This window comes from Pseudomonas sp. B21-059 (assembly GCF_026016285.1).
GTDB lineage: Bacteria > Pseudomonadota > Gammaproteobacteria > Pseudomonadales > Pseudomonadaceae > Aquipseudomonas > Aquipseudomonas danubii.
Genome location: NZ_CP087201.1, coordinates 4639386 through 4682500 on the forward strand (window position 1 = coordinate 4639386; position 43115 = coordinate 4682500).

The following is a 43115-nucleotide window of genomic DNA, read 5'->3' on the forward strand; positions in this document are numbered from 1 at the left end:
GGCTCCACGCTACTGCGGGAACTGCGCAAGCCGTCGGCGGTGCTGCCGCAAGTGGACCCGGCCTGGGTCGGCCGCGAAGTGCTGTATAGCGACGGCCAGCTGAGCCTGGTCGAAGGCTGAACCGCGCGCCCCGGGCTCAGGCCTGCTCGGTGCTGGCAAAACGTTCGCGGTAGGCCTGGGGCGTCACCCCCAGGGCTCGCAGCAGGCTGCGGCGCAGGGTCTCTTCACTGCCAAAACCGCATTGGGCGGCGATGCGCTTGATCGGCAGGCCGGTATCGGCCAGCAGGCGCCGGGCGGTTTCCACGCGGATCAGTTCGATGGCTCGGGCCGGGGTCTGGCCGGTGTCGGCGCGGTAGTGACGGACGAAGCTGCGCTCGCTCATGCCCGCCTGCTGGGCCAGGATCGGCAAGGTCAGTTCGCGACTGAGATTCTCGGCAATCCAGGCGTGCAGCCCATCGAAACGCCCGCCCTTGTTTTGCAGCGACAGGGTCACGCTGAACTGCGACTGGCCGCCCGGGCGCTTGAGAAACACCACCAGTTGCCGGGCCACATCCAGCGCCGCCTCGCGCCCCAGGTCGGCCTCCACCAGGGCCAGGGCCAGGTCGATACCGGCGGTGACTCCGGCCGAGGTCCATACCGGGCCATCGTTGATGAAGATCGGATTGGGCTCCACCCGCAGCTGCGGGTATTGCTCGGCCAGTTGATCGCAGCGGGTCCAGTGGGTCACCACCCGGCGCCCGTCCAGCCAGCCACTGGCGGCCAGCAAAAAAGCGCCAGTGCAGACCGAGGCCACCCGCCGCGAGACCGTTGCGCGCTGCGCGACCCAGGCCACCAACTGCGGGTCCCGAGCCGCCTCATAGACGCCCCAACCGCCGGCAATGATCAAGGTATCGCAGGCCACCTCCGGCGCCGGCAGGGCCTCGGCCAGCAGCGCCAGCCCCGATGAACTCAGGGTTGCCCCGCCCGGGTTGGCAATGACCCGAGGGTTGTAGGGCAAGGGCAAGCCCAGGCCACGGGCCCGGTCATTGGCCGAGGCAAACACCTGCAACGGGCCGGTGACATCCAGCAACTGAGCATTGGCAAAGGCCAGGACAAACACGTTTTTCGCGGAGCTGGACATGATTGGCGTAAATCGAGGGCAGGTTGGCGTATGCGCCAAATCCTAGAACGCTAGAGTCAAGCCGTCCACCCCACCCACACAAGGAACAGGCCATGACAGTGCAGATAGGTTTTCTGTTGTTTCCAGAGGTTCAACAACTGGACCTGACCGGTCCCCACGACGTGCTGGCCTCGCTGCCCGACGTACAACTGCACCTGCTCTGGAAGGAAACCGGGCCGGTGATCGCCAGCTCTGGCATGGTGCTGCAGGCCACCACGAACTTTGCCGACTGCCCGCCCCTGGATGTGCTCTGCATTCCCGGGGGCGCCGGTGTCGGGCCCTTGATGGAAGATCCCCAGACCCTGGCGTTCATCCGTCGGCAAGCGGCCCGGGCGCGGTATGTGACGTCGGTGTGCACCGGCTCCCTGGTGCTTGGCGCCGCCGGCCTGCTTCAGGGCAAGCGCGCCACCACCCACTGGGCCTACCACGAACTGCTGGCGCCCCTGGGGGCGATCCCGGTGCGCGAGCGGGTGGTGCGTGACGGCAACCTGCTGACCGGCGGCGGCATCACCGCCGGCATCGACTTCGCCCTGACCCTGGCCGCCGAACTGTTCGACGCCGCCACTGCGCAGCGGGTGCAACTGCAACTGGAGTACGCCCCGGCGCCGCCGTTCGAGGCCGGCAGCCCGGACACCGCCCCGGCCAGCGTGGTGCAAGAGGCCCGCAGCCGGGCAGCGGATTCCCTGCACAAGCGCCGGGAGATCACCCTGCGGGCGGCTGCCCGACTGCAAACCGGCTGAGCCGCGCAACGCCTCCTCCCTTCAGGCGCGGCGTACCTGCCCATGGCGATCATTGCTCAGCAACTGAGCAATGGCGCCGTCACCATAAGTGCGTTCGACTTTGGAAATCACCACCTGATAACCGGCGTACCAGCGCCGGTACTGGCGCTTGGCTTCCAGGTGCCTGGGGTGACGGGCGAAGGCCTGGATCGAAGCCTCATCCTCCCAGTAGTAACTGGCATTGATCAGCGCCTGATCCGCGCTGGTCCAGGATTGGGCGCCGACAAAGCCCGGCAAGCTGATGGCAATTTCGTCGATCAGCGCGCTGAGGCGGTGGAACTCCTCGTCGCGCTGGCCCGGCTTATAGATAAAGGCGGCGATGTACATGCTTGAACTCCGTTGAGGTGATAAGTCAGACCGGCCGGGCCAACAGTGCCAGGCGCAAGGCCAGCGCCAGCAACACCGCCGCCAGCAGCCAGGATTGCAGCCGGGCAAAACGTGCCGTCGTGCCGGAAAAGCTCCGTGCCAGGAGCGCGCCGAAGATCCCCAGGCTGGTGTGAAAGATTCCGCTGACCAGGGTCAGCAACAGTCCCAGGACAACCAGCTGCAAGGCGATGCTGCCGTGATCCGGCCTGACGAATTGCGGCAGGAACACCATGAAGAACAACAACGCCTTGGGGTTCAGCAGACTGTTGTACAGGGCCCGGACAAACACCGTGGACAGCGGCACCCGGACGGCATCGACGAGGTTCAAGGCGCCGTTACCCGCCAGGGCTTTCCAGGCCAGCCACAGCAGGTAGGCGACCCCGGCATAGCGGAGCAGGTCGAACGCCGGCGGCCAGCTGGCCACCACGGCGGTGACGCCTGTGGCCGTGAGCAGGGTCAGGCCGATATCCGCTGCACCGATCCCCAACCCCGATGCCACCCCACCGCGCCAGCCATAGGCTGCGCCGTGGCTGATGACAAAGGCCATGTTGGGTCCCGGCGACAGTAGCAACAGCAACACGGCGCCCAGGAAGATCGACAGAGTGGAAAGGTCCGGCATGTGCGCGCTCCTGCGCAAAAGCCGCTAGATTAGGCGCCCAATCTGATACAAACAAAAAAGTGTTCTAGATACACAAGGTGGCCAAGCATGCGCCGTACCCGCTACAAAACCATCGTCGATCACTTCGCCCAGCGCATCCGCGGCGGCCAGCTCTGCCCGGGCACCCAACTGCCCACGGTGCGGACGCTGATGGCCAGCGAACAGGTGGCCCTGGCCACGGCGCTGCGGGTCTATCACGAGCTGGAAGCCATCGGCCTGGTGGTCGGCGAGCCCGGGCGCGGCACCTTTGTCCGCGACACCAGCCTGCCCCGGGGCATGGGCCTGGAACAGCACCCCGCCGGCGCCGCCTCGGTGGACTTGTCGTTCAACTACCCGTCCCTGCCCGGCCAGGCGGAAAGCCTGCGCGAGGGCCTGCGGGCGATTGCCGCCTCCGGCGACCTGGATGCCCTGCTGCATTCCGCGCCCCAGGGCGGCCGCCCCCATGAACGCCAGACCGCGGCGCGGCACCTGCGCAACCGCGAGATCCGCGTCGCCGCCGAGCAGGTGCTGATCGTCAACGGCGCCCAGCAGGGGCTGGCGGTGAGCCTGCTGGCGCTGCTCCAGCCCGGGGACATCCTGGCGGTGGACGCCCTGACCTACCCGGGCCTCAAGGCGCTGGCCCAGGTCCAGCGCCTGGACCTGGAATCACTGCCGCAACACAACGGCCAGATGGACCTCGACGCCCTGCAGGCCCTGTGCCGCCGGCGCCCGGTGCGGGCGCTGTACTGCATGCCGACCCTGCACAACCCGCTGGGCACGGTGATGCCCCTGGCCGAACGTCGACGCCTGGCGCAACTGGCCCGCGAGCATGACCTGCTGCTGATCGAGGACGGCGCCTACGCCTTCCTCGCCGAACCGGCTCCGCCGCCGCTGCAGACCCTGGCCCCGGAGCGCACGCTGTACATTTCCGGGCTGTCGAAAAGTGTCGCTTCGGGATTGCGCCTGGGGTTTATCGTCGCGCCGCCGGAGATGATCCCGGCCCTGGAGCGGGCCATTCGCGTGTCTACCTGGAGCACCCCGTCGCTGACCGTGACCCTGGGCTGTCGCTGGATCGAGTCGGGGCTGGTGGACAGCCTGGAAGAGCAGAAGCGCAACGATGCCCGCAGCCGCCAGCAGCTGGCCAGGCGGGTACTCAAGGACTGCGATGTTCAGGCCTGGCCATCGTCGTATTTTCTCTGGCTGACATTGCCTGAAGGCTTGCGAGCCGAGGCCGTGGTGTCGGCCCTGGAGCATCAGGGGGTGACGGTGACTTCGGCAGAACCCTTCGCCACCACCGCTCACGTGCCCCAGGCTTTGCGGATAGCCCTGGGCTCCATTGGCCTGCCGCTGCTGGAACAGGCCCTGGTAAAAGTCCGCAACGAAGTTACCCGCTGAGCGTGAGCGCTCCGGGTTGCGGCCAGCACATCACCCGCCGAACTCAACCACTGTTCGTAGGAGCCGGCTTGCCGGCGAAAGCGACCTGAACAGCCCCTTCGCCGGCAAGCCGGCTACAGGGTTTATCGAGGACTGCGGTACTGGAAAATGCAGACGAAAAAAAACCCGCCGAAGCGGGTTTTTTCCAAGACCATCATGACTTCCTGTCTGCAGCATCCGTGCTAATGGTCGATCTTCCTTGATCCTGAGCGCTTCCTGCGCTGCAGTTGTGGGAAAGAAGATTAAACACAAAGCCCGGTGCGCAGAAGGCGCATTGAATTACAGCGCGTGTAGGAAATTCGCTATAGCTCACTTACGCAAACCCCTAGCTCAACACGCCAGTGCCTGAATGGCCAAAGCCGCGACTTTGAGCTGGTGGCGGGCTCCGGCCTGGTGGTCGTCCTGGAGGAACCAGGCGGCGGACAGGCCACTGAATGCCAGCACCCATTGCACCAGGCGTCGAGGATCGAGCTGCGCCGCCGCGGCGATCACCTGCACCTGCCGGGCAAAGCGCAGTGGATCGGTGGCGCTGGGCAAGTCCGGATTGCAGATCAGGTTGGCAAAGTCGAAGGTGCGCTCGCCGTATACGCGTTTTGGGTCAATCACCCGCCAGCCGCGCTCGCCGAAGTCCAGCACATTGTCGTGGTGCACATCGCCGTGCAGTACCACGAGGTCCCGAGGCGCGGCCAACAGTTGCTCGGCCATGGCCAGGCTATTGAGCAACAAGCCACCCTGCTGTTGCGCTGCCTCGCGCAGATCCTTGAACCAATGATCCAGGGGCAGCAACGCCGGCCAGGGTTGCGCACGTGGCGCATGCAGGCGCGCCAGCGTGGCGCAGACAATGTGGCTGACGGCATCGTGCTCGCCCGCCAGGGCCATGCGCATCAATGAACGCGAGCCCTGCGCGCGCTCCATCAACAGCGCCTCATCCTCCTGGGCATAAACCTGCGCCGCGCCCTCCCCGGCCCACCAGGCCATCAGGCGGTTACCGCCCTGCTCGTCCTCATCCAGGGCGAGTTTCAGCATCGCTGGCGCGCCGTCTTCCAGGCGTACGGGCAGCAAACGGCTGCCCGGGGTGACGATGGGGTCGCCATCGGGCAGCAGACGCCAACGTTCGAGATAGGTTGCGAACAAAAGAACAGCTCCAAGCGGTAAGCGGCAAGTTTCAAACACCACGACTCGATCCGCAACGTGCCGCTTGCCGCAAACGACTTCAGCGCAGCTGCAAGTAATTTTCTATGTTGCTCATCTGCTCGTCCCAACCACGGCTGTTCATGCGAAAAGCCTTGAGCCGGCGCTCGCTGGGAATGCCGTCGAAGCCCGATTCGACCACCCGCAGCAAGGTGCCGCCGCCATGGGGTTCCAGTTCGAACTGCACCAGGGTGGTGGGCTCCGCCGAGTAGTCATGGGCCGGGTCAACGGGGTAGGGATGCCAGCGAAAGGAAAACAGCTCTTCGGGCAGCATCTGCTCCACCTGCACATCCCAGGTCAGGTGTTCATAACCTGGGTAAGTGACCGCCCCCCGGGTGCGTTGGCCGGGAGCGAAATGCTGGCCCTGCAGGGCCACGCCGAACCAACGACCGAAGGTCTCGGCTTCACTCAGTGCCGCCCATACCTGCGCCGGGCTGGCATGCAGCAGGATCTTGCGTTCGATGCGATCTGAAGAGTTCATGGATCACCTCCAGTGATGAGCACTAGCTCTGTACGGAAACTACCTGATCTTCGTTCGGCGGGTTTTCGTACAGACCTTAGACCTCTGTGAGTCCAGCGCAACCTTTATCTGGCCGAAGGCGCGACTGATCGTCCCCCACGAAAAATGCTACTGTCGCCAGCGCAACTGCACCTCTCTTCGCAAAGGATCTGCCATGCCCCTCTCCCTAATCGACCGCTACCGCGGCAGCCTGCTGGGCCTGGCCTGTGGCGACGCCGTCGGCACCAGCGTCGAATTCAAGCCCCGTGGCAGCTTCACGCCAGTCACCGATCTGCTGGGCGGCGGCCCCTTCAACCTCAAGCCCGGACAGTGGACCGACGACACCTCCATGGCCCTGTGCCTGGGGGAAAGCCTGTTGCGCAAGGACGGCTTCGACCCGGCCGACCAGATGGGCCGCTACCTCAATTGGTGGCAATGGGGCTATTTGAGCGCCACCGGCGAGTGCTTCGATATCGGCATGACCGTGCGCCAGGCCCTGAGCGACTTCCAGGAACACGGCCAGCCCTTCGCCGGCGCAACCGACCCGCAAACCGCCGGCAATGGTTCGTTGATGCGCCTGGCGCCCGTGGTGCTGTTTCACTACCCCGACCTGGCCCGGGTCCGTGAATTTGCCGGCGCCAGTTCCCGCACCACCCACGGCGCCGCCGAAGCCGTCGAATGCTGCCAGTTGTTCGCCGGGCTGATCGCCAAGGCCCTGGGTGGCGCCAGCAAGGTGGAACTGCAACAGCTCGATGATCAGGCTTTCAGCCAACCCAAGGTCACAGCCCTGGCACAGGGCGGCTACCTGGAGAAAAGCCGCGAGCAGATTCGCGGCAGCGGCTACTGCGTCGACTCCCTGGAGGCCGCGCTGTGGTGCTTCCAGCACACGGACAGCTACGCCGCAGCGGTGCTCGCCGCCACTAACCTGGGGGACGACGCCGACACCACTGCCGCCATCGTCGGTCAGCTAGCCGGAGCCTTTTATGGGGTCCAGGGGATACCGCCGCACTGGCTGGCCCGGCTGCACATGGGCGATGAAATCCAGGCCATGGCCGACGACCTGCTACAAGCCTCGCAACGCCACGCATCTGCCCGACCACTCAACGGCAGCTGCCTGTGCCAGGGCGTGCAATATCAGGTGCAGCGCCTGGACATGCCCATCGGCCACTGCCATTGCCAGACCTGCCGCAAAGCCCATGCCGCGGCCTTTGCCTCCACCGCCGGAGTCATGCGCGAACACTTTCGCTGGACCCGGGGCCAGGAGCTGCTGAGGGCATTCGAGTCCTCGCCGGGCAAGCTGCGGCACTTCTGCTCGGTCTGCGGCTCTCACTTGCTGGCGGAGCGGCCGGGCCAGCCCCACGTGATCCTGCGGGTGGCGACCCTGGACGATGATCCGGGGCAGACGCCACAGGTGCATATCTGGACCTCCCACGATGTGCCCTGGCTGGCCGACGAAGCGCTGGAGCGCTGGCCCGAGTGGCAACCCAGCCGCGGCTAGACTGTTTTTTCTCATTGACCGATTGCGAGACTTTCCATGCGTCCGATCCTGCTTCTGGCCCTTGCGCCGCTGCTGCTGGCTCCATTGGCCCAGGCCTATGACTGCAACAGCAGCACCCAGACCGATATGACCCTGTGCGCCAACGCCCTGAACAAGGCCGCGGACAAGGAGCTGAATACCCTTTACCAACAGATCAACCAGCGCCTGAAAGACCAGCCACACAGCAAAAAGCTGCTGGTCAGCGCCCAACGCGCCTGGCTGGCGTTCCGCGATGCCGAGTGCCGTTTTTCCACCTCGGGGGTGGAAGGTGGCAGCCTGTATCCGGTGGCCTACAGCAACTGCATCACGGCCTTGACCAAGACTCGGGTGGAAAGCTTCAAGCAATACCTGAAGTGCGAGGAAGGGGATTTGAGCTGCCCGGTGCCTAGGCAGTAGGTGCGGGCTTACCCGCAAAGCATCGGTGAGGACGCCCCACAGCGTGCGGGCCTGTTCGCCGGCCAGCCGGCTCCTACCACAGGAGCCGGCGGCGGGAGGCGCAGTCAGCGGATGAAGATCTGCGCGGTGGTGATCGCCATGTCGCCCCCGGGCAAGGTGATCTTGCCGATCTGCTGCATGCTCTGCACATCGAAGATCGCTACGTCGTTGAAGGTCCCCGACAGGTAGATCTTGGTCCCCGCCCGGTTGAACGAGATGCAGTAGTAGGAGTGTTCCAGGGTTGCGGCCTGGAGCAGCTTCTTCTGCTTGATGTCGTACTTGGCCAGGCGGTTGAGCACGCCGAACATCAGGTTCGGGTCCTTGGGCGAACGCATGCCGCTGAAGTAGATTTCGGTCAGGGGGCCGAAGTCGGTGGTCTCGGTCTTGCCGGTCGCAAGGTCGACGCTGAACAGTCCGTACAGCGGCTCGGCGGTGGCCGGGTCCTGCTGCTTGTCCTTGAACTTCGCGGCGGTGTAGAGCAGCGAGAAGTCATGCCGGTAGGTTTGCTGGTTCCACACGTAGAGCACGTCCGGAGCGCTGTAGTTGGGACGTTGCCAATGGCGGCTGGGGATCAGCACCTCGAACTTGCCGGTCTTGACGTCAACCTTGTACATGTCCGGCCCGGCCACATACAGGGTGCCGTCATCGCCGCTCTGCATGATGGTCAGCTGGCGCGGCGCGGGGAAGCTGCGCACCGGCTTGGCATTGAGCCCAGCGTCGGTGGCGTAGACATCCAGCCGCGGTTCCTTGACCTCGTAGCGATCATTGAGCAGCAAGGTCGGGTTGGCCACGGTGTACAGCTCCTTGCCGTCGTGACTGACGGTGAAGGCGAACATCGAGCGCGCCTTCTCCCCCAGGTGCTGGGTGATGCTGGCGTGGAACACCTGCTTGCAGCTGTCGAGCTCGACGCCGTAGACATCCGCGTAGTGGTTGTTCAACACGTAGGCGATCTTGCGGTCCGGCGACAGTTGCACGGTGCCGGGGCCGAAGGCGTCGGGCATCTTGCAGGTCTTGTACAGGCTGTCGCTGGCCAGATCGATGACGTGCAGGTTGTTCGGGTAATTGGTGGTCACCATGTACTCGTGACCGCTGTTGAGGGCCAGGCCTTCATCGGCCAGAACGCTGAACGAGCAGGCGCCGAGAACCGCGAGTGCGACCAGGCCGCAGGCTTTGATGCTGTGCATGCTGGAATCCTTCTTCTTGTTCATCACTTGTCTTTGGGGAAGACAGTGCCGAGGTTGCGCCAGTTGTCGTTGGAAGCCTGGGCGTCCTTGTTCCAGTCGGGGTAGGTGCTCATCATGTCGGGCACCTGGGCCGGCCACCAGCACGGGTCGGAGCAGCCATAGAGGTCGGCCTCCATCGGCTGGCACAACGACGAGACGCCACCAAAGGCGTCGATTTCCCAGCCTGGGTCGGTGGTGGAAGCGCAACCGGCCACGGAGTTCATCGCCAGCACGTCTTCGATCCGGTCCTGGGCCGCAGCCTCGGTCAGTTTCTGAGCTTTGTTATTGATTGGCTTGAGATGTTTCATGTCAGTGGGCCTTGCGCGGAGTGATGTAACTGCTGATGAACGCAGGGTTGTGCGCCATGATCCGGCTGTAGACTTCGATGCCGAAATCCACCCAGTCACGCATCAGTTCGCAATAGTGATACGTCGGGTGCGCCGGGTCGCCGTAGCGGGCGTAGCTCTCGTGGTAGCAGCCACCGGAACACAGGTTGCGGATGCGGCAGCTGTCGCAACCGGTGTGGGTCCGGTCCAGGCGCTGGGACAGAAAGTCGTTGAGTTGCACCTGCTTGACCCCGCCGTCATGCACGTTGCCGAAGGTCGGCAAGGATGAGCCGGTGAAGCGGTGGCACAGGTTCAGTTCGCCCTTGTGGTCCACCGCCAGCATCTTCAGCCCGGCACCGCAAGGCAGCGCCTTCTTGTGGCCTTCATGGATGTCGGTGATCAGCTGGTGCAGGTTGGAGAAACCGATATTGCGGTGCTCCAGGGCCGCCTCCAGGTAACGCCGCCCCAGGCGCTTCATGCTGGCGAAGACCTCGATCAACTCCTCGCTGCTGAGGTTGAAGCTGCTGATGTCGCCCGAGGTCACCGGGGCGAATCCCACCTCGGCAAACCCCAGCTCGTTGAACAAGTGGTCCCAGATGGTCTCAAGGTCGGTGACCCCGGTGGTCAGGGTCACCCGCGCCCCCACCGGGCGGCTGTTGTAGCGTTCCAGGAGCATCTGCGCCTTGCGCCGCACCACGTCATAGGTGCCCTGCCCGCCCACGGTGATGCGGTTGCGATCGTGCACGGTCTTGGGCCCGTCGATGCTCACCGACAGCCCGAAACGGTGGGCGTTGAGGTAGTCCACCACCTCTTCGGTGAGCAAGGTGGCGTTAGTGGTCATGACGAACTCGACGAACTTGCCGGCCGCGCGAAAACGCTGTTCGCAGTAGTCCACCATGGCCTCGATCAGCGGCCGGTTGCTCAGGGGCTCGCCGCCGAAGAACACCACGGTGTAGCGCTCTTCGTCCGGGGATTCCTGAAGCAGCATATCCACCGAGGCGATGGCCGTGTCCAGGCCCATCTTCTTGCCCGCCGAGGGCTTGTCCAGGTCTTCCTTGTAGCAGTAGGTGCAGCTCAGGTTGCAGCCAGTGTTGACGTTGAGCACCACGGTATTGATCGCCGTGCGCTCGACCCGCTTGACGCCGATTTCCGGGGTCAGGGGCGAGCCGTCGCTGACCAGCTCCAGGGCGATCAGCTCACGCAGGGTGTCGCTGATATCCAAGCCGTCGTAAGCGCCAGCCAGCTGTTGGATCAAGTCTTCCGGGGTACAGCCGGGCCCGCGCAGGGCATCGATGATGCTGCAGGTCAAGGCATCGCTGGCGAACAGCGAACTGCTGGGGATATGGAACAGCATGCGGTCGGCGTCCACCTGCACTTCATGCAGGTTGCGCTCCACCAGATTCAGAATTGCGCCCATTACAACCTCCTGTGCAAGCCCCGCTTTCGGGGCCTGCGGTCATTGCCTGAAAGTGTCTGTCGGTAGCGTTCGACGGCCCTCAGGGAATGGGTGGATTGTTCCAGCGTTGCACGGTGACGATCAGTTGGCCCTCGCCGGTCAGGGCCTTGCCGGCGTCATCCACGGCGGCGATCACCTTGAGGTTGCCGGCGTTGTTGGTGGACATCTTGCGCTGCGGGTTGGGTCCCGCATCGCCGGGGATGAACACCCCGCTGTCGGCCTGCATGCTGCCGGCGTACTTGACGTCTTCGTCCTTGGCCGCCTGCTCGTCGAAGGCCTCGACCTTCCATTGCGCCGGCATCACGCCGATGCGATAGGCCTTGCCGTCGGCGCCCTGGCCCCAGGCCTCGGCATCGAAACGCCCCTGGACCTTGGGCGTCGAACCGCCGCCGTCACCCACTCGCGCCACGGCGAACGCCGGCACCACCTTGACCTCGGCGATGCGGTTGTACACCGCCAGCGTGGCGCCCTTGAGGCTGCCGACACTGACTTCGCGCAGCCCCGGCTGGGCGCTGGCTGCCGCCTTGAGCTTGAGGCGAATGCGCTCCGGGCTCTGCTCCAGCACCTGCACCACCTCGACGCCCTTGCCGAAGCTCGGAGTGCCCGCAAGGCCGGCGCCCACCAGGGTCACTTCGGCCTCCTCGCCAGCCTTCAGGTAACCCGGCTGCACCGCCAGCAGCCGGCTGCTGCCCTGCTTGGCGGCGATGAAGTCCAGGCCGCGCTCGTCGTGCTCGGCCTCGAACATCCGCCCTTGCAGGGTGTTGCCCTGGGCCGCCAACACCTGGCGCATGACCACGCCGTCGACCGTGACGTTGCCGCGCCACTCATAACCGCTGTAGAGGATCGCGCTGCCCTGGCCATTGAACGGGCTGCCATCGGCGTACTGGCCCTTGACGCTGACCTTGAACTGATCGCCTGCCCCGGCACTGACGCTCATCACCCCGGCCAGTTCGCCCTTGCCCGGCAGGTGGCCGCTGAAGCTCCAGTCGCCGGCCAGTGCCGCCGCTTGCGGGCGGGCCTGTTGCCAGGCCTTCCAGGCCGGGTTGTCGAGGGGGTAACGCTGGGCCAGCAAGGGCACCATTTCCTTGAGGGCGGTGGGCAACCACTCGCGGTCCCGGGACAGGGCCTGGTACTCCAGGGACGGCCACTGGCCGAGGTGGAAGTTCACCAGGCGCTCCCATTCCTGGGCCGGACGCCGTTGCAGGGCGATGCGCGCGCCAGAGTGACAACGAGCGCACATCTGGGTGGTCTGCTCGTCGAAATGCTCGACAGTGTTCAAGCGCCGCTCCAGGGCGTAGCGCACGCCGTCGGTCTCGCTGGGGGCCAGGCCCTGGGTATCGGCGAGGTACTTGACCAGGGTGCGGCGGTCGTCATCGCTGATTTGCAGACCGTGCATGACCTGCATGCGGGCAATGCTCATCAGCCAGCCTTCCGGGGTCTTGCGCTGATGGCTGATACGGCTCAGGGCGCCCCCGGCCTCGGGGGTGTGGCAGCCCTGGCAGGTTTCCTTGAGGATGCTCTGCGCATCCCGGGCGGCGAAACTCGAAGGGGCATGCAAGGCGCTACAGGTGGCAATGGCCAGCAGGCTGGCGCTCAGCCTCAGGCGGAGTTTTCTCTTCATCAGGGTCGAACCTCCCACGGTGCTTTCTTATTTTTAGCGAGTCGTTTTTTTGGTTTCTGCCATGTCCGGCGATACCGGCCATGGAGGCAAGAGAAACGTCTGAAGCTATGCAATACACGGAGCGTGCCAGCTTACAAACCAGCGCCCGATCAATGACTTAGACAGATGCCCGGGGCGCCATCGGGCTGCTGGGTGTTACTCGACGTACAATTTCGCGACAAACGTCTCAGTCTGAGACAGGGTTTAGCGCTGTACCTGTGGTTTTCTTTGCAATTGGATCTTGCATTTATCCGGCGCCACCGCAGAATCTCCCGCGCTTTGCCCGCCCCGTGTTTCGGGGCGCTCTGCACTACCCCTCATTTACAAGGAACCTGAAGTTCATGGATAGAAGCGCCTGTGCCCGTCTCGGCTCGCTGATCCTCTCGTTGTCTGCTCTGACCCTGGTCGGATGCAAGGAAGACTCCAGTCCCAAAACCACCACCCTCGCGCCGGCCCCGGCTCCGGCGGCCATGGTCATGCCGATCTGCGCCAATGGCGAATGCGCCGTACTGGACCAGAACGGTGCGGTACTGGTCAGCGCCGACAATGACTACGACGCCGTGGTCGCCATGCCCCTGGAAAAGAGCTTCCTGTTCGCCAAGGACGGCACCTGGAACCTGGCCAGCGCCGATGGCAAGCAAATCATCAAGGCAGACTTTACCGATGACCTGCGTCTGCTGACCCCCGGCCTCTTCGGCTTCGGCCAGGACGGCAAGCTGGGGATCATCGACCAGGCCGGCCAGCAGATTCAGCCACCGCGCTTCGACGATCTGTACGTGGGCGGCAACGACGATTTCATCGTCTACGAGATCGGTGGCAAGCGCGGCATTCTCAGCGCCACCGGCCAGGTGATCACCGAAGCCGTGTTCGACAGCAGCATGGTCCGCGACGATTTCGCCAAGCGCGGCTGGTGGATGATCGCCGAGCGTGGCAGCGACAAGTGGGCGCTGAACCTCAAGACCGGCGAGCAGAAAAAGATCGACTTCGACAGCATCGACTACTTTGCCAACCAGCATCTGGTGGTCAGCACCGAACAGGGCAAGGCCCTGGCCGATGCCAAGGCCCAGTTGATCAGCGCCGCCACCTACAACTGGATGGGCGAGCCGGGTGACGGCCTGGTGGCCTTCCGCGAACAATACGACAGCCCCTGCGGCTACATGGACTTCCAGGGCAAGACCGTGATCCAGGCCCAGTTCGGCACCTGCCAGGTGTTCGGCAAACAGGGCGCGCTGGTCACCGCCAAGAACGCCGACGGCAGCTCCGGCAAGGCCGGGCTCATCGACCGCCAGGGCCAGTGGAAGGTACAACCGGTCTATGACTCGGCAGACCCAGCCGGCTTCAGCCCCCTGGGGATGTTCAAGCAGGTATCGGGGCTGAACCAGGTCGCGGTGCTGCAGAACGTGTTCAGCGCCACCTTCGGCATCTTCGATGTGGACAAGGGCGTCGAGCTGTTCAAGCCCACCTACGCCCAGATCGGTGCGATCAACGCCGACCTGTTCGTCTTCAGCACCGCCAACAGCCCGACCAAGCAGGCCACCCTGTTCGGCCAGGCCACCCAAGTGCGCACCGTGGGCCTGATGGACGCCAGCGGCAAGGTGCTGGTGGAGCCGGGCCAGTACGTCGACATCCACCTGGATGCCAGCGGCCACTACCTGCTGGCCACCGACGACACCTCGCCCCTGGCCACCTCGGCCCTGTATGACCTCAAGGGCAAGCGCCTGATCGCCAGCAAGTGGCAGGAACTGGTGGTGGACCAAGCCCGCGGCGCGATCTTCGGCTATGCCGTGGAAGGCCTGGGCGACGACCAGACCCGCAGCCTCAAGGCCCTGTATCGCCTGGACGGCACCCCGAGCTTCCAGGTCAGCCAGGTGGAATGCGGCGCCGAGCAGGTGCGTGACGGCCAGGACAAGGTGCTGTGGCCGGCCAACCCGCAGGAGCACTGCCCGCAACCGGACGAAGAAGAAGACCAGGGCGAAGGCGACAACGCTCAGGGCTGAGGCCACCGGTCACGGTTGGGATCAAGCCTGCTAGGATGCGGGCTTGATCGATTCAGCCAACCGGCCCGGATGGGGCCCGACAGGAACTGTCCCATGCTCAACGCTCTGCTTTTCGACCTCGATGGCACCCTGACCGACACCGACGCCCTGCACCTGCTGGCCCTGCAACAGTTGTTGCAGGAGGAGGACGGCCGGGTGTTCACCGAGCAAGAGTTCGCCGCCCACGTCAGTGGCCAGGCCAACGCCAACATGTGCCGCTACCTGTTCCCCGAGCGCAGCGTGGCGGAACATGAAGCCTTCGCCGAACGCAAGGAAGTGCGTTTTCGTCAATTGTCCCCCCAACTCAAACCCATGCCCGGCCTGCTGCGCCTGCTGGACTTTGCCGCCGAGCACGGCATTGGCGTGTGTGTGGTGACCAACGCCCCGCGGGCCAACGCCGAGCACATGCTCAAGGTGCTGGGCCTTGAGGAGCGTTTCCAGACGGTCCTGGTGGCCGAGGAACTGCCCCGGGCCAAGCCCGATCCCCTGCCCTACCTCAGCGGCCTGGAATGCCTGCAAGCCAGGGCCGAGCATTCCCTGGCCTTCGAGGACTCGGTGCCCGGGCTGACCGCAGCGGTCAAGGCCGGCATCTGCACCTTCGGCCTGACCACCAGTCAGCAACCACAGACCCTGCTGGATGCCGGCGCCCATCGGGTGATCCAGGACTTCGACGACCCGCAACTGTGGGCCGAGATTCATCGCCGCCTCAACCTGGCCTGAAGGACGCGCCGCCACGCAGCCGAGCGCCCATAAAGGCACTGAGCATGGATCAGGTCTTGAAAGGAATGTCGCTGGAGCGTGCAGCGGGACGGTTGGCGCAGGCCAATCAGAGCGGAAACAACAGGTGAGGAGCGATAGCTGGGAAGCAAACAGGTGGGAAACAGCAGGTGGGAAACGAGAAGCAGGAAAAAGCAGGAAGGAAAAAGTGCTCGCCCATCACTTCGGCAGTGGCACCTAAGCCGAAGTACCCCCTTTGGCTGGGCGAGCAGGGAGGAATATACGCAGGTGCTGGGGACGGTCCTATCGGACAGATCCTAAAACGCCGTGCGATCTGGACAAATGACTTTAGGCTTTTTCCTCAGCACGACCTTTTTTTCACAGGACTTTCACCTCGCCTCCCTTAGATTGATGGCTACTCCTGAACGAATCCCATTTGGCCCGCCTCTATAGCGGGCTTTTTTTTGTCCGGGCATCCAGCGGCCGGCACAACAGGGTGCCGACCGCGGGCCCGAGTCGCTCAGCGAGTCACGGGCTCCAGGACGGATTCCGAGGCTGGGGTGAACCTCAGCACTCGTTCCGGATAAAACCGCGCCGCGGCATTGATCACCGCCTGCACCGAAGCGGTGACGGTGTTGGCATGGCACCCGGCGCCAAAGCGGGAACCGGCAACCCCTGGCCACGCCGCTTCAACAATGGCCAGCGCCTGGGCATCGGCCCCTGCTGCCAGGTTGCGCTCTTCAAAACTGTCGATGCGTAGCGGCAAGCCCAGGGCGGCCGAGGTCGCGGCGACAGGTCCGTTGCCCACTCCACGCAAGCACAGCGCCGGGTTTCCGGGGATGGCGATCCGCAACTCGATGCCCTGCCCCTCGGGGGCCTCGAACAATCGGTGACCGAGATACTGCAGGCCGGCCGTTGCCTCTGTGCAAGCCAGATAGGTGCGCTGGAACACCTCCCATAAAGCGTCACTGCTCAACTCGGCATCACTGGCATCGGCCAGCTTCTGCACGATGGCGCTGAATTCGATCTGCATGCGCCGAGGCATGACGATGCCGTGGTCGCGCTGCAGCAGGAAGGCGATTCCACCTTTGCCGGACTGGCTGTTGACGCGCACGATGCTGTCGTAGGTCCGCCCCAGGTCCTGCGGATCGATGGGCAGGTAGGGCACCTCCCAGAAACCGTCGGCCGCCTGGGCGGCAAAGCCCTTGGCGATGGCGTCCTGGTGCGAGCCGGAAAAGGCGGTGAACACCAGATCGCCGACATAGGGATGGCGCGGGTGGATCGGCAGCGCCGTGCACGCCTCGGCGACCCGGGCCACCGCAGCGATATCGGAAAAATCCAGCCCGGGGCTGATGCCCTGGGTATAGAGATTCAGGGCCAGGGTCACCAGATCCAGGTTGCCACTGCGCTCGCCATTGCCGAACAGGCAACCCTCGACCCGCTGGGCCCCGGCCAGCAGCGCCTGCTCGGCGCAGGCCACGCCGGTGCCCCGATCGTTGTGCGGGTGCACCGACAACGTCACCTGATCACGGCGCTCCAGGCGCTTGTGCATCCATTCGATCTGGTCGGCAAAGACGTTGGCGGTCGCCACCTCGACGGTGGTCGGCAAGTTGATGATGATCGGGCGCCCGGGGCCGGCGTCCCAGGTGCGGATCGCGGTGTTGCACATGCGCAGCGACACCTCAAGCTCCGCCATGCAGAACGTTTCAGGGGAGTACTGCAACACCCATTCGGTTTCCGGCTGCTGGTCGGTCAACTCGCGCAACAGCCTTACATGGCGCTCCACCAGGGCCTCGACCTCGTCCACCGAAAGCCCGAACACCACCCGCCGCCAAACGGGGGCGATGGCGTTGTACAGGTGGACGATGACCCGGCGCGCGCCCTGCACACTGCGTACGGTTTCGCGGATCAGGTCCTCGCGCAGTTGGGTCATCACCATGGGCGTGACGTCGGCGGGAATCCGTTGCTGTTCCACAAGCTCACGAACCACCTCGAAATCGGTACGCGAAGCGGCGGGGAATCCCACTTCGATTTCCTTGAAGCCCAGGCGCACCAGCTCCTCGAACAGGCGCAACTTGCGCTCGCGGTTCATCGGCTCGAACAGCGCCTGGTTGCCATCGCGCAGGTCGGTGGACAGCCAGATCGGAGCCTGGGTGATGGTGCGTGACGGCCACTGGCGCGAGTCCAGGTCCACAGGGGCAAGGGCACGATATTTGGTATGGGGATGGGTGAGCATACTGACCTCGAAAGAAACATGGAGAAAGAACCATGGAGAAGGCGATGGATCTCCCCCGCTTTCAGCATGGAAAGCGCTTCGAGGCCGGAGTCTGGGGGAGATCAGCCTGGGTGCCAGCTTCCTGGCAGCACCGGCAGACCCCGGCCGTAAGGCAGGGGTAGGGCTAGTAGCAGGGTCAGCAAGCGGGGATTCATGGGCGGTGGCAACCGTCTGGAAGAAAGGAATGACTGGCAGTCTAGGGGGCTGTCACCTGAATGTACTGCGCTAAACAGCCTTTTATTGTCGCGAAATGGACATTTGAATTTATGATGGTCGCCCCATGATCCCTTCCGCTCCGGAGGCGCTGCGCTGCATGTCCGATCTGCTGGTTGTCTCGTCCATCGATAGCCTGGCGCTGCCGGTCACCAGCATCGCCGTGGATTACCCCAACGGCCATGCAATACCGGCCCACAGTCACCCTCGCTCACAACTGGCCTATGCCATCGAAGGCGTGCTGGTGATCGACACCGAATCCGGACGCTGGGTGGTACCGCCCAGTCGCGGGGTGTGGCTGCAGGCGGGCGTCGAACACCGGGTGCGGATGCGCGGCGCAGTGCGCATGCGCAGCCTGTTCATCAACGCTGATGCCATAGATGGCCTGCCCGAGCATGACTGCGTGATCGAGGTCTCGCCTTTGTTGCGCGAGCTGATCCTGGCCGCCGCCCAGGTCGGCACCCAGTATGCGCCGGACAGCCGCGACGGCCGCCTGATGCGCCTGATCCTCGATGAGATGCGCTCGCTGCCGGTGCTGCCGTTCAGCCTGCCCTGGCCCCATGAGCCGCGCATGCTGCGGGTGTGCCAGGCGCTGGCGGACGACCCGGCGGACAATCGCACCGCCGAGCAATGGAGCGACTGCCTGGCCATGAGCGCCAAGACCTTCCATCGCCAGTTCCAGCGCCACACCGGCATCACCTTTGGCCGCTGGCGCCAGCAGGCGCGCCTGCTGATGTCCCTGGAATGCCTGGCCGAGGGCATGCCGGTGGTGCAAGTGGCGCTGCAACACGGCTACGACAGCCAGAGCGCCTTCGCCGCCGCCTTCAAGCGCCAGTTCGGCACACCGCCGTCGGAGTTCTACCGCTGAAGGCTCAGGCCCGGCGCAGCAACAGGCCGGCCGCCACGCACAACAGCATGGCCAGCCCCGCCAGCAGGAAGGCATCGCTGTAGGCCAGCAGCAAGGCGTCGCGGTGCAGCACCTTGTCCATCAGGCCCAGGGCTTGCTGACGCAACGGCGCCAGCGCCGCCGAGTGCAGGGCCCTGGCGGACTCCACCGGCGCCTGGGCCAGCAGCCGCACCAGCTCCAGCAAACGCTCCTGGGTGGCCTGGGCAAACAGGTTGATGGATTCGCCAATGCGCTGGGCATGGAGCTTCTCGCGCTCCACCACGATCTGGCTGGACAGCGCGATACCAATCGCCCCACCCACGTTGCGCACCATGGAGAACAGCCCGGAGGCCGAGCCCACCTGGTCCTTTTCCAGCCCCTGGATCGCCATCACCCCCAGCGCCACCACCACCAGCGACTGGCCGATACCGCGCACCACCAGCGACGGCACGATGACGTTGACCGAGGCATCGGGGTTGAGGTGGATGTTCATCAGGCAGCCGATGCCAGTGATGGCGAAGCCGGCAATGATGATGGTGCGGGCGCTGGTCCAGCGCATCAGGCGCGGGGTGGCGAACGACATGACGAACTGGATCAGGCCATAGGGAATCATCATCAAACCGATCTGCCGGGCGTTGTAGCCGTGGATCTGGGCAAAGTAGTTGGGCACCAGGAACACCACGCCGAACACCACCGCACCGAAGGTGAATTGCATCAGGCTGGCGATGCCGAAGTTGTAGCGGCCCAAGAGGCGCAGGTTGATCAGCGGCTGCTCGCGGCGCAGTTCGATGGCCACGAAAGCCAGCAGGCCGACCGTGGCCAGGACCGCGCAGTTGAGGATGAAGCCCGAGGCGAACCAGTCATGGCGGCCGCCCTCCTCCAGCATGATCTGCAACGCCGAGAGGCCCACGGCCATGCTGGCGATCCCGCCCCAGTCGCCGTGGCGCAACGTTGCCAGGACCATGGGCTGGGGCCGCACCGACCAGCCGATGGCCGCCAGCAGCAACAGCCCCGGCGGCACTTGCAGGTAGAAGATCCAGCGCCACGAATAGGCATCGGTGAGCCAGCCGCCCAGGGACGGCCCCGCCGCCTGGGCCACGTTGTTGGCCACGGCGAACAGGGCCATGCCCATGGGGTGCCGGGCCGCCGGCAGCTCGGTGACGATCAGCTGGAACGACAAGGGAATCAGCACCCCGCCAAAGGCCCCTTGCAGCACCCGGGCGAAGATCAGGCTGTGGATATTCGGTGCCAGGGAGCAGGCAATCGAGAACAGCACGAAACCGGCGGTGCCCACCATCAGCACCCGGCGCATGGAAAACACCGAGACCAGCCAGCCGGTCATGGGAATGATGATGATCTCCGCCACCAGGTAGGCGGTGGTGATCCACGAGCCCTCCTCGAAGGTGGCGCCCAGGGAACCGCGTACGTCCGGCAATGAAGCGTTGGTCACGTGCACGTTCATCCCGGCCATGAAGCAGCCCACCACGCTGCCCAGCACCGCCACCCAGGTGCGCAGGGAAATCGCCTGCGCGCCAGCCTCGCCCGCGGTGTCCTGTACCGCCTGGGCACTAGTCATGACGGGTATCCACGCTCACCACCACCGACATTCCGGGGCGCAGTTCCGCCTGTCGCGCCTGCCCCGGATCAAGACGAATGCGCACCGGCATGCGCTGCACGATCTTGGTGAAGTTGCCGGTGGCGTTGTCCGCCGGCAGCAGGGCGAATTCGGCGCCGGAGGCCGGGGCAAAACTCTCCACCCGGCCCAGCAGCACGTGGCCGCCCAAGGCATCGACCTCGACCCGCGCCGGCTGCCCAGGGCGCATGCCGTCAACCTGGGTTTCCTTGTAGTTGGCCACCACATAGGCGTCCTCAGGCACCACCGCCAAGAGCGGCGCGCCGACTTCGACGTACTGCCCCAGACGCAGGCGGCGCTGGCCGGCGATACCGTCCACCGGGCTGCGGATCAAGGTGCGCGCCAGATCGATACGGGCCAGCTGCCGCAGGGCACTGACCCGGGCCACGCCCGCTTCGAGCTTGTCCAGTTGCGCCCGGGCGCTTTGCTGCTCGGTATCGAGCACCTGCACCTGCTGGCGCCGCGCCGCCAGCGTAGCCCGGGCCGCACCCAGCGCGGCATCGGCCTGACGCGCCAAGGCCGCAGCGTTTTCCAGTTGCTGCACGCTGCTGACCTGCTGGCTGGCCAGGTGCTGCTGGCGCCGCCCTTCCTGGCCGGCCCGTTGCGCCTCGGCCTCGGCAGCGCCGACCCGGGCCTGGGCCTCGGCGATCAGGCTCTGTTGCTGTTGCTGACGGGCCTTGAGATTGGCCAGCCGCGCCTGCCCGGCACGCTGTTCGGCCAGGGCCTCGCGCAGCGCCGCCTCGGCCTGTTCGACCCGGGCCCGATAGTCGCTGTCATCGATCCGTGCCAGCAGGTCGCCGGCCTTGAGCGGCTGGTTGTCCTGGACCTCGACCGTCGCCAGGTAACCGGCAACCCGGGGCGCAATGGTGACGATGTCCGCCCGCAGGTAAGCGTCGTCGGTCTCCACCAGGAAACGCCCGCTGAACCACCAGTTCAGGCACCAGGCCAGGATCAGCAACAACACCAGCACCAACCCGGCATAACCGAGCAAGCGACGGCGGGTGACGGCTTGCGCCGGGGAAGCGGAAACAGGGTTCTGGGTCATGGCACAGGCTCGTCGGAAGTTCGCAGGAAAAGGTTGGCCGCCGCCCGGTTCGGCGGCGGCAAGACAATAGGCGGCGCGCTGCGCCAGCCACCACCCAGGGCCTTGAACACCAGCACCTGGGTATCGATCACCGCCGCATCGGCCTGCGCCGCCGCGGCCCGGGTGCGCATGGCGCTGCGCTGGGCGTCGAGGTAATCCAGGGCGCTGGAAGCACCGGCCGCGCGGGCCAGCCCGGCCAGGTGCAAGGCCTGATGGTCGCGCTCGGCCGCCAGGTGCAGGGCCTCCTGGCGCTGCAACGCGGCCTGGTAGTCGCTCAAGGCTTGCTGCTGTTCCTTCAAGGCCGCCAGGATGCTGCGATCAAAATCCGCCAGTGCCGCGCTTTCCCGGGCGTCGGCCTGGGCGATGCGCGCGCGGGCGGCATTGAGGTTGGGCAAGCTCCAGGACAGCAGCGGCCCCAATTGCCAGACCGAAGCGTCGCGCTCGTCGAAACCCGAGGGCTGGTGCGCCGACGTGTAGACCCCAGCCCCCAGGCTGACCCGCGGATAGAGGTCGGCCCGGGCCACGCCGATGCGCGCCGTGGCCGCTGCCAGCCGGCGCTCGGCCTGGCTCACATCGGGACGCCGGCGCAGCATGGCCAGGGCATCGCTTTGGGGCATGGGCGAACCCAGGCGCGGGGCCTGGTGACAAGCCTTGGCCGCCGCCGGCGCGTCGCCCGGGGGACGCCCCAGCAGTACCGCAAGCTCAGCCAGGGCCCGCTGCCGCCCGGCCTGCAACGGCGGAAGGCTGGCCTGCACCTGGCCCACCAGGCCCTCGGCGCGCACCACATCCAGGGTTACTGCGGCGCCGGCCTGATACAGCTGGGCGCTCAGGGCCCGGCCCTGCTCCACCAGCGCCAGGGACTCGCCGGCCACCTGCAGGCGCTGGCCGTAGCTGCAAGCCTGCAACCAGGCGCGGGTGGTTTCCGCGGCCACCACCACCCGCAGGCCATCTTCGGCGGCCCGCGCCGCCTCGGCATCGGCCCGGGTAGCATCCGCCAGACCGTGCAAACGGCCGAACAGGTCAGCCTCCCACTGCACATCCAGGCCAACCCCATAGCGGCTGCCGGTGCGAATCCGCTCGCTGTCCTGCAAGGCGGCTTCCAGCTGGTCATCCGCAGTACTGCCGTAGCCGGCCCGGGCCGTCACCTGGGTGGCGGGCTGACGCAGGGTATCGGTCTCGCGCAGCAGCGCCCGGGCCTGCAGCAGGTTGGCCGCAGCCATCCGCAGATCGCGGTTCTGGCTCAGGGCCTCCTGCACCGCGGCGTTCAGATCCGGGTCACGGTAGAGCTGCCACCACTGGTCGAGCCCCTGCTCGGCGTGCATCTCCAGACCGCTCACAGGCAGGGGCACGGTGCTGCCGGGCGGCTGGTCCGGCCCCAGGGTGCAGCCGGCCAACAGGGCGCACAGGGCCCATGCAGGCCTTGGGTAAATGGGCATGGGAAGTACTCGCGGATTCAAAGCGGCTACTGTAGAAACCCTCACTGGCGACCGTCTAACGAGAACCTCCTTTCAATTATCGCGAAATGGTCAACTTTCATTCTGAGCCGCTTCGCTCCAGGCTTGCGGTAATGGGCCCAGACCGACGAACCGGTGCGTCTCTTGAATCTCACCGGGCTGTCGCAGTTTGCGAAAAGCCACCGCCGCGCCAGCCTCGGCAGCGCGCCCAAGCCCCCGCAATCCCGAGGCCACGCCGCCACGACGGAACTGGCATAGCCATTGCGAAAGCCCCTGCCTCACCTACAACAAGAGGCTTCGCCATGGCTATTGCCCCACTGCTCGCCGCTACCACGGCGTTTATCCAGCGCGCCCCGCGCATGTTGATCGGCGCCCACTGGGTCGAGGCCGCCGATGGCCAGACCATGCCCCTGCGCAACCCCGCCACCGGCGAACAGCTGTGCCTGGTGCCCCGGGCCACGGTGGACGATGTCGATCGCGCAGTGCTGGCAGCGCGCCAGGCTTTCGACGACTCGCCCTGGACCCGCACCCGTCCCCGGGAGCGGCAGAACCTGCTGTGGAAACTCGCCGACCTGATGCAGCGCGACGCCGAACTGCTGGCCCAACTGGAATGCCTGAACAACGGCAAGAGCGCGGCTGTGGCCCAGGCCATGGACGTGCAATTGTCCATCGACTTCTTGCGCTACATGGCCGGCTGGGCGACCAAGATCGAAGGCGCCAGCGTCGAGGTCTCGCTGCCGCTGATGCCCGACGATCAGTTCCACAGTTTCATCCGCCGCGAAGCGCTGGGCGTGGTCGGTGCCATCGTCGCCTGGAACTTCCCCTTGCTGCTGGCCTGCTGGAAACTCGGCCCGGCCCTGGCCACCGGTTGCACCCTGGTGCTCAAGCCGGCGGATGAAACCCCGCTCAGTGCGTTGAAACTGGCAGAACTGGTACAGGAAGCCGGCTACCCCGACGGCGTGTTCAACGTGGTCACCGGCACCGGCATCACCGCCGGCAGCGCCCTGACCCACAACCCTCTGGTGGACAAACTGACCTTCACCGGCTCCACCGCCGTGGGTAAGGAAATCGGCAAGATCGCCATGGACTCCATGACCCGGGTCACCCTGGAGCTGGGGGGCAAATCGCCGACCATCGTCATGGCCGACGCCGACCTGGGCAGTGCCGCCGCCGGGGCCGCCAGCGCGATCTTCTTCAACCAAGGCCAGGTCTGTTGCGCTGGTTCGCGGCTGTATGTGCAGCGCAAGCACTTCGACAACGTGGTGGCCGACATTGCCGGCATCGCCAATGCCATGAAGCTGGGCAACGGCCTGGACGCCAGCGTCGAGATGGGCCCGCTGATTTCCGCGCGCCAGCAGGAGCGGGTCTACCGCTACATCGAGATGGGCCGGGACAGCGGCGCCACCATTGCCTGTGGCGGCGAGCAGTTCGGCCCGGGGTATTTCGTCAAGCCGACGGTGATCGTCGATGTCGACCAGAAGCACTCGCTGGTCCAGGAAGAAATCTTCGGCCCGGTGCTGGTGGCGATTCCCTTCGACGACGAGGCCGACGCCCTGCGCATGGCCAACGACAGCCCCTATGGCCTGGGCGCAAGCATCTGGTCCAACGATCTGGCAGCGGTGCACCGGATGATTCCGAAGATCAAGTCCGGCTCGGTGTGGGTCAACTGCCACAGCGCCCTGGACCCGGCACTGCCGTTTGGCGGCTACAAGATGTCCGGGCTCGGCCGGGAAATGGGCCACGCGGCCATCGAGCATTACACCGAACTGAAATCGGTGCTGATCAAGCTCTGATCCACGGCCAGCACAGCCTCCCCCCTCCGGACGTTCAGCGTCCTCGCCAGGGGCGCCAGATTTTTTTCGACGCCCCCCGGCCTTCACTCAAAGCGCTGCTACGCTCAGCCCGGGCCCGCTCGACAGCTGGTACAAGGAGCCCGGCCCCTCTTCCTGCACCCCTCATACCACCGCACCGCCGAGGAACGCATCATGGGATCGAATGGAAATGATCACGACCACATCCAGTGTGGATGCCACAACCCGATCTGGGAGGCCTTGAAGCACAGCCTGAACCCCACCGGCCATCTGACGGGCCAGCTTGCCAACGCCCATGGCCCGGGTCTTGAGACGGGTGGCGAATCCATCGTCTTCACCCATGGCCACATCTATCCGCTACGCAACGGCAACATGGACGAGCGGGTCGAGGCACTGGGCATCCACGCCGGCGATGTGGTCGCCTCAGGCACCCTGGCCGACGTCGAATCCCGCCTGCGAGCCCTGGGCATCGCCTACAGGGTCCAGTCGCTGGAAGGCAGGACCCTGCTTCCGGGCCTGGTGGAGCCCCACGCGCACATCGTGCAGAGCTGCGCCATGGAAGACTGGATACCGGTGGGCGCGTTCGATCAAGAGCGACAACGCCTGCGAGAAACCTATGATTGGAACTGGTTGGTCGAGACCCTGCGCAGTGCCCCGGTCAAAGACCCTTCGTCATGGATTCTCGGGCGCATGGTCGATCCGGCCTTGATGCCGTTCAAGAAGGTGGAAGGTGGCCTGAACCAACTCATAACCCTGGGCTGTGGCTTCGATGAAGAGATCGGTAACCTGGACAGCATCGACGCCGAACGCCCGATCCTGCTGATCAGTGCGTCGATGCACACCGCCTACATGAACAGTGCGGCGAGCGAAGCGGTCTTTCGCAAGACCGGCGTCAAAGCCAACAAAGGCCTGTTGCAGGAGCGTGAAATCCTCCACGCCATTCGCTCCATTCCGGTCCAGCAGCAGTTGCAGATGCTGAAGATCTTCAAACACCTCGAAGACTACTTCAACACCGCCACGCAACGCGGAATTACCCTGCTGTACGACGCCATGATGGACCCCATCTCAAGACTGGTGCTGGACGCCTACTTCCTGACTCATCCCAGGAATCTGCGGATCGGTTACGCCGCCGCCTGCGACGGCTCCGCCAAAAGCCTGCAAAGCCTGCCACCCTATCGACCCGCCACCCGCGAAGAAGCCAAACGCATCTACCAGGGCTCGGTGAAGCTGGTATCAGACGGCTCCAACCAGGGCCTGACCGGCTACCAGAGCGTGGACTATTGCTGTGAAACCACCCCCCGCCGGGGCAATTTCAATGTCTGCGACGAGCAGCAGCCAGACCCGCAAACCCTCCCCGTGGCCTACCAGACCCTGGTCAGCAAAGCGGTCGAGACCGGCTGGCCCCTGATGATTCATGCCAACGGCGACCGAGCCATCGACTTCACCCTGCAAGCCTACGCAGGGGCCTTCAAGGACGGCAACGGCCTGGAAAAGCGCCATCGCATCGAACACTGCTCGCTGCTGAACGCGGACAGTCTTGAGCGCATGAACCAGCTGGGGCTGTCACCGAGCTTCCTGATCGGGCATGTCGGTTACTGGGGCTACTCCTTCCAACAGGCGATTTTCGAGCAGCGGGCCGAGACCATGCTCGACCTGTGCAAATCGGCCCTCAAGCACAATCTGCGCATTTCCCTGCACAGCGACTGCACGGTCACCCCACTGGGCCCGCTGCGCTCCATGGAGCAGGCCGTGACCCGCAAGATGGAGGGCATCCGTAGCGCACAATCGCCGTATCCGGTCCTGCAGAACCCTGAAGACTACCCGGTGCTCAACGCTGGCGAATGCCTGACTCGCCAAGAGGCGCTGAAAGCCATCACCTACGATGCCGCCTGGCAATGCCACGCCGAGCGCTGGATGGGGTCCTTGCAGGACCACAACTTCGCCGACCTGGTGATTCTCGAACAGGACCCGCTCGACGAAAACATCCCGGCTACCGGCATCAGGGACATCCAGGTCTACCAGACCTGGAAAGGCGGCCAGCGGGTGTACCAGCGCTAACTGAACCTACCCTCAGGGCAGTGAACCTGAGCCCGCTCGCTTGTGCACGGCGGGTTCAGGGTCGATAGCCCTGGGCCAGCAACCAGCCCCGCACCACCCGCCCCTGCTCCGGGCTCAGCTCCGCCAGGGCCTGGCTCGGGGGCTGGTGCTGCAAGCGGCGCAACAACGGCGCCAGCTCCACGCCCTGCACATGCCAGATACCCAGGGGCTGGTCCGGGGTGATCACCACTTCGGCCTCATCCACCAGGCCATCGCGCAGTACCGGGGCGTGCTCGATACGCAAGGCTGCAAAGTCCACGGCCGCGTGTGCCGGCTGCTGGTCCGGCCAGTGCCGGCGGGCCTGCCAGAACGGTTGCTCGGGCCAGCGCTGCTCGTCGGCGTAGAAATCCCGGCCGATGCGGGCAAACCGCAGGAACAGCTGCTCCACCCGTTGTTGATGAAAGCGCCCGGCCAGGGCTCTGCGCTCCGGACGCTGCAACAGGGTATTGATCACCGCCGGCGCCTGCAGCGCCGAGGACAGGGACTGGAAGATGCCATTGCCAGACAGCGGGTCCACCGCCATGGCCGCATCCCCGACCCGCAGCCAGTGAGCGCCGCACACCTGGGGGCAGAGAATCGCCGTGCTGCTACGGGCGTGCAGCTGCAGATCCTGTTCGGCACCCCCGGCAAAAAAATCCGCGGCCAGGGCTGACGCCTGACGGCGCTGACGGCAGTACTCCAGCAACTGCGCCTTGCCCGGCAGTGCGGCGCTGGCCACATCCAGGGTCAGTTGCCAGTAGCACTGGCCGTCGCTGCGCCGGGCCATCCAGGCCCAGCCGTCCTCCAGGCTGTGCACGGCACTGGCGGCAGTGCCAGACGGCCCTTGCCAGCGGTTGAGCAAGCTGAGGGTTTCCGGGCCACGCCGGCCATTCCCGACGCCCTGCTGCAGTGCCTTGTCCAATGCAGGCGCCTGACGCCCGCGGGCTTCGACCAGGAACTCGCCGAGCTGCTCCTCGTGCCCCTGCACCTGCACCCGGTGCCCGAGCGCCGTGGACTGCACACCCAGCACGCGGCCGTGGATCAGCGTCACCCCGGCCTGATGCAGGGCATCGCGCAGGCCACGGTCGAAGGTCGGGCGATCCAGCAGGTATTCGATGTTCTGCGCATGCTGCGCGCCGTTCCACGCCACTTGCCGCTGGGAAGGGTGCAGGGCCTGGGCCAGTGCCGACTCCAGACCGGCGCCGCGCAAGGCTTCCAGCACCCGCAGCGAGACCCCCTCCAGCGCCGGAAAACGCCGCCAGTCGCTGATCAGGGTCACCGGGTAACCGAGGCGCCGCAGCCCCAGGGCCACCGCCGCGCCGGCCGGCCCCGCCCCCAGGATCAGGATCGATTGCATGGCACGCTCCGGCGCTCGGGCCCCTGGTAGGCGGCCTGCTCCTGCAGCCACTGGCGCACCTGCAGATTGCTCGCGCCGGGCTGGGTATTGAGGTAGGCGGCGATATGCCCGCTCAAGGCAGCACAGCCCAGGCTGGCGCCGGACGGCCCCGGGCGGCCGGCGCGCACGCAGGCGGCGAAATCGGCCTGGGCCGTGTTCAGCCAGGACCACTGCTGCGCACTGCAACGCGCATCGCCGGTGACCCGCAACACGCCGGGATAGCGGGCCGGGAATACCGGCTCGCCCTGGGCCGGGCTGGACGCACAGAGCAGCACGCCGCGTGCCACGGCCTCGGCGCAGGCGGCGCGCAGTGAATCGCGATCCTGGCGCAGCCCGAGACTGAGGTTGATCAGGCGCACATCCTGCTCCAGCAGCCAATACAGGGCGGCACTGACTTGCGCGGCGCTGGTCACCCCGCGCTGATCGAACACCTGGGCCAGATACAGCTGGGCATCGGGCGCGCGCTGCTCGATGGCCTCGATGATCGCGCTGCCATGGCCAAGGGTATCCTGCTGCAACTCGCCCTCGCCCATGCCTTGCGCCAGCAGAAAGAAACGCCGGCCGGCCGCCACCCGTTGATGGGGGGCATGGCCGCTGTCGATCACGCCGATGCGCAGCTCAGGCTTCATGGGCCACCGCCACGCTGTGCAATACCCCGTCCAGCAACTCGAAGCGCAGGTCAGCGTCGGCCAGGGTCGAAGGCCGGTGGCTGATCAGGATGCGCGTGCGCCCGGCGAACAGGCGGTCGATGGCTTCGATCACCTCGCGCTCGGTGGCTTCGTCCACCGCCGAAGTGGCTTCGTCCAGTACCAGGATCATCGGGTCCTGGAGCAATGCACGGGCGATGGCGATGCGTTGTTTCTGCCCGCCGGACAGCTGCTGGCCACGCTCGCCCAGGGGGCTGTCCAGGCCCTCGGGCAGGGACTCGATCAGCCCCTGCAATTGCGCCAGCCGCGCCACTTCGGCCACGGCTTCGCGGCTGGCAGCGGGCACGCTGTAGGCCAGGTTGTCCGCCAGGCTGCCGCGAAACAGCACGATGTCCTGGCTGACCACCGCCACTTGGCGGCGCAGTTGCGCCAGGTCCAGTTGACGCAGGTCGATGCCCCCCAGCAGCACCTGCCCGGACTGGGGGTCATGGTGACGCTGCAAGAGGTCGATCAAGGTGCTTTTCCCGGCCCCCGAAGTGCCGCTCAGGGCCACCTTGAGGCCATAGGGAATCCGCGCTTCGATGCCCTTGAGGGTCGAGCCGCGCCCCGGATGACTGAAGTGCACATCCTTGAAGTGCAGCTCGCCATTGTCCGGCACCGGCAACGGCGCGGTGGGGGCGCTGATGCCCGGCTCCTCACCGCGCAGTTCCATGACCCGGCCCAGGCTCACGGTCATGCGCTGGATCGCCACATACAGTCCCAGCAGGCTCTGCACCGGTCCCACCGCCATGCCCAGGTAGGTGGAGAAGGCAATCAGCGCCCCCAGTTGCCAGGTGCCCTGCACCACCCAGTAACCGCCAATCAGGAAGGCGCAGGCCCGGGACAATGAGGTCAGGGTGCCGGGCACCGCCTGGGTGAAGAACTCGGTGACCTGCAGCTTGAGCAACTGGTTCATGTAGCCCTGGCCGAGGCGGTCCAGGCGCTGAGCCTCTCGTTGCTGCTGGCCGGCGCTCTGGATGAATTTCATCACTGGCAGGGTTTCCACCATGAACGAGGACATGTCCGCGGAACGCTCACGCAACTGGCGTACATCGCGCTCCACCTTGCGCCGCATCCAGCGCAGCCAGAGCACGTCCAGGGGAATCAACACCAGGGCCAGCAGCGAGAGTTGCCAGGACAGGGTCAGGAGCATCGCCAGGGCGACGACAAGACCGATCACGCTGGACACTGCGGAAAACAATGAGTCGACGGCAAAGCGCTGGATCTCCGCCACATCGCCGTCCAGGCGCGACATCAGGTCGCCGATTCGCCGCTGCCCGTAGAAGTTCGGCGACAACCGTTGCAGATGGCGATAGAGGTCGTCGCGCAGGGCGAACAGGATGCGTCCGGACAGGCGCGTATGCAGGTAGCGATTGACCCCGGACAGCAGCGTGCCCAGCAGACCGGCAAGGATCATCAAGCCGGCGATCAGCACCAGTTTGGAGAAGTCCCGGGCCAGCAGGCCGTCGTCGATCAGCAGCTTGGTCAGCCAGGGTTGCACCAGCACCAGCAACGAGGCGCACACCGACAGCCCCAGCAGGCCGCCGATGGCCAGCCGATGGGGCCGCACGAAACTGTAGAGCCAGCCCAGGGCGGCACTCAGGGCCTGGGGGTCGCGGCTGTCCACCAGCCGGGTGATCAGGCGCCGCATCAGGCGCGCAACTGCTTGAGCTTGCGGTACAGGGTCGCGCGGCTGATGCCCAGGGCGTCCGCAGCCGCCGAGACATTGCCCTGATGGTTGTCCAGGGCACTGCGGATCAGCTCCAGCTCGTTCTCGCGGATGCTCCCGGTCTGCGGCCGCTCGCTGGCCTGCAGATCGTCGAGCATGCTGTCGGGCAGATGTTCCAGGCCGATGTGGCACTCGCCTTCTTCGCGCAGGGCCAGGGCGGTGCGCAGGACCATCTCCAGCTGGCGGATATTGCCCGGCCAGTGGTAGTCCGTCAGCAGCCGGCGCAGTTCGTCGCTGAGGCTCACGTCGGCGCCGCCGAGCCTGGCCAGCAGGCTGTCCACCAGCGGCTGCAGGTCTTCGCGTTCACGCAGGGCCGGCAGCAGCACGCTGATGCCGTTGACCCGGTAGAACAGGTCTTCGCGAAAGGCCTGCTCTTGCACCTGCTGCTTGAGGTCGCGGTGGGTGGCACAGATCAGGGCAATGTCGATGTCCTGCTCCTCACCGGCTCCCAGGGGCGCTACCTTGCGGTCTTGCAGCACTCGCAGCAGGCGGGCTTGCAGGGCCAGGGGCATGTCGCCGATCTCATCGAGGAACAAGGTGCCACCGTGGGCCTGTTGCAGGCGTCCGATCATGCCGCCGCGGCGCGAGCCGGTGAAGGCGCCTTCGCGGTAACCGAACAGCTCCGACTCGATCAGGCCTTCGGGAATCGCCGCGCAGTTGACCGCGACAAAGGGTTTCTCGGCACGACTGCCCGCACGATGCAGGGCCCGGGCCAGGACTTCCTTGCCGGTGCCGGTTTCTCCCAGCAACAGCACTGGCAAGCCGTTGGCCAAGCCCTGGCGGGCCATGCGCAGGGTGCGGGCGTAGCGGCTGTTGCCCCCGGCCAGGGCTTCCAGGTCCTGAGGCATGGGCGTGGCTTTCGGTGTGCTGCGGGGCGTGCGGTGCAGGTTCAGAGACGGTTGAGGCGCCCGCAGGGCCTTGTAGAACAGCTCGCCCTTGGCGGTCTGCAGGCTGCCCACGGCGCCTTGCTGCAGGCGGGCCAGCAGTTGCAGGCCGTCGAGCCCGAGGAACTCTTCGCAACGCCGCCCCACCAGGGCCGCGCGCGGTGTGTTGAGCAACTGGCAGGCCTGGCTGCTGACCGCAAGAATCTGCCCGCCCAGGCTCAGGGCCAGCAGGCCTTGCCAGGGCGATTCGAGGTATTGCCGACGACTGTGGAAGGCCAGGACGATCTGCTCCGGGTAGGACGCGTGGAACACTCGCGCCTCGATCTGGCTGACCGCCATGGACAACAGCGCGGTGCTGTCCTGAACGCGGCCCAGGGGGCCTTCGCGGGTCAGGTCAAGAACGCCGAGGATCTCGCCCTGGGGGCATTGGATGGGCACCGATGTGCAGGAGAAATGGCTGAGGCGATCCAGGTAGTGTTCGCCGCAATCGATCAGGGTCGGCCGGGCTTCCACCAGGGCCGTGCCCAGGGCGTTGGTGCCACGGGTGGCCTCGCTCCAGCAGGCGCCGAGGGTGATGTCCTGCACGCCGCTGTCCTTGAGCCGGTCGGCCCGGCCTTCGATGGCCAGGATGGTGGCGTCGGCGTTAGCGAGTATGATCAGGCCATCCTGGCCCTGATGCTGGGTCAGGTAGTCGATGGCCGGGGTTGCCGCGTCCAGCAACAGACGATTGCTGGCCAGCAGCACCTCGAGGCTGGCGCTGGATTCCAGGGTCAGTTGATGCTGACTGCCAAAGTGCACGCCATGGCTGAGGCTGCGCCGCCATGAGGCATCGATTTCCGCACGCAAGACCCCATCGGGGATCTCGCCTTCCAGGTGCAGCCGCTCCCGGGCCAGCCGGGCTTCGTGTTGCTGCTCACCCTTTGTTGTTTTTATAAGAGTCATCAAGCGCTCCGAATCGGTCCGCCCGCTGTACCCGCTCCACTCCCTTGGATTGCGCGAGGCACGCAAGCCGTGGTCAATGTCTACACCGGGTTCAGAGGGCAGTAAAGGGGCTTTGTCCGGATCATCGGGCAGCCCTGCATTGCTTACCCTGTCATTCGAGATCAAGCAAAACCTGCGCCAGTGGAACGGGCGCCCGAGCATGTTGACGTTAACGTAAAGCAAATGGCAAGTACCCCACGCCTCCTCCCAGCCCCTGCTGCAGGAGCTGGCTTGCCAGCGAAAAGGGCATTGAGCGGAACACCGCCCGGCTGGTCCTAAAGGGCCCAGGCGGCGCTGTCGGCAAAGAAGGCGCGGGCGTTGTCTTCCAGGCTGTCCAGGTGGTAACCCCCTTCCTGGACAATCAGGCACGGCAGGCCAAGGCTGCGGATGCGCTGGCCAAGGATGGCGAAGCCGTCTCGGGTCACCGCGACCTTGCTTTGCGGATCGAGCTCGTAGATGTCGAAGCCCAGGGACAGCACCAGCACCTCGGCGCCGAATGCCTTCACCGCAGCCAGGGCCTGTTCCAGGCGGGCGAGGAAATCCGCTTCGCTGGCGCCATGCGCCATCGGCAGGTTGAGGTTATAGCCCTCCCCCGCGCCACTGCCACGCTCCTCGGTGAAGCCGGCCACCCCCGGGTAGAAGTTGGTCGGGTCGCCATGCACCGAGACATACAGGACGTCGGCACGTTCGTAGAAGATTTCCTGAATGCCCTGGCCGTGGTGCATGTCGGTATCGAGCACAGCCACCCGGGCAAACCGCTCCCGCAGTACCTGGGCGGCAATCGCCGCGTTGTTCAGGTAGCAGAAACCGCCAGCGGCTTCGGCCCGGGCATGGTGCCCCGGCGGGCGGCACAGAGCGTAGGCGGCCGGCTCGCCATCCAGCAGGGCACGGGCCCCGGCAATGGCACTCTGGGCCGACCAGTAGGCCGAGCGCCAGGTCTGCTCGCCCACCGGGCAACTGCCGTCCGCCAGGTAACGTGCTGCCTGGGCAAGGATGCCGCGCAGGGCATTGGGCTCGCGAACGAAGATGTTGGACATGACTTCATCGCCCCAATCCTCGGGGATTTCCTTCCAGCGTCGATGGGCCTCTTCAAGGAATGCCAGGTACGGCGCGCCGTGCACTGCCAGCAGCGGTTGCAGGCCGGCGTCCTCGGGTTGCCTGACCTCGAAGCCCAGGGAGTGCGCGGCCTGCACCAGGCGCCGGGCACGCTCGGGAACTTCCTGGGGCGTGCGCATCTGGCCGCGGGAATAGTAGCTGCGGGGATGGTGAAGCAATTGTTCAGGGTGGAAAAAACTGCGCATCAAGGTCTCCTCAGGCCACCCGGCCGGCACGGGCCAGCACGGCGTTAAGCAATACATCGGCGCCCTGGCACACGTCCTCGGGCAACACATCTTCGGCTTCGTTATGACTCAAGCCTCCGACACAGGGAATGAACACCATGGCGGTGGGGCAATAGCGCGCCAGCAGGATGGCATCGTGGCCCGCGCCGCTGACGATGGACTGCTGAGGATAGCCAAGCCCATCCACCGCCTGCTGCACCGCCGCCACGCACTCGGCATCAAAGGGCGTGGCCGGGCTGAGCCAATGGCGGTCGATGCGGACCTTGAGCCCGCGCTCCCGAGCAATGCGCTCCAGGCGTTCCTCAACCTGCTGCTCCATGGCGGCGATCTGTTGATCATGGTGGTGGCGCAGGTCGACGGTGAAGGTCAGCCGCCCGGGAATGGTATTGCGCGATGACTTGGCAACGCTCAGCTCACCGACAGTGGTCAGGCCTTGCGGGGCAAAATCCGCTGCCACCTGCTCCACGGCGAGGATCATCTGCGCGGCGCCATACAGGGCATCCTTGCGCAGTGGCATCGGCGTAGTGCCAGCGTGGGCGGCCATGCCTTCAACCTGAACGTCGAGCCAGCGGATCGCCTGACCGCCACTGACCACGCCGATGCTCTTGGCGTTGTCTTCAAGGATCGGGCCCTGTTCGATATGGGCTTCGAAATAGGCATCCACTGCCCCGCCCAAAGGCCGATTGCCGGCGTAACCGGTGCGTTGCAGGGCCTCGGCGACGCTGATGCCATCGGCGTCGCGCACCGCCAGGGCGGCGTCCAGGGACATGATCCCGGTGAACACCGCCGAGCCGAACATCGCCGGGGTGAAACGCGCGCCTTCCTCGTTGGTCCACACCACCACCTCCAGAGGCTTGCGAGTCTGGACTCCGAGATCATTGAGCGTGCGCAGCACTTCCAAGCCGGCCAGCACGCCGTAGACACCGTCGAAACGCCCGCCCTCGGGCTGGGTGTCGAGGTGGCTGCCCATCATCACTGGGGCTGCGTGCGGGTCACTGCCGGGACGCCGGGCAAACAGGTTGCCGATGGGGTCGACGCTCAGGGTCATGCCAGCTTCTGTACACCAGTGGGCGAAGAGTTCGCGTCCGGCCCGGTCCTCATCGCTCAGGGCCAGACGGCAGCTACCGCCGCGAGCGGTGGCGCCGATTTCGGCCATGGCCATCAGGCTCGCCCAGAGGCGTTGGCCATTGATTTTCAACATCGATCGTGTCTCCGGACAATCAAGCGTGGGACGCCATTTCCAGGCGATGGGCGTGGGCGTGACGGCGCGACAGGGCCAGCACGCAGATCAGCGATACTGCAGCGATCAGGCTGTAGAACAGCGCCATCGGCCACCATTGGCCGATGAACCTGTGGGCCAGCCAGGTGCCGATCAGCGGGGTCAGGCCACCGGCCAGGGCACCGCAGACTTGATAGGCCAGGGAGATCGCGGTGTAGCGCACCCGCGTCTCGAACATGCCGCTGACGTAACCGGCGATCACCGCGTAGAAGGAGGCCATGCACACCACTGCCAGGGCGATGCCGAGGATCATCAGCGGCGCTTGGCCTGAACTCACCAACACGAACATCGGATAGGGCGAGGCCATGGCCAGTACTGACACCAGGCATAAAAAGCGCGTGGCGCCGATTTTCTCGGCGGTCCAGGCCGCCAGGGGCTGGATGCAGAACTGGATGATCGCCACCACGAACAGGCATTCGAGAATCAGCGAACGGGGAATCTCCAGTTGCTGGGTGGTGTAGGCAATCATGAAGGTGTTGGTGAAATACACCCCGGCGATCCCCAGGGTATTGGCGCCGATGCACAGCAGCAGCGGAAGCCAGGCCGTGCGCAGCACTTGCATCACAGGTGCCTGTTCCTTGCGCAGCGATTTGGCCGCCTGCTCGCGGCTGGCGAGAAACTCCGGCGACTCGTTGACCCCCAGGCGAATCGCCAGGCCTACCAGCAGCAACAACGCGCTGGCGAGGAACGGCAGGCGCCAGCCCCAGCTCATCAACGCGTCCTCGGGCAGGCGGGTCACGGCGCTGAAGGCCAGTAGCGAGAGAATCAAACCCGCCGGGCTGCCCAATTGGGCGAAGGAGGCGAAGAAGTTGCGCCGGCCCTTGGGCGCATGTTCGCCGGCCATCAGCACCGCTCCGCCCCACTCGCCTCCCACGGCAATGCCCTGGACGATGCGCAGCAGGATCAGCAGCACCGGGGCCAGGGCGCCGATCTGTGCATAAGTCGGCAACAGGCCGATGCACACGGTGACCACGCCCATCATCAGCAAGGTGATGACCAGGGATTTCTTGCGGCCGATACGGTCGCCGATATGGCCGAAGATGATGCCCCCCAGGGGCCGGGCGAAGAAGCCCACAGCGAAGGTCCCGAACGCGGCCATGGTGCTGAACAGTTTGTCGTCGGAGGGGAAGAACAAGGCACCGAACACCAGCGCCGCAGCGGTGGCGTAGATGTAGAAGTCGTACCACTCGATCATGGTGCCGATAAAGGCGGCGGCCGCGGCCCGGCGTGGCTGCGGCGAAGCGGAAGGCTTCATGGTTGGCTCCTTTGGTTATTTTTGTGGCAGGAGAAAGGGTCAAGCGCAGGGGCTTCTGTGGGCGCCTGTCTGGGAGGGATTTATCCGTTTCGCCAGATAATTAGTCAATTTTCTATTGGTTATCTCGATTATTATCCTGGCTTATTATTCGCCTAGATCCCGATCCAGAGCCCTGCCATGTCCGACCGCGATGCCCGACGCCTGCTCAATGACCGCCTCGACTGGAACCTGCTGCGCACCTTCCGGGTGATCGGCCAGGAACTGAGCATCAGTCGCGCAGCGGCGCGCCTGCACCTGACCCAACCGGCAGTGAGCCAAGCCCTCAAGCGCCTGGAAGAACAGCTGGGACGGCAGTTGATCGCCCGACGCGGGCCGCGTTTTGCCCTGACCGAAGTGGGCGAACAGATCTTTGCCCTGGCCGGGGAAATCTACGGCCAGATGTCCCAGGTCAGCAGCGTGCTGGAGCAGCCCGCCGACGAGGTGATCGGCAAGGTGCGGCTGTTGATCATCAGCCGGATCTTCAATGAGCGTTTCGATGACTTTCTGGCCGACTTCCATCGCCAGCATCCGCGCGTCGACCTGGAGGTCGAGGTGATGCGCAGTTCGGATATCGTCAGTGCCCTGCAGGAGAAGACCGCGACCCTGGGCCTGAGCCTTAATCGGCGGCCACAGCCACGCCTGGAACAACGGCTGTTCCTGCGGCAGCGCTACGCATTTTTTTGCGGCAAGCATCATCCATTGTTCGGGCGCCAGGACGTGGCCGAGGGCGACCTGCAGCGGGAGAATTTCGTCAGTTTCACCAGCGACCAGATCGGCGGCATGCTCTCGCCACTGACCATCTTCCGTGACCAGCAAGGCTTCAGCGGGCGCATCGTCGCCTCCTCGCCAAGCCTGGAGGAAGTACGGCGCCTGGTGATTGCCGGGTTTGGCATCGGCTGCCTGCCAGAGCATGTGGTGGCCGCCGATGTCGACGCCGGGCTGCTGTGGCGCCTGCCGCCCCACGACGGCATCGCCGATGTCGACATCCATCTGCTGTGGAACCGTGAACAACGCATGAGCCGTGCCGAGGTGCTGTTCCTGGAGCTGCTGCAGGAACGCCTCACCGCTCAGTGACGCAAGGGACGCTCGGGCGGACTCACAAGATGCCGGGCAGCCCGGTGTTGCAACGACTCAGACGTGGGGATCGCCAGGGGCCTTGGCGGGTGTAGCGTATTGCGGCTTGAGGTGGCCGTTCTGGTCCAGCAGCCAGGCGTCCATGATCTGTCGCACCACGGGCCCTGCGACCCGGCCGCCGGCCTCACCGTTCTCGATCATGACCGCGATCACGATCTGTGGGTGCTCGGCGGGGGCAAAGCCGACGAACAGGGCGTTGTCGCGGTTGCGCTCGCGGGTCTTGAGGCGGTCATAGCGTTCGCCCTGCTTGATCGCCACCACCTGGGCGGTGCCGCTCTTGCCGGCGATACGGTACTGCGCACCGGCGGCGGCAGCGCGGGCGATGCCCCGCGGGTCGTGCATCACCATCTGCATACCGTGGCTGACCTGATCCCAGTCATGGGGATTTTTCAGCAGGATGTTGGGCATCGGGTGCTCATCCACCGGAGCTACGCCATCGATGGTCTTGGCCAGGTGCGGGCGGTTCCACACGCCCTTGTTGGCGATCAGCGCTGTGGCCTGTGCCAATTGCAGCGGCGTGACCTGCATGTAGCCCTGACCAATGCCGAGGATCACGGTTTCCCCCGGGAACCAGGGCTGGCGGCGGGTGGCGCGCTTCCAGGCTTGGGATGGCATCAATCCTGGGGATTCCTCGAACATGTCCAGGGAGACTTTCTCACCCAGGCCGAACATCGCCATGTAGTCGTGCAGGCGGTCGATGCCGAGCTTGTGGGCCAGATCGTAGAAGTAGGTGTCGTTGGAGCGCATGATCGCTGCGTCCATATCCACCCAACCATCGCCGCTGTGGTTCCAGTTGCGGTATTTGTGATCGAAGTCCGGCAATTGGTAGTAACCGGGATCGAAGACTCGGGTCGAGGCGGTCACCACGCCGGTGTCGAGGCCGGCAATCGCCACCTCCGGCTTGATGGTGGAGCCCGGTGCGTAGAGGCCGCGCAGCACCCGGTTGAACAGCGGGCGATCGATGGAGTCGTGCAGTGCCGCGTATTCCTTGAAGCTGATGCCGGTGACGAACAGGTTGGGATCAAAGCTTGGCTTGCTGACCATGGCCAATACTTCGCCCGTGGCAGGGTCGAGGGCCACCACTGAGCCGCGACGGTCCCCCAGGGCCTCTTCGGCAGCTTCCTGGAGCTTGATATCCAGGCTCAGGACGATGTTCTTCCCGGGGATAGGATCTGTGTGTTTGAGCACGCGCATGACCCGCCCCTGGGCGTTGGTCTCGACCTCTTCATAGCCGACGTGACCGTGCAACTCGGACTCGTAGAATTTCTCGACGCCCGTCTTGCCAATGGATTGGGTGCCACGGTATTCCACCGAGTCCAGGGTCTTGGTTTCTTTCTCGTTGATCCGCCCAACGTAGCCAATGGAGTGGGCAAAGTGGGCGCCCATGGGGTAATGGCGGACGAACTGGGCTTGCACATCCAGTCCTGGCAGGCGGTACTCGTTGACCGCAAGGACGGCGATTTGCTCTTCGGTGAGCTCGTAGAACAGGGTCACGGGGACGAAGGGGTGGCGGGCCTGCTTCATTTCCTTGTCGAACAGGGTTCGATCCTCTGGCGGCAGGTGCAGCAGGTCGATCACCGTGTCCAACTCGCCTTTGAGATCGGTGGTGCGTTCGCGGGTGATGGTCAGGTTGAAGCTGGGGCGGTTGTCCGCCAGGACCACGCCATTGCGGTCATAGATCAGCCCTCGGGTCGGGGTGATCGGCAGCACGTGGACACGGTTGTTTTCCGAGACGGTGGAGTGATAGTCGAACTCCACCACCTGGAGGAAGTACATACGCCCTACCAAGGCGCAAGTAATGGCCACCACCAACATAGCGCAGGCGAGCAGGCGCTTGTTGACCAGGCGGTTCTCTTTTTCGTGGTCCTTGATCGGAATCGCTTCGGGCATTGCTACAACTTCTCGTTGAATAGAGGTCGACGCTGATCCGTGCGGGTGAACTCAAGTCCTTAAAAAGAGCTGCACCATAGCAAAAACCACTCACTGTTTTTGAGGGGATTTCCATCACGAGTGATCAATGGTGCTGACCCTCACTGCGGTTGTGGGGCTATGCGTGGGCAATGTCCTTTCTGGTCGCTGTAGGACTTGGCTTTTTCTCCGCGCAAAAACAAAACCCCAATTGCTTTCGCAATTGGGGTTTCGGAATTTAATCTTGACGATGACCTACTCTCACATGGGGAAACCCCACACTACCATCGGCGATGCATCGTTTCACTTCTGAGTTCGGGATGGGATCAGGTGGTTCCAACGCTCTATGGTCGTCAAGAAATTCGGTAGCCAGTCCGTTGCTGATGCAACGTGCCAGCGAATGGGTATGTAATAGATTTGTGTGTTGTGCAAACTTTCGGTTTGTAGCGTCTTCACACACCGCAATCGTCTCTTCGAGTTACGCAAATTGCTTGGGTGTTATATGGTCAAGCCTCACGGGCAATTAGTATTGGTTAGCTCAACGCCTCACAGCGCTTACACACCCAACCTATCAACGTCGTAGTCTTCGACGGCCCTTTAGGGGATTCAAGATCCCAGTGAGATCTCATCTTGAGGCAAGTTTCCCGCTTAGATGCTTTCAGCGGTTATCTTTTCCGAACATAGCTACCCGGCAATGCCACTGGCGTGACAACCGGAACACCAGAGGTTCGTCCACTCCGGTCCTCTCGTACTAGGAGCAGCCCCTCTCAAATCTCAAACGTCCACGGCAGATAGGGACCGAACTGTCTCACGACGTTCTAAACCCAGCTCGCGTACCACTTTAAATGGCGAACAGCCATACCCTTGGGACCGGCTTCAGCCCCAGGATGTGATGAGCCGACATCGAGGTGCCAAACACCGCCGTCGATATGAACTCTTGGGCGGTATCAGCCTGTTATCCCCGGAGTACCTTTTATCCGTTGAGCGATGGCCCTTCCATACAGAACCACCGGATCACTAAGACCTACTTTCGTACCTGCTCGACGTGTCTGTCTCGCAGTCAAGCGCGCTTTTGCCTTTATACTCTACGACCGATTTCCGACCGGTCTGAGCGCACCTTCGTACTCCTCCGTTACTCTTTAGGAGGAGACCGCCCCAGTCAAACTACCCACCATACACTGTCCTCGATCCGGATAACGGACCTGAGTTAGAACCTCAAAGTTGCCAGGGTGGTATTTCAAGGATGGCTCCACGCAAACTGGCGTTCACGCTTCAAAGCCTCCCACCTATCCTACACAAGCAAATTCAAAGTCCAGTGCAAAGCTATAGTAAAGGTTCACGGGGTCTTTCCGTCTAGCCGCGGATACACTGCATCTTCACAGCGATTTCAATTTCACTGAGTCTCGGGTGGAGACAGCGCCGCCATCGTTACGCCATTCGTGCAGGTCGGAACTTACCCGACAAGGAATTTCGCTACCTTAGGACCGTTATAGTTACGGCCGCCGTTTACCGGGGCTTCGATCAAGAGCTTCGCGTTAGCTAACCCCATCAATTAACCTTCCGGCACCGGGCAGGCGTCACACCCTATACGTCCACTTTCGTGTTTGCAGAGTGCTGTGTTTTTAATAAACAGTCGCAGCGGCCTGGTATCTTCGACCGGCATGAGCTTACGGAGCAAGTCCTTCACCCTCACCGGCGCACCTTCTCCCGAAGTTACGGTGCCATTTTGCCTAGTTCCTTCACCCGAGTTCTCTCAAGCGCCTTGGTATTCTCTACCCAACCACCTGTGTCGGTTTGGGGTACGGTTCCTAGTTATCTGAAGCTTAGAAGCTTTTCTTGGAAGCATGGCATCAACCACTTCGTCACCTAAAAGGTAACTCGTCATCAGCTCTCGGCCTTAGAACCCCGGATTTACCTAAGATTCCAGCCTACCACCTTAAACTTGGACAACCAACGCCAAGCTGGCCTAGCCTTCTCCGTCCCTCCATCGCAATAACTAGAAGTACAGGAATATTAACCTGTTTTCCATCGACTACGCTTTTCAGCCTCGCCTTAGGGACCGACTAACCCTGCGTCGATTAACGTTGCGCAGGAAACCTTGGTCTTTCGGCGTGGGTGTTTTTCACACCCATTGTCGTTACTCATGTCAGCATTCGCACTTCTGATACCTCCAGCAAGCTTCTCAACTCACCTTCACAGGCTTACAGAACGCTCCTCTACCGCATCACTTACGTGATACCCGTAGCTTCGGTGTATGGTTTGAGCCCCGTTACATCTTCCGCGCAGGCCGACTCGACTAGTGAGCTATTACGCTTTCTTTAAAGGGTGGCTGCTTCTAAGCCAACCTCCTAGCTGTCTAAGCCTTCCCACATCGTTTCCCACTTAACCATAACTTTGGGACCTTAGCTGACGGTCTGGGTTGTTTCCCTTTTCACGACGGACGTTAGCACCCGCCGTGTGTCTCCCATGCTCGGCACTTGTAGGTATTCGGAGTTTGCATCGGTTTGGTAAGTCGGGATGACCCCCTAGCCGAAACAGTGCTCTACCCCCTACAGTGATACATGAGGCGCTACCTAAATAGCTTTCGAGGAGAACCAGCTATCTCCGAGCTTGATTAGCCTTTCACTCCGATCCACAGGTCATCCGCTAACTTTTCAACGGTAGTCGGTTCGGTCCTCCAGTCAGTGTTACCTAACCTTCAACCTGCCCATGGATAGATCGCCCGGTTTCGGGTCTATTCCCAGCGACTAGACGCCCTATTAAGACTCGCTTTCGCTACGCCTCCCCTATTCGGTTAAGCTCGCCACTGAAAATAAGTCGCTGACCCATTATACAAAAGGTACGCAGTCACAGAACAAAGTCTGCTCCCACTGCTTGTACGCATACGGTTTCAGGATCTATTTCACTCCCCTCTCCGGGGTTCTTTTCGCCTTTCCCTCACGGTACTAGTTCACTATCGGTCAGTCAGTAGTATTTAGCCTTGGAGGATGGTCCCCCCATATTCAGACAAGGTTTCTCGTGCCCCGTCCTACTCGATTTCATGACTAAGAGATTTTCGCGTACAGGGCTATCACCCACTATGGCCGCACTTTCCAGAGCGTTCCGCTAATCTCAAAGCCACTTAAGGGCTAGTCCCCGTTCGCTCGCCACTACTAAGGGAATCTCGGTTGATTTCTTTTCCTCAGGGTACTTAGATGTTTCAGTTCCCCTGGTTCGCCTCTTGCACCTATGTATTCAGTACAAGATAACCATCTTATGATGGCTGGGTTCCCCCATTCAGAGATCTCCGGATCAAAGTCTGTTTGCCGACTCCCCGAAGCTTATCGCAGGCTACCACGTCTTTCATCGCCTCTGACTGCCAAGGCATCCACCGTATGCGCTTCTTCACTTGACCATATAACCCCAAGCAATCTGGTTATACTATGAAGACGACATTCGCCGAAAATTTGCAATTTAACTCACAAATTTTACCTTAGCCTGATCCGTTACCAGTGAAAGTAACGTTCAGTCTATCTTTCTATCACATACCCAAATTTTTAAAGAACGATCTAATCAAAAGACTAGAAATCAACATTCAAGCAGAATGCTCATTTCTAA

At 64.1% G+C, this 43115-nt stretch carries 32 protein-coding genes, 2 rRNA genes and 1 pseudogene (1 of these 35 only partly in view); 12 read left to right on the forward strand and 23 right to left on the reverse strand.

Annotated elements, in window-relative coordinates:
• Nucleotides 1-120: the 3' end of an alpha/beta fold hydrolase gene (locus LOY69_RS20295; protein ID WP_265073503.1), read on the forward strand. Its footprint begins 2319 nt before the window's first position; only the last 120 of its 2439 coding nucleotides appear in the window; its start codon lies beyond the left edge, outside the window; the stop codon is at nt 118-120.
• Between the two features lie 16 nt (nt 121-136).
• On the opposite strand, the gene LOY69_RS20300 is transcribed toward LOY69_RS20295, so the two are convergent.
• Nucleotides 137-1120, reverse strand: coding sequence for a GlxA family transcriptional regulator (locus tag LOY69_RS20300; RefSeq protein ID WP_253085629.1), 984 nt, complete (start codon nt 1118-1120; stop codon nt 137-139).
• Between the two features lie 92 nt (nt 1121-1212).
• On the opposite strand from LOY69_RS20300, the gene inhA reads away from it, so the two are divergent.
• Nucleotides 1213-1899 (forward strand): isonitrile hydratase, encoded by a 687-nt coding sequence (gene inhA / locus LOY69_RS20305; protein ID WP_265073504.1) that lies wholly within the window; start codon nt 1213-1215, stop codon nt 1897-1899.
• A 21-nt stretch (nt 1900-1920) separates the two neighbouring features.
• Here inhA and LOY69_RS20310 read toward each other — a convergent pair whose 3' ends face one another.
• Both LOY69_RS20310 and LOY69_RS20315 read right to left on the reverse strand, forming a co-directional pair.
• Entirely contained in the window at nt 1921-2265 is a 345-nt protein-coding gene (locus LOY69_RS20310; RefSeq protein WP_102861775.1) for an antibiotic biosynthesis monooxygenase family protein, read from the reverse strand.
• Nucleotides 2266-2290: 25 nt separating this feature from the next.
• A complete protein-coding gene (locus tag LOY69_RS20315; protein WP_170003222.1) occupies nt 2291-2923 on the reverse strand; it encodes a LysE family translocator in 633 nt (210 codons plus the stop codon).
• An 87-nt stretch (nt 2924-3010) separates the two neighbouring features.
• Between LOY69_RS20315 and LOY69_RS20320 the strand changes: the two genes are divergently transcribed.
• Complete coding sequence (locus tag LOY69_RS20320; protein WP_265073505.1) at nt 3011-4336, forward strand: PLP-dependent aminotransferase family protein; 1326 nt, start codon at nt 3011-3013, stop codon at nt 4334-4336.
• 369 nt (nt 4337-4705) lie between these two features.
• Here LOY69_RS20320 and LOY69_RS20325 read toward each other — a convergent pair whose 3' ends face one another.
• On the reverse strand, nt 4706-5509 hold the full coding sequence (locus LOY69_RS20325; protein ID WP_265073506.1) for an aminoglycoside phosphotransferase family protein: 804 nt from the start codon (nt 5507-5509) through the stop codon (nt 4706-4708).
• Between the two features lie 79 nt (nt 5510-5588).
• The gene (locus LOY69_RS20330) at nt 5589-6047 is read right to left on the reverse strand and encodes an SRPBCC family protein (RefSeq protein WP_102880120.1); all 459 of its coding nucleotides are present in this window, start codon (nt 6045-6047) and stop codon (nt 5589-5591) included.
• 193 nt (nt 6048-6240) lie between these two features.
• Here LOY69_RS20330 and LOY69_RS20335 point away from each other — a divergent pair.
• From LOY69_RS20335 to LOY69_RS20345, 3 genes and pseudogenes are all read left to right on the forward strand, one after another.
• Nucleotides 6241-7143 (forward strand): annotated as a pseudogene (locus LOY69_RS20335) (ADP-ribosylglycohydrolase family protein); the annotation flags it as partial.
• Nucleotides 7144-7203: 60 nt separating this feature from the next.
• Entirely contained in the window at nt 7204-7563 is a 360-nt protein-coding gene (locus tag LOY69_RS20340; protein WP_253085647.1) for a GFA family protein, read from the forward strand.
• Nucleotides 7564-7599: 36 nt separating this feature from the next.
• Nucleotides 7600-7998 carry a lysozyme inhibitor LprI family protein gene (locus LOY69_RS20345; protein ID WP_102880118.1) on the forward strand — a complete coding sequence of 133 codons (399 nt, stop codon included), beginning with the start codon at nt 7600-7602 and terminating at the stop codon, nt 7996-7998.
• Between the two features lie 104 nt (nt 7999-8102).
• Here LOY69_RS20345 and peaD read toward each other — a convergent pair whose 3' ends face one another.
• From peaD to peaA, 4 genes are all read right to left on the reverse strand, one after another.
• On the reverse strand, nt 8103-9221 hold the full coding sequence (peaD, locus tag LOY69_RS20350; RefSeq protein ID WP_265073507.1) for a quinohemoprotein amine dehydrogenase subunit beta: 1119 nt from the start codon (nt 9219-9221) through the stop codon (nt 8103-8105).
• A gap of 23 nt (nt 9222-9244) precedes the next feature.
• On the reverse strand, nt 9245-9568 hold the full coding sequence (gene qhpC / locus LOY69_RS20355) for a quinohemoprotein amine dehydrogenase subunit gamma (protein WP_102861784.1): 324 nt from the start codon (nt 9566-9568) through the stop codon (nt 9245-9247).
• A 1-nt stretch (nt 9569) separates the two neighbouring features.
• The gene (gene peaB / locus LOY69_RS20360) at nt 9570-11003 is read right to left on the reverse strand and encodes a quinohemoprotein amine dehydrogenase maturation protein (protein ID WP_265073508.1); all 1434 of its coding nucleotides are present in this window, start codon (nt 11001-11003) and stop codon (nt 9570-9572) included.
• A 79-nt stretch (nt 11004-11082) separates the two neighbouring features.
• Nucleotides 11083-12663: a quinohemoprotein amine dehydrogenase subunit alpha gene (gene peaA / locus LOY69_RS20365; protein ID WP_265073509.1), complete on the reverse strand. Its 1581-nt coding sequence runs from the start codon at nt 12661-12663 to the stop codon at nt 11083-11085.
• A 380-nt stretch (nt 12664-13043) separates the two neighbouring features.
• Here peaA and LOY69_RS20370 point away from each other — a divergent pair, with 380 nt between their 5' ends.
• Both LOY69_RS20370 and LOY69_RS20375 read left to right on the forward strand, forming a co-directional pair.
• Complete coding sequence (locus LOY69_RS20370) at nt 13044-14699, forward strand: WG repeat-containing protein (RefSeq protein WP_102880115.1); 1656 nt, start codon at nt 13044-13046, stop codon at nt 14697-14699.
• A gap of 93 nt (nt 14700-14792) precedes the next feature.
• Entirely contained in the window at nt 14793-15458 is a 666-nt protein-coding gene (locus LOY69_RS20375; protein WP_265073510.1) for an HAD family hydrolase, read from the forward strand.
• Nucleotides 15459-15975: 517 nt separating this feature from the next.
• On the opposite strand, the gene LOY69_RS20380 is transcribed toward LOY69_RS20375, so the two are convergent.
• Entirely contained in the window at nt 15976-17691 is a 1716-nt protein-coding gene (locus LOY69_RS20380) for a 2-isopropylmalate synthase (RefSeq protein ID WP_265073511.1), read from the reverse strand.
• Nucleotides 17692-18043: 352 nt separating this feature from the next.
• Here LOY69_RS20380 and LOY69_RS20385 point away from each other — a divergent pair, with 352 nt between their 5' ends.
• Complete coding sequence (locus LOY69_RS20385; protein ID WP_102861806.1) at nt 18044-18811, forward strand: AraC family transcriptional regulator; 768 nt, start codon at nt 18044-18046, stop codon at nt 18809-18811.
• A gap of 4 nt (nt 18812-18815) precedes the next feature.
• Here LOY69_RS20385 and LOY69_RS20390 read toward each other — a convergent pair whose 3' ends face one another.
• The 3 genes from LOY69_RS20390 to LOY69_RS20400 are packed head-to-tail and all read right to left on the reverse strand — an operon-like array spanning nt 18816 to nt 22982.
• Nucleotides 18816-20405, reverse strand: a complete 1590-nt coding sequence (locus tag LOY69_RS20390; RefSeq protein ID WP_265073512.1) for a DHA2 family efflux MFS transporter permease subunit — start codon at nt 20403-20405, stop codon at nt 18816-18818.
• Complete coding sequence (locus LOY69_RS20395; protein ID WP_265073513.1) at nt 20398-21507, reverse strand: HlyD family secretion protein; 1110 nt, start codon at nt 21505-21507, stop codon at nt 20398-20400. The genes LOY69_RS20390 and LOY69_RS20395 overlap by 8 nt, the downstream gene beginning before the upstream one ends.
• On the reverse strand, nt 21504-22982 hold the full coding sequence (locus tag LOY69_RS20400; RefSeq protein WP_265073514.1) for an efflux transporter outer membrane subunit: 1479 nt from the start codon (nt 22980-22982) through the stop codon (nt 21504-21506). Before LOY69_RS20400 ends, LOY69_RS20395 begins: the two co-directional genes overlap by 4 nt.
• A 320-nt stretch (nt 22983-23302) precedes the next feature.
• Between LOY69_RS20400 and LOY69_RS20405 the strand changes: the two genes are divergently transcribed.
• Both LOY69_RS20405 and LOY69_RS20410 read left to right on the forward strand, forming a co-directional pair.
• The gene (locus LOY69_RS20405) at nt 23303-24793 is read left to right on the forward strand and encodes an aldehyde dehydrogenase family protein (protein WP_265073515.1); all 1491 of its coding nucleotides are present in this window, start codon (nt 23303-23305) and stop codon (nt 24791-24793) included.
• A gap of 192 nt (nt 24794-24985) precedes the next feature.
• Entirely contained in the window at nt 24986-26869 is a 1884-nt protein-coding gene (locus LOY69_RS20410; RefSeq protein ID WP_265073516.1) for an amidohydrolase, read from the forward strand.
• 55 nt (nt 26870-26924) lie between these two features.
• Here the strand turns inward: LOY69_RS20410 and LOY69_RS20415 are convergent, their stop codons facing one another.
• The 7 genes from LOY69_RS20415 to LOY69_RS20445 form a co-directional block, all read right to left on the reverse strand.
• A complete protein-coding gene (locus LOY69_RS20415) occupies nt 26925-28244 on the reverse strand; it encodes an NAD(P)/FAD-dependent oxidoreductase (RefSeq protein ID WP_265073517.1) in 1320 nt (439 codons plus the stop codon).
• On the reverse strand, nt 28229-28912 hold the full coding sequence (locus LOY69_RS20420) for a S8 family serine peptidase (protein WP_265073518.1): 684 nt from the start codon (nt 28910-28912) through the stop codon (nt 28229-28231). Before LOY69_RS20420 ends, LOY69_RS20415 begins: the two co-directional genes overlap by 16 nt.
• Nucleotides 28902-30620, reverse strand: a complete 1719-nt coding sequence (locus LOY69_RS20425) for an ABC transporter ATP-binding protein (RefSeq protein WP_265073519.1) — start codon at nt 30618-30620, stop codon at nt 28902-28904. The genes LOY69_RS20420 and LOY69_RS20425 overlap by 11 nt, the downstream gene beginning before the upstream one ends.
• Nucleotides 30620-32524 carry a sigma-54-dependent Fis family transcriptional regulator gene (locus tag LOY69_RS20430; RefSeq protein ID WP_265073520.1) on the reverse strand — a complete coding sequence of 635 codons (1905 nt, stop codon included), beginning with the start codon at nt 32522-32524 and terminating at the stop codon, nt 30620-30622. The genes LOY69_RS20425 and LOY69_RS20430 overlap by 1 nt, the downstream gene beginning before the upstream one ends.
• A 314-nt stretch (nt 32525-32838) precedes the next feature.
• Entirely contained in the window at nt 32839-33864 is a 1026-nt protein-coding gene (locus LOY69_RS20435; RefSeq protein ID WP_265073521.1) for a histone deacetylase family protein, read from the reverse strand.
• Between the two features lie 10 nt (nt 33865-33874).
• Nucleotides 33875-35104: a Zn-dependent hydrolase gene (locus tag LOY69_RS20440; RefSeq protein WP_265073522.1), complete on the reverse strand. Its 1230-nt coding sequence runs from the start codon at nt 35102-35104 to the stop codon at nt 33875-33877.
• Between the two features lie 19 nt (nt 35105-35123).
• Nucleotides 35124-36437, reverse strand: a complete 1314-nt coding sequence (locus tag LOY69_RS20445) for an MFS transporter (RefSeq protein WP_265073523.1) — start codon at nt 36435-36437, stop codon at nt 35124-35126.
• Between the two features lie 177 nt (nt 36438-36614).
• Between LOY69_RS20445 and LOY69_RS20450 the strand changes: the two genes are divergently transcribed.
• The gene (locus tag LOY69_RS20450; RefSeq protein WP_102880101.1) at nt 36615-37550 is read left to right on the forward strand and encodes a LysR family transcriptional regulator; all 936 of its coding nucleotides are present in this window, start codon (nt 36615-36617) and stop codon (nt 37548-37550) included.
• A 57-nt stretch (nt 37551-37607) separates the two neighbouring features.
• On the opposite strand, the gene mrdA is transcribed toward LOY69_RS20450, so the two are convergent.
• From mrdA to LOY69_RS20465, 3 genes are all read right to left on the reverse strand, one after another.
• Nucleotides 37608-39500 carry a penicillin-binding protein 2 gene (gene mrdA / locus LOY69_RS20455; protein WP_265073524.1) on the reverse strand — a complete coding sequence of 631 codons (1893 nt, stop codon included), beginning with the start codon at nt 39498-39500 and terminating at the stop codon, nt 37608-37610.
• A 260-nt stretch (nt 39501-39760) separates the two neighbouring features.
• Nucleotides 39761-39876 (reverse strand): 5S ribosomal RNA (gene rrf, locus LOY69_RS20460).
• Between the two features lie 144 nt (nt 39877-40020).
• Nucleotides 40021-42912, reverse strand: a 23S ribosomal RNA gene (locus tag LOY69_RS20465).
• Nucleotides 42913-43115: the final 203 nt, after the last annotated feature.

Coding starts and splice junctions, on each gene's coding strand:
- LOY69_RS20390 (WP_265073512.1), bottom strand. CDS start 20,405: ATGACTAGTGCCCAGGCGGTACAGGACACCGCGGGCGAGGCTGGCGCG.
- LOY69_RS20415 (WP_265073517.1), bottom strand. CDS start 28,244: ATGCAATCGATCCTGATCCTGGGGGCGGGGCCGGCCGGCGCGGCGGTG.
- LOY69_RS20445 (WP_265073523.1), bottom strand. CDS start 36,437: ATGAAGCCTTCCGCTTCGCCGCAGCCACGCCGGGCCGCGGCCGCCGCC.
- LOY69_RS20370 (WP_102880115.1), top strand. CDS start 13,044: ATGGATAGAAGCGCCTGTGCCCGTCTCGGCTCGCTGATCCTCTCGTTG.
- peaA (WP_265073509.1), bottom strand. CDS start 12,663: ATGAAGAGAAAACTCCGCCTGAGGCTGAGCGCCAGCCTGCTGGCCATT.
- mrdA (WP_265073524.1), bottom strand. CDS start 39,500: ATGCCCGAAGCGATTCCGATCAAGGACCACGAAAAAGAGAACCGCCTG.
- LOY69_RS20320 (WP_265073505.1), top strand. CDS start 3,011: ATGCGCCGTACCCGCTACAAAACCATCGTCGATCACTTCGCCCAGCGC.
- LOY69_RS20405 (WP_265073515.1), top strand. CDS start 23,303: ATGGCTATTGCCCCACTGCTCGCCGCTACCACGGCGTTTATCCAGCGC.
- peaB (WP_265073508.1), bottom strand. CDS start 11,003: ATGGGCGCAATTCTGAATCTGGTGGAGCGCAACCTGCATGAAGTGCAG.
- LOY69_RS20375 (WP_265073510.1), top strand. CDS start 14,793: ATGCTCAACGCTCTGCTTTTCGACCTCGATGGCACCCTGACCGACACC.
- LOY69_RS20380 (WP_265073511.1), bottom strand. CDS start 17,691: ATGCTCACCCATCCCCATACCAAATATCGTGCCCTTGCCCCTGTGGAC.
- LOY69_RS20450 (WP_102880101.1), top strand. CDS start 36,615: ATGTCCGACCGCGATGCCCGACGCCTGCTCAATGACCGCCTCGACTGG.
- LOY69_RS20330 (WP_102880120.1), bottom strand. CDS start 6,047: ATGAACTCTTCAGATCGCATCGAACGCAAGATCCTGCTGCATGCCAGC.
- LOY69_RS20440 (WP_265073522.1), bottom strand. CDS start 35,104: ATGTTGAAAATCAATGGCCAACGCCTCTGGGCGAGCCTGATGGCCATG.
- LOY69_RS20400 (WP_265073514.1), bottom strand. CDS start 22,982: ATGCCCATTTACCCAAGGCCTGCATGGGCCCTGTGCGCCCTGTTGGCC.
- LOY69_RS20435 (WP_265073521.1), bottom strand. CDS start 33,864: ATGCGCAGTTTTTTCCACCCTGAACAATTGCTTCACCATCCCCGCAGC.
- LOY69_RS20425 (WP_265073519.1), bottom strand. CDS start 30,620: ATGCGGCGCCTGATCACCCGGCTGGTGGACAGCCGCGACCCCCAGGCC.
- LOY69_RS20300 (WP_253085629.1), bottom strand. CDS start 1,120: ATGTCCAGCTCCGCGAAAAACGTGTTTGTCCTGGCCTTTGCCAATGCT.
- LOY69_RS20420 (WP_265073518.1), bottom strand. CDS start 28,912: ATGAAGCCTGAGCTGCGCATCGGCGTGATCGACAGCGGCCATGCCCCC.
- inhA (WP_265073504.1), top strand. CDS start 1,213: ATGACAGTGCAGATAGGTTTTCTGTTGTTTCCAGAGGTTCAACAACTG.
- LOY69_RS20315 (WP_170003222.1), bottom strand. CDS start 2,923: ATGCCGGACCTTTCCACTCTGTCGATCTTCCTGGGCGCCGTGTTGCTG.
- LOY69_RS20310 (WP_102861775.1), bottom strand. CDS start 2,265: ATGTACATCGCCGCCTTTATCTATAAGCCGGGCCAGCGCGACGAGGAG.
- LOY69_RS20385 (WP_102861806.1), top strand. CDS start 18,044: ATGTCCGATCTGCTGGTTGTCTCGTCCATCGATAGCCTGGCGCTGCCG.
- LOY69_RS20395 (WP_265073513.1), bottom strand. CDS start 21,507: ATGACCCAGAACCCTGTTTCCGCTTCCCCGGCGCAAGCCGTCACCCGC.
- LOY69_RS20410 (WP_265073516.1), top strand. CDS start 24,986: ATGGGATCGAATGGAAATGATCACGACCACATCCAGTGTGGATGCCAC.
- peaD (WP_265073507.1), bottom strand. CDS start 9,221: ATGCACAGCATCAAAGCCTGCGGCCTGGTCGCACTCGCGGTTCTCGGC.
- LOY69_RS20430 (WP_265073520.1), bottom strand. CDS start 32,524: ATGACTCTTATAAAAACAACAAAGGGTGAGCAGCAACACGAAGCCCGG.
- LOY69_RS20345 (WP_102880118.1), top strand. CDS start 7,600: ATGCGTCCGATCCTGCTTCTGGCCCTTGCGCCGCTGCTGCTGGCTCCA.
- qhpC (WP_102861784.1), bottom strand. CDS start 9,568: ATGAAACATCTCAAGCCAATCAATAACAAAGCTCAGAAACTGACCGAG.